The sequence below is a fragment of the Nocardia callitridis genome (assembly GCF_039543305.1).
Taxonomy (GTDB): Bacteria; Actinomycetota; Actinomycetes; order Mycobacteriales; family Mycobacteriaceae; genus Nocardia; species Nocardia callitridis.
On record NZ_BAABJM010000002.1, the window covers coordinates 402,854 to 460,524 of the forward strand.

At 66.5% G+C, this 57,671-nt stretch carries 52 protein-coding genes (2 of these 52 running past the window's edge); 26 read left to right on the forward strand and 26 right to left on the reverse strand.

Annotation, left to right across the window (positions count from 1 at the left end; translation table 11 throughout):
• On the forward strand, positions 1–445 hold the final stretch of the coding sequence (locus tag ABEA50_RS10615; RefSeq protein ID WP_345495088.1) for a thiolase family protein. It extends 695 nt beyond the left edge of the window; the window shows 445 of its 1,140 coding nt (coding positions 696–1,140); the start codon falls outside the window, past its left edge; it ends in the stop codon at positions 443–445.
• Between the two features lie 323 nt (positions 446–768).
• A complete protein-coding gene (locus ABEA50_RS10620; protein ID WP_345495089.1) occupies positions 769–2,226 on the forward strand; it encodes an MDR family MFS transporter in 1,458 nt (485 codons plus the stop codon).
• A gap of 84 nt (positions 2,227–2,310) precedes the next feature.
• On the opposite strand, the gene ABEA50_RS10625 is transcribed toward ABEA50_RS10620, so the two are convergent.
• From ABEA50_RS10625 to ABEA50_RS10635, 3 genes are all read right to left on the reverse strand, one after another.
• Positions 2,311–4,338, reverse strand: coding sequence for a hypothetical protein (locus ABEA50_RS10625; protein WP_345495090.1), 2,028 nt, complete (start codon positions 4,336–4,338; stop codon positions 2,311–2,313).
• Positions 4,339–4,375: 37 nt separating this feature from the next.
• Positions 4,376–5,416 (reverse strand): ATP-grasp domain-containing protein, encoded by a 1,041-nt coding sequence (locus ABEA50_RS10630; RefSeq protein ID WP_345495091.1) that lies wholly within the window; start codon positions 5,414–5,416, stop codon positions 4,376–4,378.
• A 581-nt stretch (positions 5,417–5,997) separates the two neighbouring features.
• A complete protein-coding gene (locus ABEA50_RS10635) occupies positions 5,998–6,945 on the reverse strand; it encodes a TauD/TfdA dioxygenase family protein (protein WP_345495092.1) in 948 nt (315 codons plus the stop codon).
• A gap of 200 nt (positions 6,946–7,145) precedes the next feature.
• Here ABEA50_RS10635 and ABEA50_RS10640 point away from each other — a divergent pair, with 200 nt between their 5' ends.
• The gene (locus ABEA50_RS10640; protein ID WP_345495093.1) at positions 7,146–7,841 is read left to right on the forward strand and encodes a type 1 glutamine amidotransferase domain-containing protein; all 696 of its coding nucleotides are present in this window, start codon (positions 7,146–7,148) and stop codon (positions 7,839–7,841) included.
• A gap of 117 nt (positions 7,842–7,958) precedes the next feature.
• Here the strand turns inward: ABEA50_RS10640 and ABEA50_RS10645 are convergent, their stop codons facing one another.
• The 5 genes from ABEA50_RS10645 to ABEA50_RS10665 form a co-directional block, all read right to left on the reverse strand.
• Complete coding sequence (locus tag ABEA50_RS10645; RefSeq protein ID WP_345495094.1) at positions 7,959–8,678, reverse strand: siderophore-interacting protein; 720 nt, start codon at positions 8,676–8,678, stop codon at positions 7,959–7,961.
• Positions 8,679–8,797: 119 nt separating this feature from the next.
• Positions 8,798–10,540, reverse strand: a complete 1,743-nt coding sequence (locus tag ABEA50_RS10650) for an ABC transporter ATP-binding protein (protein WP_345495095.1) — start codon at positions 10,538–10,540, stop codon at positions 8,798–8,800.
• Positions 10,537–12,408, reverse strand: coding sequence for an ABC transporter ATP-binding protein (locus ABEA50_RS10655; protein WP_345495096.1), 1,872 nt, complete (start codon positions 12,406–12,408; stop codon positions 10,537–10,539). Before ABEA50_RS10655 ends, ABEA50_RS10650 begins: the two co-directional genes overlap by 4 nt.
• Before the next feature lie 507 nt (positions 12,409–12,915).
• Positions 12,916–13,383, reverse strand: coding sequence for a hypothetical protein (locus ABEA50_RS10660; RefSeq protein WP_345495097.1), 468 nt, complete (start codon positions 13,381–13,383; stop codon positions 12,916–12,918).
• 151 nt (positions 13,384–13,534) lie between these two features.
• Positions 13,535–14,470, reverse strand: coding sequence for a DMT family transporter (locus ABEA50_RS10665; protein WP_345495099.1), 936 nt, complete (start codon positions 14,468–14,470; stop codon positions 13,535–13,537).
• Positions 14,471–14,551: 81 nt separating this feature from the next.
• Between ABEA50_RS10665 and ABEA50_RS10670 the strand changes: the two genes are divergently transcribed.
• Positions 14,552–15,445, forward strand: coding sequence for a LysR family transcriptional regulator (locus tag ABEA50_RS10670; RefSeq protein WP_345495100.1), 894 nt, complete (start codon positions 14,552–14,554; stop codon positions 15,443–15,445).
• A 443-nt stretch (positions 15,446–15,888) separates the two neighbouring features.
• Here ABEA50_RS10670 and ABEA50_RS10675 read toward each other — a convergent pair whose 3' ends face one another.
• Positions 15,889–17,769 (reverse strand): vWA domain-containing protein, encoded by a 1,881-nt coding sequence (locus tag ABEA50_RS10675; protein WP_345495102.1) that lies wholly within the window; start codon positions 17,767–17,769, stop codon positions 15,889–15,891.
• Positions 17,770–17,949: 180 nt separating this feature from the next.
• Between ABEA50_RS10675 and ABEA50_RS10680 the strand changes: the two genes are divergently transcribed.
• The 5 genes from ABEA50_RS10680 (at position 17,950) to ABEA50_RS10700 (ending at position 23,227) form a co-directional block, all read left to right on the forward strand.
• Positions 17,950–18,951 carry a FecCD family ABC transporter permease gene (locus ABEA50_RS10680; protein WP_345495103.1) on the forward strand — a complete coding sequence of 334 codons (1,002 nt, stop codon included), beginning with the start codon at positions 17,950–17,952 and terminating at the stop codon, positions 18,949–18,951.
• Positions 18,952–18,974: 23 nt separating this feature from the next.
• Positions 18,975–20,015 (forward strand): FecCD family ABC transporter permease, encoded by a 1,041-nt coding sequence (locus ABEA50_RS10685; RefSeq protein ID WP_345495104.1) that lies wholly within the window; start codon positions 18,975–18,977, stop codon positions 20,013–20,015.
• Positions 20,016–20,151: 136 nt separating this feature from the next.
• Positions 20,152–21,117, forward strand: coding sequence for an ABC transporter substrate-binding protein (locus ABEA50_RS10690; protein WP_345495105.1), 966 nt, complete (start codon positions 20,152–20,154; stop codon positions 21,115–21,117).
• A 194-nt stretch (positions 21,118–21,311) separates the two neighbouring features.
• On the forward strand, positions 21,312–21,950 hold the full coding sequence (locus tag ABEA50_RS10695; protein ID WP_345495106.1) for a TetR/AcrR family transcriptional regulator: 639 nt from the start codon (positions 21,312–21,314) through the stop codon (positions 21,948–21,950).
• Positions 21,951–22,021: 71 nt separating this feature from the next.
• Complete coding sequence (locus tag ABEA50_RS10700; protein WP_345495107.1) at positions 22,022–23,227, forward strand: cytochrome P450; 1,206 nt, start codon at positions 22,022–22,024, stop codon at positions 23,225–23,227.
• Positions 23,228–23,412: 185 nt separating this feature from the next.
• Here the strand turns inward: ABEA50_RS10700 and ABEA50_RS10705 are convergent, their stop codons facing one another.
• The 3 genes from ABEA50_RS10705 to ABEA50_RS10715 all read right to left on the reverse strand — a co-directional run bounded on the left by ABEA50_RS10705 (position 23,413) and on the right by ABEA50_RS10715 (position 25,564).
• Positions 23,413–23,604 (reverse strand): ferredoxin, encoded by a 192-nt coding sequence (locus ABEA50_RS10705; RefSeq protein WP_345495108.1) that lies wholly within the window; start codon positions 23,602–23,604, stop codon positions 23,413–23,415.
• Positions 23,605–23,616: 12 nt separating this feature from the next.
• Positions 23,617–24,804, reverse strand: coding sequence for a cytochrome P450 (locus ABEA50_RS10710; protein WP_345495109.1), 1,188 nt, complete (start codon positions 24,802–24,804; stop codon positions 23,617–23,619).
• A 118-nt stretch (positions 24,805–24,922) separates the two neighbouring features.
• Positions 24,923–25,564, reverse strand: a complete 642-nt coding sequence (locus ABEA50_RS10715; RefSeq protein ID WP_345495110.1) for a TetR/AcrR family transcriptional regulator — start codon at positions 25,562–25,564, stop codon at positions 24,923–24,925.
• Between the two features lie 178 nt (positions 25,565–25,742).
• On the opposite strand from ABEA50_RS10715, the gene ABEA50_RS10720 reads away from it, so the two are divergent.
• Positions 25,743–26,207, forward strand: coding sequence for an RDD family protein (locus ABEA50_RS10720; RefSeq protein ID WP_345495111.1), 465 nt, complete (start codon positions 25,743–25,745; stop codon positions 26,205–26,207).
• Between the two features lie 70 nt (positions 26,208–26,277).
• Here the strand turns inward: ABEA50_RS10720 and ABEA50_RS10725 are convergent, their stop codons facing one another.
• Positions 26,278–27,024 (reverse strand): IclR family transcriptional regulator, encoded by a 747-nt coding sequence (locus tag ABEA50_RS10725; protein WP_345495112.1) that lies wholly within the window; start codon positions 27,022–27,024, stop codon positions 26,278–26,280.
• 234 nt (positions 27,025–27,258) lie between these two features.
• Here ABEA50_RS10725 and dhaK point away from each other — a divergent pair, with 234 nt between their 5' ends.
• From dhaK to ptsP, 3 genes are read left to right on the forward strand one after another with little or no spacing between them, the layout of a single operon-like run.
• Positions 27,259–28,260 (forward strand): dihydroxyacetone kinase subunit DhaK, encoded by a 1,002-nt coding sequence (gene dhaK / locus ABEA50_RS10730; RefSeq protein ID WP_345495113.1) that lies wholly within the window; start codon positions 27,259–27,261, stop codon positions 28,258–28,260.
• Positions 28,257–28,877 carry a dihydroxyacetone kinase subunit DhaL gene (gene dhaL, locus ABEA50_RS10735; protein ID WP_425577587.1) on the forward strand — a complete coding sequence of 207 codons (621 nt, stop codon included), beginning with the start codon at positions 28,257–28,259 and terminating at the stop codon, positions 28,875–28,877. Before dhaK ends, dhaL begins: the two co-directional genes overlap by 4 nt.
• Positions 28,859–31,291, forward strand: coding sequence for a phosphoenolpyruvate--protein phosphotransferase (gene ptsP / locus ABEA50_RS10740; protein WP_345495115.1), 2,433 nt, complete (start codon positions 28,859–28,861; stop codon positions 31,289–31,291). Before dhaL ends, ptsP begins: the two co-directional genes overlap by 19 nt.
• 238 nt (positions 31,292–31,529) lie before the next feature.
• Here the strand turns inward: ptsP and ABEA50_RS30925 are convergent, their stop codons facing one another.
• The 3 genes from ABEA50_RS30925 to ABEA50_RS10755 form a co-directional block, all read right to left on the reverse strand.
• Positions 31,530–31,901, reverse strand: a complete 372-nt coding sequence (locus ABEA50_RS30925; RefSeq protein ID WP_425577639.1) for a Tn3 family transposase — start codon at positions 31,899–31,901, stop codon at positions 31,530–31,532.
• On the reverse strand, positions 31,808–32,293 hold the full coding sequence (locus tag ABEA50_RS10750) for a hypothetical protein (protein WP_345495117.1): 486 nt from the start codon (positions 32,291–32,293) through the stop codon (positions 31,808–31,810). The genes ABEA50_RS30925 and ABEA50_RS10750 overlap by 94 nt, the downstream gene beginning before the upstream one ends.
• 328 nt (positions 32,294–32,621) lie before the next feature.
• Entirely contained in the window at positions 32,622–32,957 is a 336-nt protein-coding gene (locus ABEA50_RS10755; RefSeq protein WP_345495118.1) for a cupin domain-containing protein, read from the reverse strand.
• 71 nt (positions 32,958–33,028) lie between these two features.
• Between ABEA50_RS10755 and ABEA50_RS10760 the strand changes: the two genes are divergently transcribed.
• Both ABEA50_RS10760 and ABEA50_RS10765 read left to right on the forward strand, forming a co-directional pair.
• Positions 33,029–33,964, forward strand: coding sequence for a GlxA family transcriptional regulator (locus ABEA50_RS10760; RefSeq protein ID WP_345495119.1), 936 nt, complete (start codon positions 33,029–33,031; stop codon positions 33,962–33,964).
• A 206-nt stretch (positions 33,965–34,170) separates the two neighbouring features.
• Entirely contained in the window at positions 34,171–34,791 is a 621-nt protein-coding gene (locus tag ABEA50_RS10765; RefSeq protein ID WP_345495120.1) for a restriction endonuclease, read from the forward strand.
• 805 nt (positions 34,792–35,596) lie between these two features.
• Here ABEA50_RS10765 and ABEA50_RS10770 read toward each other — a convergent pair.
• Complete coding sequence (locus tag ABEA50_RS10770; RefSeq protein WP_345495121.1) at positions 35,597–36,472, reverse strand: LysR family transcriptional regulator; 876 nt, start codon at positions 36,470–36,472, stop codon at positions 35,597–35,599.
• A gap of 154 nt (positions 36,473–36,626) precedes the next feature.
• Here ABEA50_RS10770 and ABEA50_RS10775 point away from each other — a divergent pair, with 154 nt between their 5' ends.
• Complete coding sequence (locus tag ABEA50_RS10775) at positions 36,627–37,805, forward strand: MFS transporter (protein WP_345495122.1); 1,179 nt, start codon at positions 36,627–36,629, stop codon at positions 37,803–37,805.
• A 514-nt stretch (positions 37,806–38,319) separates the two neighbouring features.
• Here the strand turns inward: ABEA50_RS10775 and ABEA50_RS10780 are convergent.
• Together ABEA50_RS10780 and ABEA50_RS10785 are read right to left on the reverse strand one after the other, a co-directional pair.
• Complete coding sequence (locus ABEA50_RS10780) at positions 38,320–39,276, reverse strand: pyridoxal-phosphate dependent enzyme (RefSeq protein ID WP_345495123.1); 957 nt, start codon at positions 39,274–39,276, stop codon at positions 38,320–38,322.
• Between the two features lie 81 nt (positions 39,277–39,357).
• Positions 39,358–40,257 (reverse strand): MBL fold metallo-hydrolase, encoded by a 900-nt coding sequence (locus tag ABEA50_RS10785; protein ID WP_345495124.1) that lies wholly within the window; start codon positions 40,255–40,257, stop codon positions 39,358–39,360.
• A 67-nt stretch (positions 40,258–40,324) separates the two neighbouring features.
• On the opposite strand from ABEA50_RS10785, the gene ABEA50_RS10790 reads away from it, so the two are divergent.
• Positions 40,325–40,717 (forward strand): winged helix-turn-helix transcriptional regulator, encoded by a 393-nt coding sequence (locus ABEA50_RS10790; RefSeq protein WP_345495125.1) that lies wholly within the window; start codon positions 40,325–40,327, stop codon positions 40,715–40,717.
• A 736-nt stretch (positions 40,718–41,453) separates the two neighbouring features.
• On the opposite strand, the gene ABEA50_RS10795 is transcribed toward ABEA50_RS10790, so the two are convergent.
• The 3 genes from ABEA50_RS10795 to ABEA50_RS10805 all read right to left on the reverse strand — a co-directional run bounded on the left by ABEA50_RS10795 (position 41,454) and on the right by ABEA50_RS10805 (position 43,882).
• Positions 41,454–42,548 (reverse strand): mechanosensitive ion channel family protein, encoded by a 1,095-nt coding sequence (locus tag ABEA50_RS10795; RefSeq protein WP_345495126.1) that lies wholly within the window; start codon positions 42,546–42,548, stop codon positions 41,454–41,456.
• Between the two features lie 264 nt (positions 42,549–42,812).
• Positions 42,813–43,178, reverse strand: coding sequence for an SDR family NAD(P)-dependent oxidoreductase (locus ABEA50_RS10800; RefSeq protein ID WP_345496514.1), 366 nt, complete (start codon positions 43,176–43,178; stop codon positions 42,813–42,815).
• Between the two features lie 107 nt (positions 43,179–43,285).
• Positions 43,286–43,882, reverse strand: coding sequence for a TetR family transcriptional regulator (locus ABEA50_RS10805; protein ID WP_345495127.1), 597 nt, complete (start codon positions 43,880–43,882; stop codon positions 43,286–43,288).
• Between the two features lie 105 nt (positions 43,883–43,987).
• On the opposite strand from ABEA50_RS10805, the gene ABEA50_RS10810 reads away from it, so the two are divergent.
• Entirely contained in the window at positions 43,988–44,920 is a 933-nt protein-coding gene (locus tag ABEA50_RS10810) for a zinc-binding dehydrogenase (RefSeq protein WP_345495128.1), read from the forward strand.
• Positions 44,921–45,277: 357 nt separating this feature from the next.
• Here ABEA50_RS10810 and ABEA50_RS10815 read toward each other — a convergent pair whose 3' ends face one another.
• A complete protein-coding gene (locus ABEA50_RS10815; RefSeq protein ID WP_345495129.1) occupies positions 45,278–45,874 on the reverse strand; it encodes a TetR-like C-terminal domain-containing protein in 597 nt (198 codons plus the stop codon).
• Positions 45,875–45,968: 94 nt separating this feature from the next.
• Here ABEA50_RS10815 and ABEA50_RS10820 point away from each other — a divergent pair, with 94 nt between their 5' ends.
• On the forward strand, positions 45,969–46,985 hold the full coding sequence (locus ABEA50_RS10820; protein ID WP_345495130.1) for a hypothetical protein: 1,017 nt from the start codon (positions 45,969–45,971) through the stop codon (positions 46,983–46,985).
• A gap of 302 nt (positions 46,986–47,287) precedes the next feature.
• On the opposite strand, the gene ABEA50_RS10825 is transcribed toward ABEA50_RS10820, so the two are convergent.
• The gene (locus tag ABEA50_RS10825; protein ID WP_345495131.1) at positions 47,288–48,130 is read right to left on the reverse strand and encodes a LysR family transcriptional regulator; all 843 of its coding nucleotides are present in this window, start codon (positions 48,128–48,130) and stop codon (positions 47,288–47,290) included.
• Between the two features lie 74 nt (positions 48,131–48,204).
• Here ABEA50_RS10825 and ABEA50_RS10830 point away from each other — a divergent pair, with 74 nt between their 5' ends.
• From ABEA50_RS10830 to ABEA50_RS10845, 4 genes are all read left to right on the forward strand, one after another.
• Positions 48,205–49,185: a DMT family transporter gene (locus tag ABEA50_RS10830; protein ID WP_345495133.1), complete on the forward strand. Its 981-nt coding sequence runs from the start codon at positions 48,205–48,207 to the stop codon at positions 49,183–49,185.
• Positions 49,186–49,380: 195 nt separating this feature from the next.
• On the forward strand, positions 49,381–49,854 hold the full coding sequence (locus ABEA50_RS10835; protein WP_345495135.1) for an NUDIX hydrolase: 474 nt from the start codon (positions 49,381–49,383) through the stop codon (positions 49,852–49,854).
• A gap of 116 nt (positions 49,855–49,970) precedes the next feature.
• A complete protein-coding gene (gene yczE / locus ABEA50_RS10840; protein WP_345495136.1) occupies positions 49,971–50,624 on the forward strand; it encodes a membrane protein YczE in 654 nt (217 codons plus the stop codon).
• A gap of 67 nt (positions 50,625–50,691) precedes the next feature.
• The gene (locus tag ABEA50_RS10845) at positions 50,692–51,267 is read left to right on the forward strand and encodes a GNAT family N-acetyltransferase (protein ID WP_345495137.1); all 576 of its coding nucleotides are present in this window, start codon (positions 50,692–50,694) and stop codon (positions 51,265–51,267) included.
• A 232-nt stretch (positions 51,268–51,499) separates the two neighbouring features.
• On the opposite strand, the gene ABEA50_RS10850 is transcribed toward ABEA50_RS10845, so the two are convergent.
• Entirely contained in the window at positions 51,500–52,102 is a 603-nt protein-coding gene (locus tag ABEA50_RS10850) for a TetR/AcrR family transcriptional regulator (RefSeq protein ID WP_345495138.1), read from the reverse strand.
• A 163-nt stretch (positions 52,103–52,265) separates the two neighbouring features.
• Here ABEA50_RS10850 and ABEA50_RS10855 point away from each other — a divergent pair, with 163 nt between their 5' ends.
• Together ABEA50_RS10855 and ABEA50_RS10860 are read left to right on the forward strand one after the other, a co-directional pair.
• The gene (locus tag ABEA50_RS10855; RefSeq protein ID WP_345495139.1) at positions 52,266–54,035 is read left to right on the forward strand and encodes an MFS transporter; all 1,770 of its coding nucleotides are present in this window, start codon (positions 52,266–52,268) and stop codon (positions 54,033–54,035) included.
• A 2-nt stretch (positions 54,036–54,037) separates the two neighbouring features.
• A complete protein-coding gene (locus ABEA50_RS10860) occupies positions 54,038–54,883 on the forward strand; it encodes an MSCRAMM family protein (protein WP_345496516.1) in 846 nt (281 codons plus the stop codon).
• Positions 54,884–54,893: 10 nt separating this feature from the next.
• Here ABEA50_RS10860 and ABEA50_RS10865 read toward each other — a convergent pair whose 3' ends face one another.
• Positions 54,894–55,820, reverse strand: a complete 927-nt coding sequence (locus ABEA50_RS10865) for an alpha/beta fold hydrolase (RefSeq protein ID WP_345495140.1) — start codon at positions 55,818–55,820, stop codon at positions 54,894–54,896.
• Between the two features lie 72 nt (positions 55,821–55,892).
• On the opposite strand from ABEA50_RS10865, the gene ABEA50_RS10870 reads away from it, so the two are divergent.
• On the forward strand, positions 55,893–57,671 hold the 5' portion of the coding sequence (locus ABEA50_RS10870; protein WP_345495141.1) for a Na+/H+ antiporter. Its footprint extends 129 nt past the window's final position; only the first 1,779 of its 1,908 coding nucleotides appear in the window; its start codon is at positions 55,893–55,895; its stop codon lies beyond the right edge, outside the window.

The window sequence follows — 57,671 nt, forward strand, 5'->3', positions numbered from 1 at the left end:
GCTGTGGGACCACCGCAGTACCGAGGTATGGGGATTCGCCAGCGTCGCGCGGGCGGCCGAGCAAGCCTTCGCGCAGGCCGGTCGCGTACCCGCCGAGATCGACGTGCTCGAGGTGCACGACGCGTTCACGATCGGTGAGATCATCACCCTGGAGGCGCTCGGCCTGGCCGAACGTGGCAAAGGCGCGGAACTGGCGCCGTCGGGCCACACCGCGCGCGACGGCGCGCAACCGGTGAACCCCAGCGGTGGTCTGCTCTCGCGTGGGCATCCGCTGGGCGCGACCGGCCTTGCCCAGCTGGCGGAGATCGCGTGGCAGCTGCGCGGCCGTGCGCAGGCCCGACAGGTGGCCCGCCACGGGGTCGGCTTGGTGGAGACCATGGGTGGCGGCGCGGCAGGAATGGACGGCAATGCCTGTGTGGTGACCATCCTGTCGACGCAGCGCTAGTTCGCCTCGGCGCGGCTCGGGTGCGCGGCGGTCCGCGCCGACTGGGCGACGACCAGGACGTCGAATCAAAGACGTGACAAGCGTCACTGCGATCTCGGTCGAGTTCGAGAGACACTGGTGGACAGGATATTTCGAGCGAGCAGTAGCCGGGGATCCGGGAAAATCAGGTGATCTCTGTCGTACCCCCCAGGAATACTGACCGGCGGCCGATGAGTTGAGCCAACCATCCCCGTCCCATCTCATGTGGCGCCGCGACAGGAGTTGACGACGGCTCACCGCCGCCCACCGACTGCCTGCCCCAACGAACACCGGAGGTTCCGCCCATGCCCGCCGACATCACCGATCGCTCGACGGGCGGGCGAACCCCGATGGTTATTCGACTACTCGTGTTCGCGACCTTCGTGGTGATTCTGAACGAGACCATCATGATCAACGCGATCCCGCGCCTGATGGAGGACATGCACGTCACCGAGCGTTCCGCGCAATGGGTGTCGACAGCCTTCATGCTCACCATGGCCGCGGTCATCCCCGTGACCGGCTGGTTCCTGCAACGAGTGACCACTCGGCGCGCGTACGCGATCGCGATGGGTGTGTTCCTGGCCGGCACGGCACTCTCGGCGATCGCACCCTCGTTCGCCGTGTTGCTGGTCGGCCGGGTCGTCCAGGCAGGCGGCACCGCCGTGATGATGCCCCTGTTGATGACCACCTTGATGACGGTGGTCGCCGAGCGCGATCGCGGCAAGGTGATGGGTAACGTCACGCTGGCCATCTCGGTCGCGCCCGCTATGGGCCCGGTCATCTCCGGGCTGGTGTTGCAGGTCGCCTCGTGGCGGTGGCTGTTCGTGCTGGTCCTCCCGATCGCCGGCATCGTCACCCTGCTGGGCCTGCGTCGACTGGAGAACGTCGGCGAGCCCGAGACCAGCGAGTTGGACTGGCTGAGCGTGCTGTGCGCGGCGCTCGGCTTCGGCGGGCTCGTCTACGGCCTGAGTACTTTCGAGACCACCAATGTCATGGAGCCCACGCTGATCACCGTGGCGGGTGCGGCGTTGATCGGCCTGTTCGTCGCACGTCAGATCCGCTTGCAGCGCACCGGAACCCCACTGCTCGATCTGCGCATCCTGCTGGCGGGTACCTACACCAAGGCGCTGGTGCTGATGGCGGTGGCGTTCCTCGCCATGCTCGGCTCGATGCTATTGCTTCCGCTGTACCTGCAGAACCTGCGTGGGCTTTCGCCGTTGGCCACCGGATTGTTGGTGATGCCAGGCGGTCTGGCGATGGGGCTGCTCGGGCCGGGGATCGGTCGGCTCTTCGACCGGTTCGGCGGTCGGCTGCTGGTGATTCCTGGCGCGGTCGGTGTGACGGTGGCGCTGGCCGGCTTCACCCAGATCTCTCCGACCATGCCGTACTGGGTGTTGCTCGTGCTGCACATCCTGCTGATGGTGTCACTGGCCGCCACGTTCACCCCCGTGTTCACCCTGGGACTCGGTGCGCTCCCGAAACACCTGTACTCGCACGGCAGCTCGATGCTCGGCACGTTGCAGCAGGTCGCCGCCGCGCTCGGTACGGCACTCGTGGTGACGGTGATGTCGACCCGCAGCAGCGCGCTCATCGCCGACGGCGTCGACCGGGTCACCGCGAGCCTCGACGGGATGCGGTGGGCGTTCGGCGTATCCGCCGGGCTTTCGGTGATCGTCATCGTGACGGCGGTGTCGCTACCCAACCGTGCCCCCAAGACCGAGGATTCCGACGACGACGCGGACAAGCCGCTGTTGGTCCACTGACGCGACTCGCGCCGGCGATAGCAGAATGCCCTGCGGTGCACCGTGAATTCGGTCGCGCCGCAGGGCATTTCTGGTGGTGGGAGATCAGGGGGCTGCGTTGTCGGTGACCACTTCGGGCAGCCGGTCGGCACCCCAGCTGCGATGGACGTAACCCACGACGCGTTCCAGTTCTTCATAATCGACAGCGGCCAACTCGCCGGGTTCGAGCGGGTCGAAATGGAAGATGTACAAGCGCGAGGCGAACTGCTCGAACGGCAGTGACGCCTCGCCGAACCGTTCGCCGTGCCCCGCGGTGCCGACGACTACGCCGTCACCCCAGTCCTGGCCGCTGTCATTGTTCGGGTTGTAGAAGTAGACCCGCATCGTTTCCTGCGGATCGAGGGTGACCCGCAGGACGGTGATCGCGTGCCAGCCGACGAAACGCGCCGCACTGTCGGTGACCGCGATACCGGCGGGCTGCGGATGCACCAGTGGCTGATTGCCGTTGTAGAACGGGTGATAGCCCGCGTAGAAGTAGCGGAGGAACTCGCTGAGGTCGATCAGTTTCCCGCTCGCCACATCCACATTGATCCGGAATCCACGCCCCGACCACCAGCCGTGGAATTCGGGATTGATCCACCGATGCGGATCGCCCTCCCTGCCGATGCACTCGCGACCCATCTCCGCGTAGATCCGGTCGAGGTGGGGGACCACCAGTAACGACACAGGGTCCAGATCGTTCGGCATGGTGGTGGCGACGCCGGACAGGCTCTCGCGCGAAGAAATGGGCTTGCCTTCGAAGTGCATCACGATCTCGTCGTCCCGCGCGGCCCACGCCAAGGTCTGCAACAGGTAGTCGGGATCGTTGTAGGCCCACATCGAGAGTGCTCGCGCGGACTGGCAGGTCGGATTGTCGCCCTGACCCACCCCGAGCGGAAGGCCGAGGATCGACAGCATCCCGGACAGCAGCCACGCGCGCGGTTCGGGTGTCGGACCGAAGGCATTGGCCAGGCGGTCGGCCGAAGCCGCCGAAAGATGCAGTGCGATCTGGCGCCACAGCGCGGGGGCGACCGGTGGCTGATACAGGATGCCGCGTTCCAGCATCAGTGCGAATCCGTAGATGCACTGCGCCGTCTCGACGTGCACGGCCTTGTCGATCAAGATGCGGACGAGTTCGTGGTAGCACAGCAGACAGTCGCGCCCCGTACTCGACAGACCCATCGCCTCGGCGAGCAGATACTCACCCTTGCCGAGCAGAAACCGCAGCAGCACAGCGTGATAGGGCGACACCAGGCCGGTGTCGTGCATGGATCGCGCGAAACCCGACGCCTCGTACTGCAGGGCGCTGTCGTCCATGGATTCCAGCCGGGTGGCATAGACCTCGACGCCGGGGTCTTCCCTGCACGCGTCGGTGGTGCCGTAGAGACTGCTGATCAGCCGGTCCGCGCCGAGCCCGGTGGCACCGAGATCGATGTCCGGGTTGCTCCGCGCGACAGCGATCTGGGTGATCATGCGCTTCACCGGATCCACCTGGATGGGCCGCTGACGCAGGATGCGCCAGATCTCATCGACGAGGTGCTCGAGCACCTTCTCGTAGCCCACCTGCTCGACGAGGTGGTGTAGTAGCGCGCGCGGCAGCTGCGCGATGCGTCCCTGCTGCGTGCGCTCGGCCTCGCTCGGCGGCATGAACAGCATCGTCAGATTGATCGCCAGTACCTGCGACAGATGATAATTCGCCTGCTCGGCGGAGATCATCGGATGCACGTACTCGCCGCCTGCGACCGCCTGCAAGCGCAGTTCGCTCACCGCTTCCAACACGACGGTTTCGGCATGGGGGCTGCGCAGTGACCCGGTGCTGAGCGTCGGGATGAGAATCTGCGGGTTGGCCCAGTCGGTGCCGAGGAACAGCCCCGCCGCCTCGAGTTGAATTGCCCGCGACTGCACCGCAGCGCAGCCGCCGGGCAACAACAACACCCTCCGCAGTGCGTCCAGCACTCTCGGCAGTTTGATCTGCTTGCCGAAGTCGCTGGCGTCCGAGAGCGATCGCGTGGCGTCGTCCAGCGACTCCAGGCGTTTGGCCAGAGTCGCTGTCGCCGCAGCCGTAGCCGCCGCATCGCCGCTGAATGGACTCAAATCCGGATCCTCCTGTGATCCGTTGTCGGAGAACGGATCAGATATAGAAGTCGAGCTCTTCCTGTCGCTTCAGCAGATCCCGGAGAGTGTACGGATCGTCGCCGAAGAAGTACAACAGCCCCCAATGGTTGCCGAACGCTGTGCGTTTGGTGACTTTCTCCTCCAGGGGTGAGGTCAACTCGTGTGCGTCGAAGTAGTCGTGGTCCTCGGTCTCCTCCGGCACCGACATTTGACTGACCACTCTGCGTCGAGGGTAGACGCCGAACGAACCCGCGTGCCCCTTCGCGTCCACGACCTCCTTCGGGAAGAACGCCTCGATCTCCTCGGCGGTGGTCTTGGGATCGAATGCGAGCACGAGTGCGTGATAGGCATTGAATCCGTAGGCGCGTTCGAGCAGCTCGAAGACCTTGAAGCCCGGTGGCCGGTAGGCGACCTCGCCGAAATACATCTCACCGTCGCTGGTGACGAAGTATTCGGGATGCACGAATCCGAATTCGATGTCGAATGTCTTGATCAGCTTCTCGACCTGCCGGGTGATTTCCGGTCGATAGCGTTCGAGCTCGGGGGTGGCGGGCACGAATACGGAGTAACCGAGGGTCACGTATTCGGAAATGTTGAGGAACATGATCTTGCCGTCGTGGATCCACGCTTCCACGGCGAATTCCCAGCCGTCGAGGTGCGATTCCATCAGGACCGGGAATTCCTCGTCGGGGATAGTGTCGATCTCGTCGGGTGTGCGGATCACCCGGTGACCGAGGCAGCCGGCCTTGTCGAAGGCCTTGACGTGGATGGGGTCGTTGGGGTCGCCGTCGAGCTTCAGCAGGGTCTGGTTGACCCGCTTGAGGAAGCGGATGACGTCGTCGCGCTCGTGTGCCTCCTCGAAGATACCGACGCGGATGCCGCCCAACTGTGCGCGGCGTTTCATCAGCGCCTTGTCGCGCAGTAGCATCGCCTGACCGAACAGGCGGGGATTGTCGAGCAGGACGGAGTTGATCGCGCCTGCCCATTCGACCGTCTCCTCGAAGATCGGAATGGCGACGTCGACACCCAATTCCTTCAGCGTCTCGGCGATTTCCATCGAGCGATCGTTGAGACGCTCGAAATTCCATGGGATATAAGGAATGTTGTGGTGGACGCAATATTCTTCGGCCCATTCGGGGGCAACGACGACATATCGCCTGTCGAATCTATCCACCGCTTCGACAGCGTTCAAGCTCCAACCCAATAGAGCTACATAGCCTTTTTCCGTGTTCCGAGCCTTCGATTCTTGGGTTGCAATCGACAAACCGTCTCCCCTCTAGACCTCAAATTTTCTTGAATTTTCGACATCGAGGTCGTCTACCTCAAAATCTCCATCGTTACTCCGGAGTACCCATCGTGGTGTGCCATCAAACTGTAACCGACGGCCACTGACGGTGACGAGACGGGCATAATTGCAGGTCACGGCGATATCGTCGGCGCGGAAATCTGACCGATTTCCGCGAATCGATCGCTGCGGGGTCGTTGCCGCGAACCTCGTTGACGGGCAATCGATCACGCGACAGGCCGACACGTCACGGCGTGCGCCCGGCCATAGCCGACCGCTCACACGGCAATAAATGCGCGAACTCCCGGACCGAGTAACGGTCCGGGAGTGGGGTCGATGCGCCGCTGCGTGATTTACAGAGGCAGGGTGGGCGCGGCGACGATCGGGGAGTAATTTTCCGGATTGCCGACAACGGTCTGACTGACCTCACCGTCGACCGATACCGGAAGATCGCCAGCCAGCGTCACCCGATGCAGCTGACGACGGTGCTCACCGAAATCGGCGACGCCATAGTGCTGAGTGGCACGGTTGTCCCACAATGCCACGTCACCATCGCGCCAGTCCCAGCGCACGGTGTTCTCCAGCCGAATAATGCGCTGCTGGAACAGTTCCATGAGCGCGCGCGAATCCTGCGCCGAGACATCGAGCAGGGTCTTGACGAATTGACCGAGCACCAGCGACTTCTTCCCCGTCTCGGGGTGCAAGCGCACCACAGGGTGGCGGGTCTCGAACTGCTCGTTGGTGAATTCCTGATAGTAGGTGTTGTCGGAGTAGCTGCTGCGCCCGTGTTCGGCGTAGTCGTACCGGTTGGTGTGCAGTGCCCACAGTTCCTCGGCCAGGTGCCGCAGCGACACGGGCAGCGCGTCGTAGGCGGCCGTGGTGGACGCCCACACGGTCGTCCCGCCGTAGGGCGGCAGCGTCACCGCGCGCAGCAGCGAAGCCTTCGGCACGCGATCGACGAACGTGACATCCGAGTGCCACGCGTTCGCGGCGCCTTCCAGCTCCAGCAGGTCCGTGCCACGAGACTTCACGGTGGGATGCGGCTGGGTGGGGGTGCCGAGGCGGGCGGCGGCTTGCCACTGGGTGCTGCGGTCCAGGTGGTGCTGGTCGCGGAAGAACAGCACCTGATGTTCGGCGAGCGCGACCTGGATCGCGGTCGCGGTCGGATCGTCCAGCTCTTGACCCAGCGTGATGCCCCTGACCTCGGCGCCGAGCGCGCCGCCGACCTTGCACACGTCGAGGACAGGTAACTCACGGCGCGTCGACACCGAACGGGCGGGTGGGGCAGCCACGGCAGTCATCGGTCCTCCTCGACCTTCGCCAACACGGGGACGTACGGCTTCTCGCTCGAATCTAGGCCGAACGCGACGACGGGAAAACCGTTGCGATCACCGTGCGGTAAACCCGCCACGCCCCCGAAAACGTCACGCTGACCGGCCGAGTTTGCGTCGACTCCGCAGTGGTACGCCGTCACGGATTCGGCAATCAGCGAGGAGGCACTATGTCGAAGATCCTGTTCGTCGTGACCGGTTCCGATCATTGGACCCTGGCCGATGGGAGCGAACACCCCACCGGCTATTGGGCCGAGGAAGTGATCGCGCCCTACCGTGCGTTCAAGTCCGCCGGATACGAGATCGTGGTGGCGACGCCGGGCGGGGTGGTGCCGACGCTCGACCAGGCCAGTCTCGCGCCCGAGTTCAACGGCGGCGAGCAAGGCGCCGCGGACATGCGGTCGGCGCTCGATGACGCGGAGGAGTTGACGCGGCCGATCCCCCTCGAGGACGTCGCGGTCGGCGACTACGCCGCCGTGTTCTACCCCGGCGGGCACGGTCCGATGGAGGACCTGTCCGTCGACAAGAATTCCGCGCGGGTCCTGCTCGAGACCCTCGCCTCCGGACGGCCGCTGGCGGTGGTCTGTCACGCACCGGCCGCGTTGCTGGCCACGGTGGACGACGACGGTCGCTCACCGTTCGACGGTTACCGGCTGACCGCGTTCACCGACGCGGAAGAGCGCACGACCGGACTCGCGGACAACGCCAAGTGGTTGCTCCAGGATCGTTTGGTGCGTTTGGACATCGATTTCCGCGAAGAGACGGCGTGGAGTCCGCACGTGGAGGTCGACCGAGGACTGTTCACCGGCCAGAACCCTGCCTCCGCCGGGCCACTCGCCGACGAGGTGCTCGCCGCGTTGGCCTGACCCCTGCGCGGTACACACGGCGCGCATCACTCCGGGGAGTGTCACAGAAAATCGGCCATGCTCAACCTGTTTCGGGTTGGCCATGGCCGATTCGCCGCGCAGGTCGGTGGCTTTCGGCTATTTCCAGTAGGCCTGCGCCTTGATGGACTCCTTGGGTAACGCGTGCGTGGTCTTCAGCGTCTTGGTGATCGATCGCGTGGTGGCGCCGTCGCACGCGACCCAGCCGAATCCGCCCGGATCGCAGGTGATCTGCTCGGCCTGCTCGCGCATCAATCGGCCCCCGTCGACGCGTTGCAGCCAGGTGACCTCGGTGGCGGGACCCGAGCGCACCGGCAGTGTTTTGTCGGATTCGTACTGCCATTCCAGCCACACCCTGGCCGGGATCTCGCCGAGTGCGTCCAGTAGGGAGTTGATCGCGGGCAGTGAGGCGGTGTCGCCGAAGATCACGAACTCCGACGGTGCCGGGTCCGGTACCACGAACGTGGACGCGCCAACGCCTTTCGCGATAATGCTGGCTTCGAGTTGGTCGCCGGGCTCGGCTTGCGCCGCCCACAGTGAGGCGGGGCCGTGGTGGACGGCGAACTCGATGTCGAAGGTGTCCTCGGCGGGGACCGGGTCGACCAGCGTGTAGCCGCGCTGACGTAGTTTGCCGGTGCCGTCATCGATCCACAGTCGAATCCACTGCGTGGGATGCGACGGGATGTCGGCGAGGAGTCCGCCCCCGGTGAAGCCGATACGAATGTATTTGTCGGTGACGGTCTCTACCGATGTGGCGGTCAGCTGATAGTTGTCCGCGCGCCACGTCTTCATGATGAGCCCGTCAAAGCCTTTACCCATGAAATGTAGGCTACCCTAACCAACTACGATTCGGTGTGCTGAATCCGCTCGAATCCGCTCGAATCGGGCGAACGCTCGGCGTGGACGCACTCGGGTTCCGCGCGTCCACGCCGAGGCGGTCACGCCGGTGCCGTCGCCGACGCCAAGTGCCATCCGGTGGCCCTGGAACGTTCGTTCCAGAAGTCGGCGTAGCGGCCGTCCATGGCCAGCAGCTCGGTGTGCGTGCCGCGCTCGACGATGCGCCCACCGTCGAGGAAGAGGATCTGATCGGCGTGCGCGATGGTCGTGAGGCGATGCGCGACGACCATGACCGTCTTGCTCTTGGTCAGTTCGTGCACACCGCGCACCACGACCGCCTCGCTGTGTGGGTCCAAGGAGCTCGTCGCCTCGTCGAGCAGGACGATGGGCGCGTCCTTGAGCAACGCGCGTGCGATCGAAACACGTTGGCGCTCACCACCCGACAAGGCGCTACCGCCCTCGCCGACCGGACTGTCCACGCCGTCGGGCAGACGCGCGGCGATCTCGTCGACCCGCGCCGCGGCGACCGCGCGGTCGAATTCGGCCTCGGTGGCCTCCGGCCGACCGATCGTGATGTTCTCCGCGACCGACCGATCGAAAAGGTAGACGTTCTGGAATACCAGCGAGAGTTGGTTCAACAGCGTCTCGGTGGGTTGCTCGCGCACGCCGTGCCCGCCGACGATCACCCGACCCGAGTCGACGTCGTAGTAGCGCGCAGCCAAGCGCAGCAGCGTGGTTTTACCCGCTCCGCTGGGACCCACGATCGCCGTCGTGGTGCCAGCGGGCACCGTGAACGTCAGATTCGACAGCACGGGGGATTCGGGTTGATAACCGAAAGTCACCGCGTCGAATTCGACACCGGAGGCCGAGGGTGTCACCGCGCCAGTGGCTTCCGGGAGTACCGGTTCTTCCAATAGTCCCGTCACTCGATCGACCGCCGCCGCTGCCGAACGCAACCCGTTGCTCACCTGCGCCGTCTGGTTCAACGGTTCGATGAATCGGGCGCTCACCGCGATGAGCGCGATCGCGGCGGCGGGCGAGATGCCGCCGCCGGTGAACCGGCTGACCACGGCGTAGGCCAGGAGCAGGAACAGCGCCTGAACCACCAGTGAGAACACGATGAGGCCGGGAACAGCGATGAAGACCATCCGTTTGTTCGCCGCACGCTGCTGGTGCAGTGCCCGCTCCAACGCGCGGTTGCCGGAGCCCACCGCACCGAAGGCGCGCAGCACCGGTTGGGCCTGGGCGAATTCGACCACGCGCGAGTCGGCTTCGGCCGCGGCCTCGTGCACGCTTTCGTCGGACGAGGCGTAGGAGCGGTTGGCCACCCAGTTCACTCCGAACAGCACCGGCGCCGAGATCAGCATGATCAGTGCGACCCGCCATTCGATGAACAGCATGCCGACAGCTACGGCGATCGGCACGACGATGCCGTTGAGTACCTTGGCGAGCAGATAGGCGATCGTGCCCTGGATCTCCCGGATGTTCTCCACGGCGATCCTGGAAAGCGGTCCGGCACCGTGGGTTTCGAACCAGCCCAGCGGCAGCGCGTTGAGGTGGTCGCCGATCCTGGTCTGCAATCCGCGTTGCATGCCGACCGCGATCCGCAGCCCGACGGAGGCTTGCAGGTAGCCGAAGATGGCCATCACGGCGACGGTCGCCGCCATCACCAGCACCCAGATCCACGCAAGACCGAGGTCGTTGTCGAACAGCGCCTGCAGGACGGGGACGAGGAGCAGATAGGCGACCGCCTGGCTGAGCGAGAAGGCGATGATGGCGGCGAACAGCCGGGGGATCAGTCGAGAGAATTCGGCGGGGACGAGCCCGAGTACCTTGCGAATCATCGAACTTCCTCACTCTCGACGAGCGAAACGGTGTGCAGCGCGGCCTCGTTCATTTCCCAGAGCCGCTGGTAGGTGCCGCCCGCCGCGTGCAGGCTCGCGTGGGTGCCTTGCTCGACCAGCACTCCGTTGTCCAACACCAGGATCTGGTCGACGCCGGTGATGGTGTGCAGCCGGTGCGCGATCACCAGGACGGTCCGCTCGGCGACGAGGACCGCGAGCGCGTCCTGAACCGCCGCCTCGGATTCGGGGTCGGCGAAGGCCGTCGCCTCGTCCAGGACCAGCACGGGGGTATCGGCCAAGAGGGCGCGCGCGATCGAAAGGCGTTGCGCCTCACCGCCGGACAGATTGACGTCCGTGCCGATATTCGAGTCGTAGCCGTGTGGCATCGCGATGATCCTGTCGTGGATCTGCGCGGCGCGTGCGGCGCGCTCGAGTTCCTCGTCGGTGGCGTGTTCGCGGGCAAGGCGCAGGTTGTCACGGATCGATCCGCGGATCAGCCGAACATCCTGGAAGACGAAACCCACGGTGTGATAAAGCTCTTCGGTACTGAAGTCGCGGATATCGCGGCCACCGATGGTGATTCGACCCGATCCGACGTCGTAGAACCGTGGAAGGAGTTTCGCGAGCGTGGACTTGCCCGACCCGCTGGGGCCGACCAGTGCGGTAAGGGTTCCCGGTGCGAGCTCGAGATCGAGGCCGCGCAACACCTCGCGTTCGGCGTTGTAGCCGAAGGTGACGCCGCTGAATCTCACCAGACCGTCGGGGTCGGCGCGCACGTCGCCGGTCTCCGTCGAATCCTGCGCGGCTGCGGGCGCATTCGTGACAAGCTCGGTGGTCTGTTGCAGCTCGTGCAGCCGCACCGCCGCCGCGCCCGCGGTGCGCAGGGCCTGCCCGCCGTAGCCGAGGCCCAGGAGCGACGCGCCGAGGCCGAGGCCGACCAGGAAGAACGGCAGCACATCCAGCGGGGTGATCCAGTCGAGGCCGACACCGGCCAGGCCAGCCACCGCGATCACCAGCATCACCGACACGGGCGAGATCACCACGTCGGTGAACGACTGCAGCGGGATCATCGGCGTCTTCCACCGATCCAGACTGCGGGTCTGCCCGTCGACGGCGGCCTGGAACTCGGTGTGCGCCTTGCCTGCCTGCCCGAACGCGCGCACGACCTGGATGCCGTCGACGAATTCGATGGTCTTCTCCTGTACCTGCCGTTCCCAGCGGTTGTATACCGCCAATCGGTCGCGACTGGTCTGATCCATCATCTTGCTCAACGAGATCGCGTAGACCACGAGCGGGATGAGCAGTACCAGCGTCAACCGCCAGTCGACGGTCGCCAGGTAGCCGAGGGTGACCAGGGGGACGACGAGCGCACCCACGAACTCCAGCCGCGCGTGCGCGACCAGATAGTGCAGCGCTTCGACATCGTCCTGGAGGTACTTCTTGATCTCACCCGAGGAGCGCTCGCCGAACCAGCCGAGCGGAACCTGGGTCAGCTTCTGCGCCAACGCACGCCGGACCGCGAGTTGGAATCCGGAGTCCACCAGATGGGTCCAGGTGAGCGCGGCGGCTTGTAAGAGGCCGCGGACCACGAGGACGAGCACGGCGATCAGCAGCAGCCGCCACACGCGATCGGTGTCCACGTTCTCGGCGAGCATCTCTCGGCAGGACTGCACGATCAGGATGAACGGCACGACCGAGAGCACCGACGCGACGGCCATGATGAGGCTCGCGATGTTCAGTGTTGTCGCGACGGGCGCGAGAATTTCTTTGCGCGCCTTGGCTTCCTGCTGCTTGTTCGCCTTTTGTACCGATTTGGGCAAAGGATTGCCCGTATCCGCCCCCACCTGTGGCGCGGCCTCCACCGTCATGTCTTCTCGCCTCTCGAGCTTGGTACGCCGATGTCTCCGGAATCGGGCCAGCTTTACCAGACCCGCGCCCCTCGCAGGATAGGCTAGCCTAAATATCCGAGAAACTGGAGCCCGCCGGCCCATCTCGGCTTCGCCGGATCGAAACCTGCTGAGCCCCGGTCGCGAAGCTGGATTTCCTGCCGGCCCATCCGCGCACGGCTTTACGCTGGCATTCGCTGCCCTGTTACCGATGACTGTTCGTGAGCGATCGAGTCGATGCTCGCCGCGCGCCCCAGACCGGAACGGCGGTGTTCGTGCTGGCTTCGATCGCGTGCGGTCTCGCTGCGTCCGCGCCGCCGCTGGTGCGGGTCGGTCTATGCCGACCACGACATCCGTTCGCAGTAGGCCACAGTTCTGCGTCCAAGGCGAGGCACGCGCCGCCCGATAGCTGCCTTCGGGCCGGAGCGGACGGCGCGTGCTCGCCGCCCCATGCCGGGAGTCGAAACCGAATGTGGTGGGGGCGGGGTGTCAGGTGTTGACGGGATTGAGGCAGTAGGAGGTCGGTTGTTTGCGGTGGTGGATGGCGGTTGTGCGGGTGAACTTTTTGCTCACGGGCTGGCAGACGTTCGCGTCGTCGCGGGCGATTCGCGTGTTGACCTGGTGGGCGCCCCGTGTCGAACAGGGCACTTTTCGCAGGAGGTGGAGGTTTTGGCCGGTGTTGGCGGGGTCGTTGACGCACTCACCGACCTGGGCGTTGAGTTGTGTGCAGGCGTAGACCGTCTTCTTCTTGCGGCGCGAGGTCCACCGGAAGTCGTTGTCGGGGCACCTGTTGGTGGCGGAATTACGCACCACGATCAGTACTGCCTCGGGGGCGGCGCAGTCGCGATGCTGCATGTCCCAGGTGCCGGCGTCCTTGATCTTGACGAAGAAACCGCAGTCACCCACCTTGATGGAGTCGGTTCTCGACGAGGAACCGCATCCGGAAACAGCGAGCACGCACATCATGAGAAGGGCGAGGACAAGGGTGGGGCGTCGGCGAATCGTGCGACGAGGCTTCGGGTTTCGAGGTCGATGGGACATGAGCAATAGCTTCCCAGCTCCGGTCGACCGGGTAAGCCACCAATACTGGTGGCACATGCGCGCGGCGTTACTTGGTGGCCGTCTTGCCTCGAGCTCGGGAAATCGCCACTCCGGCAAGGCAGAAGGCGCCACCCAGCAGGGCCCATCCCGTCGGCGTCTCACCGAGCAGCACCCATGACAGCACCACCGAGACGGCGGGAACGGCGTAGGTGCTCGCGGCGAGCCGACTCGCGTCGGTGCGGCGCAGGGCGAACGACCATGCGGTGAAACCCAGTGCGGTGGGGAACAATCCGAGGTAGATGCCGTCGAAGAGGGTGCGAGCCGGGGCGGTGGACAGTTCACCGATCAGCTGCGGCGCCCACGGCGACAGTGCCACCACACCGACGAGGCACCCCAGCCAGATCGCGGTGAGTCCGTCGACATGGCGCAGCGCGGCCTTCTGGACGAGCACACCCGCCGCGTACAGCACCGCCGCGAGTAGGCACATGAGCACACCGAAACCGCTGCGGTGCCCTTCGACACCGATCGTCATCGTCGCGACGCCCAGCAGCGACACCAAGCCGCCGACGATCAGCATGCGCGTGATTCCCTCACGGAAGATGATCCCGGCCGCGAACGCGACCAGCAGCGGCGCCAGCGTCACCAACAGCGCTGCCGTGCCCGCGTCGACGTGCAGTTCCGCGACGTTGAGTGCCACGGTGTACCCGGCCAGCCACAGCACCGCGTAGGTGGCGATCAGCACCAGCGGAGTCCTGGCGCGTGGAATCCTCGGTTTCCCTTTGGTTTTCACCAGGACGACCACCGACAGCGCCACCCCCGCGACCGCGAGGCGCAGCAAGGCCATCGGCGCCGGGGAGAGCGTTGTGCCGACGTCACGGATGGCGACGAATGCGGAGGCCCACAGGATCACCGTGATCACCGCGGCGATCGCGCTCGGCAGGTCGATGGCCTTGCGAACCGGTGTGGGAGGGGTGGTTTCGGCGGGGGAGAGGTCGGTGGTCACTCGACTATCGTCTCCACTCCGACCAGACAGCACAAGCGATTATTCGACATCAAATGTTAAGGACAGCTGTACAATCAGGCGGTGCTCGACATCTCACACCTCCAGCTCTTACGCACCATCGTCGCCACGGGATCGCTGCGCGCCAGTGCCGCCGCGCTCGGCTACACCCCGTCGGCGGCAAGCCAGCAACTCGCCACCCTCCAGCGCCAGACCGGGCTGCGGCTGGTCGAACGGGTCGGCAGGGGCATCGAGCCGACGACCACCGGACGAGCCCTCGCCACCGAGGCGGAGGCACTGTTCGCCGAACTCGGGCGACTCGACGGGTTGGTCGGCGACCTGCGCGCTGGCCGCGTCGGCAGTCTGTCGATCGGCTACGTCGCCTCGGTCGGTGCCAGTTGGCTCCCGCCGCTCATCGACGTGTTGCGGCGCGAGTTTCCCGAGCTGCGTTTGGCATTGCACCTCGACGAGTTCGGCAGCGGCGGCAGTGATGTCCAGGTTTTCATCGAAGACACGGCCGAGCAACCCGCCGGGTCCGTTTCGGTGCGTCGCCTGCTGTCGGACCCGTATCACGTGATCCTGCGCGACGACGATCCGTTGGCGCAGCGCTCCGGGGTTCCGATCGGTGAGCTGGCACAACGATCATGGATCGACAATGAACGCCGCGACGGCGTGTGTCGACGAATCCTGTTGGCGGCGTGCGCGGAAGCGGGCGTCACACCGCGCTTCCAGGTCCAGGCCCCCGACTACCGCACGGCGCTGCCACTGGTCGCCACCGGTATCGGCATCACCGTCTTGCCGCAGCTGGCGGTGGTGGATCTGCCTGCGGGTTTGTGCGCGCGACCACTGACCGCACCGGCCCCGATTCGCCACGTGGGCCTCGCCGTTCGAGAATCCGTGGCACACACTCCCGCCGTCCAGCGTGCCGTCGAACTGTTCACCGCACTCGCCGCGGATTCGGTGCCGATCACCGCCTGACCGACGCGGCCGACTTCATCGCCTACCGGCCCCGACGGCCTTGTGTCGGACTCGCTCCTTTCGGGTCCGTACCGTAATCGTCGACCCGATGCCGCACGGCGGCGCGCACGCGCGTCGACGACCCGGCACTGAAAATGCCCGAAAGCCTCGTGCGAGGCGGCCTCCGGCATCGCGAGCGTGCTCGAGTCGGCGGCTGGCACTCGCTATTCTGACGGACGAACAGCCGCACCGGCATGAACGTGCCGTAGCTGATCCGCCCGATCGGTGTCGGCGTCCAGCTGCGCCAGCGCGGACGCGCGGCGTGCGGTGACGTCGTCGTAGCGCGCGAGCGGCCGGTCACCGGAGAGTGGACGCAGCCGGTCGATCCAGATCTCGCCGACGATCGTGTCGTCGCGGAAACCGAGCGAGTAGCCCCGGCGAACGAGGGGGATTGCGACTCGGCGCTACCGCCGCGCGGCCTTGCGCTTTCTCCAGGCAAACGCGCCGCCACCGACCAATACCAGCAGCACAGCGGCCCCCGCGGCGAGCGCGATCATCCCGGTCGCGGAATCCTCGTCACCCTTGGTCGCGGCCACCGTCGACGCTGTGCTGTCCGTGCCCGACGGCGTACCTTTCTCGCCGAAAACGTCTCCCGCCGTGTTGGATTGGTATATCGGTCCCGGCTCGGGTTGTCCGGAGACCGCGACGTCGATGCTGATCGGGACCGGCGTTCCCGCCGACTCCTCGCGAGCTGGCCCGAGCTTGACGGCGATGTAGTACCAGCCGGGAACGCTTTGACTGCGATCCTCGTGCGCGTCGGCGGTGCGGTTGGCGTAGCGCACCTTCGCGGTGGTGAGAGCGGGATCGTTGTTGGGCAGAGCCGTGGTCTCGCCCGTGTACGAGGTGAACGAGTGGTCGATTTCCGCACGGAACGGTGAGTACAGCGTGGTCGTGGCATTCGATATGCCGTCGACGCCGCGCGAGCCGGTGCCTTCGTACCGCACGCGGTAGGCGAGACCCTGTCCCCAGTCCAGTCGCACGCGATAGAAGACGAATTCGCCGCGTTGCAGTGTGTCCGTGTAGCTGCCCGAACTCGGCAGTGTCCCGGCGACATTGAAGGAACCGCCGCCGACCGCTGCCGTCGGTTCGCCGGTCGGCTCGGTGAAGGGGGAATCCCCGGTGGCGGTCGCGGGGCCGGGATCGGTGACCGCCGGTTCGATGCCGACGAGCAGTTCGACCGGTGTCCGCTCGGGCATGTTGTCGGCGACGGTGCTCCATTCGAGAGAGAAGTAGTACCGGCCGCCGCCACGACACTTCCGATCGCCGGACTTCGCCTCGGTGGCGCCGTCCCAGGTCTTGCTGATGGTGAGCGCGGCGCCGTGGCTGGAGTTCACGACGGATTCGGATTCGAAGCCGTGGCAGTCCGCGCCGTCGGCGTCGTAGACGCGCACGGCGAGTGCGCTCGTATCGCCGTTCGGCGCGTCGTGCTGCACGCGGGGAAACGACACGGTCGCACCGAAGTACGCGGTCGCGCCCTGCGGCACGTCGACGGCGTAGTACTGCGCGCGCTTCTGCCCGAGGGTGTCCAGGTATTGGCCGGGCGTGGCGACCGGAGCGCCGTTGTATGTCTCGGTCCCGGTGATGGCGGTTCCCGTCGACTGGTAGGTGCGCAATGCCGCCTGGCTCACCCGTGGCAGGACCCGCTTGAGCGCGGGGCCGTCCGCGGCATCGGTGTATGTGCCGCCGGTCTGTTGCGCGATGCAGGTCAGCTGCGCGCGGGAAGCCGCGTCGACGCCGAATCCGATCGCGTGCACGACGAGGTCGACGCCCTGCTCGTGCAGCTCCTGTGCCACCGCACACGGATCGGGTGGGGCGCAGGTGTCCACACCGTCGGAGACCAGCACGACCGATCGCGGACCCGAGTTCGGCAGCGCCGCCGCGGCTTCGCGCAGTGACGCACCGATCGGCGTGTATCCACTGGCTCGGATTCCGTCGACGGCGGCGGTGAGCGCCCCCTGGTCGAGGGTGTCGACCTCGCGAAGGACTCGCACGTCGGTGCATCCGGCTGTCTTCTCGGCATCCGATGAGCCCGTGGCGGTCCCGTACGCGGTGAGGCCGACTTTCGAGGTGGTGGGCGCCGCGTCGACGAAGTCGCGGACCGCGGTCTTGGCGGCATCCATTTTCGTTCCGCCGCTCGGATCGTCCGCGTTCATCGACCCCGAGGCGTCGAGCACGACCATGGTGGGGGCGTAGCCGGGCTCGCGTTCCTGCGCGTGTGCGGGGGATGCGGTCACCACCAGAGCGGTGAGTCCCGCCGCGGCCAGCGACTTCGTAAGTCTCGACATTTCCCACGCCCTCTGATCGAACAATCGCGCTGACACTACGCGAAGGCGAATGCGCTGCGGAAACAGCTTCCCCCGTGTGGTGAGCGGAACGGTGCACGAACTGGACGCGCGGTTAGTAGCGCACTTCCTGTCTATTAAGGTTAGCCTTACCAAAAATATTCGGCAGATAGGGCGCGGGACGTGACGGTGCGCAAACGACGGCTGGTCGGAGTGGCCGCACTGGTGGGATTCGTGGCGCTGACCGTCGTCGCGAGCCTTGTCATCGGTGCGCAATCCACCTCGCCCGCGCAGGTGTGGCACGCGTTGTTCGCCGCCGACGCCTCGCCCGGCGACGAGCTGGTGTGGAAGTTGCGGATGCCACGCACGCTGCTCGGCGTGATGGTCGGAGTCGCACTCGGTGTCGCGGGCGCGTTGTTGCAGGGGCACACCCGAAATCCGCTGGCCGACACCGGGTTACTCGGCCTCAACGCCGGTGCGGCGTTCGCGGTGGTGTTGTCGATTCACCTGCTCCACATCACCGACCCCGGCGGCTATATCTGGTTCGCTCTGCTCGGCTCGCTCATCGCGGCGTTCATCGTTTTCGGTGTCAGCGCGCTCGGACGCGGCGGGGGAGACCCGCTCAGCTTGGCGATCGCGGGCGCGGCCGTCACCTTCTTTCTGCAGGCGATGACGAATGCGCTGGCGCTCGACGACATCACCGCCTTCGACAGCTTCCGATTCTGGATCGTCGGCGCGCTCGGTGGCCGCGACCTCCACGTCGCCGCCCAGGTCGCGCCGTTCTTGGTCGTGGGTTTGCTGCTCGCCGCGATCAACACGCCCGCACTCAACGTGCTCGCGCTGGGTGAGGACACCGCACGCGCGCTCGGTGGCCGCGTTCGCGTGACGCGCGCGGTCGGACTCGCCGCCGTCGCCCTGCTCTCCGGCGCGGCTACGGCGGCGTGCGGACCGATCGCGTTTCTCGGACTGGTGGTTCCGCACGTGGCCAGGTGGATCACCGGACCGGATCACCGCTGGTTGGTTCCGTACTCGGGATTGCTCGGCGCGGCCGTGTTATTGGCGGCCGACGTCGTCGGGCGAGTGGTGGTGCCACCCGGTGAGCTGAGCGTCGGTATCGCGCTTGCGGTGTTCGGTGCACCGTGCTTCGTGATGCTGGTGCGTCGACGACGATTGGCCGTGCTGTGAAGTCCTCGGCGGTCGATGCGCGCGTGCCCGACAGGCCGACCCTGCGAATCGGGGGCGTGTCGACGGTGCTGCGGCCACGCGCGATGGTGCTGGTGATGGTGTTGGCGGCGTTGACATTCGCGTTGGTGTGCGTCGATCTCGGCCGCGGTGACGTCGCCGTCTCGGTGCGTGAGGTGCTGAATGTCCTTGGCGGCGCGGGAACACGCTCGCACCGCTTCGTCGTCCTGGAACTGCGGTTACCTCGGGCATTGACCGGTGTCGTCGCGGGCGGCTGCCTCGGACTGTCCGGAGCGCTCACACAATCACTGCTGCGCAACCCGCTGGCCGCGCCCGACCTGCTCGGCGTCACCTCCGGTGCGGGTGCTGGCGCGGTACTGGCCCTCATCGTGGGTGGCGAGGGCCTGTTCGGCGTGCTCGGCGTCACCGTCGCGGCACTGCTCGGCGGATTGTCGACGATGGCGGTGGTCATCGGCCTCGCCTGGCGCCACGGTTTCGACGGATTTCGGATCGTGCTGATCGGTATCGGCGCCAACGCCATGCTCGTCGCCGCGATCACCTGGTTGCTGACCTACGCCGACCTCACCGACGCCACCCGCGCGCAGGTGTGGTTGAACGGTTCCCTCGACGCGGCCTCGTGGACTCGGTTGTGGCCGCCGGTGATCGGGTTGCTCGTCGCGGGCGCGGTCGCCGTGTGGTCGATCCCGACGCTGGCCGTCCTGCGTTTCGGCGACGACAAGGCGCGATCGCTGGGCGTGCGGCTTTCCCTGCGGCAAGCCTTGGTGCTGCTGGCCGCCGTCGCGGCGGCGGCATTGGCCACCTCGGCGTGCGGACCCATCGGATTCATCGCTCTCGCCGCACCGCAGATCGCGCGCCTGTTCGTGCGCTCGCCGATGGAACCGATCGTGACGTCGGTACTGGTGGGTTCGGCGCTCGTGGTCGGCGGTGACATCGTTGCGCGCACGGTGCTGCCGACCCCACTGCCGGTCGGGATCGTGACCTCCGCGGCGGGCGGCGTGGGTCTGCTGTTTCTCCTGGTCCGCGCGCGTCGAAAGGCGGCCATATGACCGGGCCACCAGTGGGAACACTCCGCTGCGGCGATACCCGATACGTCCACGGGGCGTGGGTCGAAGACTTCGAGGCGGGGCTCGAATCACGCGCCAGTGCGGCGCATTCACTGCAATCAGGAAATTGGGAGCACAGATGAGACCGATCAAATCCGCGATCGCCGCGGTCCTCGCGGGCGGGCTCGCACTCACCGTGGTGGCGTGTGGGTCCGACGACGAACCGAGTTCGAGCACCGCGACGGCGGCCACCGTCATCAAGCACAACCGAGGCGAGACCTCGATCGACGGCGTTCCGGAACGCATTGTGGCGCTGGGCAATCAGTGGTTGGACGCCGTCCAGTCGCTGGGCGTCACCCCCGTGGCCTACATCGACACGGTCGCCGCCGTCGCCGGGGGAACTCCCGAATGGGAGCCCGCCACGTTGCAGCAGGCGAAACCACTCGACCCGCAGGGCGATGTCGTCGAGCAAATCGCCGCGCAGAATCCCGATCTCATCCTGGTGCCGGACTATTTGGCCGATCAGGCCACCTTCGACAAGCTCGCGAAGTTCGCGCCCACCGTCGGCTCGCTGACGAGCGCCGGTGTCGATCCGTGGCGCGATCAGGTGAGCGCACTCGGAAAAATCCTGCACAAGCAGGACGAGGCGGCGAAGGTGGTCGGCGATATCGACGCCGAGATCACCGCGGCCGCCGCCCGGCATCCCGCACTGCAAGGCAAGACATTCACCAGCACGTTCCTGTTCACCTCCACGCAACTGGTGGTGTCCAACGATCCGAAGGACGGCTCCACCGAACTGTTCAGCCGCCTCGGCTTGACCATTCCGCAGAGCCTGGTCGATCAGCGGGGCGCGATGGGTCGACTGACGCTCTCACCCGAGCGCATCGGTGACCTGACCGCGGATCTGCTCGTGGTCACGGCGACGCCCGATCTCCAGGAAGCGTTCAAGCGGCTGCCCGGCTACGACAACCTGCCCGCCGTACGGGCCGACAGCATCGCCTTCGTCGACATGGCCGCTGGCAGTGGGATCAATCAGCCGACCCCACTGAATGTTCCGTACCTGCTGGACAAGCTGGAGCCCACTTTCGCGGCTGCCGCGAAGTAGTCGGTCGAGGCGGATCGTCCTCGCGACACCCACCGCTGCCCGTTGCGGGTTTCACCACAGGGTGAAACCCGCAACGGGCCTTGTTGTTTCACACGCATCGTCCGATGGCCCAGTGGCGCCAATTCGCTATACAACTTGTATAACCACTATCCGAATCGTACTGTGAAGGAATGGAAGCCGAGGGTGCGGTCGCGATGTCTGCGATATCGGAGATGCCGCAGGGGCGACCGAGCCTTCGAGAAGAACAGAAGACGCTGACCCACAATCGCGTCCTCGACGCGGCGGTCACCGTGTTCGGTGAGAAGCAGTTTCTCGGCGCGACGATCGACGACATCGCGCGCGCGGCTGGCGTCACCAGGGCCACCGTGTACGCCCACTTCGCCGGGGGGAAGGCCGAACTCGTCGACGCCGTCGTCGCGCGGGTGTACGGCTCGATCGACGAGGCATACGCCGAACTCACCGACATCCCCGAATGGACCCGATCCGTGGTCCGCGAATGGCTGACCAGGCTTGTCGCGCGCTGGGCGGCGCTGACGCCGACGATCCGTGTGCTCAGCAGTGCTGGCACGAGCATCGCGCGCAGCTCCGACGAAGCGGGGCAACGCTACTTGGCGGCGCACGAGCGGCACGTCACCGCATTGTGCGGCAATCCTGAACGCTGGCAAGGCTGTTCGCCCGCCGATCGGCGACAGCGCGCGCTCATGGCCGTGCTGCAAACCGAGTCGTTCCTCACCGTCTGGATCAGCGGTGGCTGGGCGGTGGAAACCGAGGACCCGCTCGACCTGCTCGCGGACGCGGTCTGCCACCTGCTCGCACCGGCCCTGCGCGGCTAGCCAGCCGCGTTTTCCGAGCCATCCGCTCCCGGAGGGGGCGGTGTTAGTTGAGTAAGCATCGAGGAGGCGGCGTGACCACCACGGAACCGAAGATTTTCCCCGCGAATGAGCTGGATCGACTCGAACCCGACCCCCTTTTCGCCGAGCTGCGCGCAGACGCGCCGCTGAGCAGGATTCAGTTGCCCTACGGTGAACCCGGTTGGCTGGCAACACGATACGAAGACATCAAGGTCGTGCTCGGCGACCGCCGCTTCAGCCGCGCCGAGGCAACGGGACGGGACGAGCCGCGCGTGCGGCCACTGATTTCCGCGCCGGGCAACATTCTCAGCGTCGACCCACCCGAACACAGTCGGCTGCGGCGGCTTGTGCTGAAAGCGTTCACCGCGCGCCGGATGGCCGAATTGCGGCCGGAGGTCACCGGCATCGCCGAACGACTGGTCGACGGCATGATCGAGCGCGGCGCGCCGTCGGACCTGGTGGCGGACTTCGCATTACCCCTGCCGATCACTGTCATCTGCGAGATGCTCGGCGTGCCGTTCGAGGACCGCACCGACTTCCGGCTCTGGTCGGACGCGTTTTTGTCCACCACCCGCTTCACCCCGGAGGAAGTCGCGCTCTACTCCCAGCGGATGCGTGACTACATCGCCGAACTCGTCGCGCAGCGCCGCGTGCAGCCGCAGGACGATATGCTCAGCGACCTGGTGCAAGCGCGCGACGAGCACGATCGGCTTTCCGAAGACGAGCTCATCTCGATGGGCCAGACCATCCTGGTCGCCGGACACGAAACCACCGCGTCGCAGATTCCGAATTTCGTCTACATCCTGCTGCATCACCCCGATCAGCTCGCGCAATTGCGCGCCGATCCCGACCTGCTGCCGCGAGCGGTCGAGGAACTGATGCGCTTCACGCCGCTGGGCGCGGCCGTCGGAACCGCCAGGTACGCAACCGAAGACATCGAAGTCGGCGGTGTGCTCGTGCGTGCGGGCGAGCCGGTGATGGCGGCGGTGGCCTCCGGCAACCGGGACGAGTCGATCTTCCCCGACGCCGACGTCCTGGATCTGCGGCGTTCCGGCGCGCATCACGTCGGTTTCGGGCACGGTCCGCATCACTGCCTCGGCGCGCCACTGGCCAGGATGGAACTCCAGGTCGCGCTGCAAACCCTGCTCGAGCGCCTACCCGGTCTCCGGATCGTCGACGAGGAGTCCGGCATCGATTGGAAGACCGGCATGTCCACGCGCGGGCCGGAGCGCTTGCTGGTCACCTGGGACCAGCCGTAGCACCGAAATATCGGGTGTGACGCGGGGTTCGGGCTCGACATCGCGTCGGGCGCGGACCCCGCGGTCGCGTCACGACCTGCCCGGCCGATCGAATGGTCTTCGCACACAACAGCTCCCCGGATGTCGCGACCGAGTTTCTCGGTCCGACACCCGGGGAGCTATGCGTGGTGCGGGCTGTTTCGGAACTACTCGTCGCTGACTTCGATCGCCAGCGCCGGGCAGATCCTGGCGGCTTGGCGGGCGGGTTCGTCATCGGTGACGGCATCGGTGAGCAGGAAGGCGATACCGTCTTCGTCGCGTTGGTCGAACACCTCGGGTGCCGCCATCACGCACTGCCCGGATCCGATGCACTTGTCTTCGTCCAGAAGAACTTTCATGTTTTCTCTCCTTTACCAGGTCACCGGAAGCGCGTGCACGCCGTAAACCACCATGTCGTTCTTGAACCGCACGTCGGCCAGGTCACCCTCGAGCCGCAACGTCGGAATGCGACGGTAGAGCGTGCTGTAGACGACCTGTAGTTCCACCCGTGCCAGCGGCTGCCCCAGGCACTGGTGGATGCCGTAGCCGAAGGCCACGTGATGGCGCGCGTCGCGATGGATGTCGAGTTCGTCGGGTGCGTCGGGGAAGGCGTTCGCATCCCGATTGGCCGCCTCACCCGCGACGATGATGCCTTCTCCTGCCCGGATCAGCTGGCCGCCGACCTCGACGTCTTCGATGGCCACCCGACGTCGGCCGCTGTGCACGATGGTGAGGTAGCGCAGCATTTCCTCGACGGTGGAGCGCACCAGCGCCGGGTCCGGCGAATCACGCAGTTGCGCAAGCTGTTCGGGGTGTTCGAGCAAGGCGAGCGTGCCGAGCGCGATCATGTTCGCGGTGGTCTCGTGCCCGGCGATCAGCAGCAGCAACCCGGTGTCGACCGCCTCGTCGACGGTGAGCTCGCCCTTGGCGACCTGATTGTGGGCGAGCCGACTCAGCACGGTCGAGTCCTCGGGTTCGCCTTGTTTGCGCTGGACCAATGCGCCCAGGTAATCGCGCAATTCCTCGCTGGCCGCGATCGCGATCTCCGGCTTGGTGTTCATCGCGATCAGCGTGCTACTGCACCGCTGGAAGAACTCGTGATCGGTGTAGGGAACTCCGAGCAGTTCGCAGATCACCAAGGACGGAACGGGTAATGCGAAGTCCGAGACCAGGTTCGCCGGTGGGCCCGCCGCGAGCAGATCGTCGATCAGCCCGTCGACGATCTGCTGGATGCGCGGACGCATCGCCTCGACGCGTTTGACCATGAAGTCCCTGGTCAGCATGCGACGCATCACGTCGTGTTCGGGATTGTCCATGGAGATAAAGCTTTTCGACCGTCGCCGCCGCGCCTGGCCGGCCGCTGTGACCGGAAGGTAGCCGGGCTTGTCGGGATCGGCGCTGAAGCGAGGATCGATGAGCACCGAGCGCACGTCCTCGTAGCGGGTGATCAGCCAACCTTGGTCACCGTTCCAGATCCGCACGCGGCTGATGGGCTCGGTCTCCCGCAGTCGACCCAGCTCGGGCGGTGGATTGAACGGGCAGGTGGGAGTGCGTGCCATGGGATAAGTCGGCGGGGCCTGTTGGGACGTGGGCGTCAGAGTGTTGGTCACCGAGCCTCCAAGCAATTCGTTCTGGCCGAACAATCGTTCGGTTACAACGTTGATGGTACGGCGAGTTTCACTGATCGGCACCCGAAAGGAACATCAGACCGATGAGTTCGTCGGCGAAAGCCAGCACGGTCGCGAGATCGTCCTCGGAGTCGGAGGTATGGAACAACGCCACTCGACCGTGGGTGCCGACGAATACCATCTGCGCGGCGCGATCGGGCGACATCCGCAGCGGGTAGCCATTTTTCGCGCATCGCTCGAAGTTCTCCGAGACCGAGGCGAGGATGGGGGTCAGTGAGGCGCTGTCGCGCAGCGCTTTACGCCGGGTGAGCAAGAGCCGATAGTGACTCGGGTTCTCGACCGCGAACCGGCAGTAGGCGTGCATCTGGTCGGTCAGGGCCTGCCTCGCATCGTGCGCCGACCCCGCCTCGCCGAGTGCGTCCGCCAGACGATCGTGGTCGTGCACGACAAGGCCGTCGATCAGCGCCGACTTGTCGGCGAAATGTTCGTAGATGCTCGCGGGAGCGATTCCCGCCGCCCGCGCCACTCCTCGGATGGTCACCGCTTGCTCACCGCCGAGTTCGGAGAGCAATCTGCTGGCCGCGGCCAGGATTTCACCGCGTAATCGGTCGCCCTGGCCGCGCGGATTACGCGTGCGGCCGCCGGACACGGACATATCGGATTGGGGCGTGCGCGCCGCCTTACCGTTCATGATCAGATCCTCGCAGGTCGATCAGTGGTCGAGGTCGGCCGAATCGGCCACGGCTGTGGCCGAACGCGATGGGATAACCCCGACGAAATCGGACATTTGTGAGATCGTAGGACCGCACACGCCACGGACGGCACGACACCTCGTTCAGGTGAGGTCGCCACATACCAGGAGGAGCAACGTGAGCACAGGTGGATTCGACCCGCAACTGGGGACGGCCGCTGGAGTTTCGCCGGGTGGTCTCGGCAAGCGCGCGGCGGCCAGATTCATCGACTGGATCATCGCGGGCATCGTCGGCGGCATCGTGTTCTGGTTACTGAACAAGGCGAACGTACCGGACTGGGTGGGCATCCTTCCCGGTGCCGGATTCGGGTTCCTGTACTTCCTCGTCTTCGAGGTGACCTCAGGATCGACCCCCGGCAAGAAGCTGCTCGGACTGCACGTCAGAGGTGCTGGCGGCGGCGACAAGCCGAATATCAAGGAATCCGCGTTCCGTAACGCCTACATGCTGCTCGCCATCATCCCGTGCGTCGGCCCCGTGCTGTGGTTCATCGGCGCGATCGCGATCGCGGTCACGGTGAGTTCCAGCCCCACCAAGCAGGGGTGGCACGACCAGTTCGCCGGAGGCACCCAGGTAGTCGACTGACGCGACCGCCACGATCGCGGGCCCGGAGCATCTCAGCTCCGGGCCCGCGATCGTTGTGTGGCAGCGGGGTTTACGCCGTGGTCGGCGGAACCGGCCACTGGTTGGACCCCAGCTCGCGGGTGACCGTACGCGCCGCGGTGCGTACCGCCTCGACGGTGGCTTCCGAGGCGGGCCAGTCGGGGGTGGGGATCACGACGCCCACGGCACCGACCACCACGCCCGCTCGATCGAAGATGGCTCCGGCGACACCGGATTCACCGAGTACGGCCTCGTCGCATTCCCGGGCGATCCCCGAGGTGATCGTGGGAGCGAGATGGTCGCGCAGTGCGTCCGTCGAGGTGATCGTCTCGCCCGTCATGCTGCGTAGCGGGCCCTCGGGATGGTCGAGAAACGCCAGCATCGCCTTGCCCAAAGCGCTCGTATGCGAGGGGATTTCGATACCGACCTCGGGCATCTGCCGGCTGCCGTCCGGGCGCGGCTCATGATGAATGATGACGACATCCCCGCCGAAGAGCACACCTACCCTGACCGCGAAACCCGTCGTCTTGGCCAGTTCGTGCGCCCAGGTGAGTGCGCGCGAACGCAGGTCGAGGGTATCGAGATAGACGTTGCCCATCCGCAGTACCGCCGGTCCCAACTGGTAGCGCCCGCCCCCGTGTTCCTGCACGACGACGCCGTGGGTGGCGAGCGTGCGCACGATCCCGTGCACCGTGGTCGAGGCGAGACCGAGCTCCGCCGCGAGCTCGGACAGGGTCATCCGCCGCGCGCCCTGTAGGGCGAACAGGATGCGAACGGCCCGGTCGACGGACTGGATCACGCGGCTCCTCCATCGGAAATCTCGGCAACCCCCGGTCGGGGGTTGTGACTTGCGCTACATCGTCGTAGTCTACGAACATCATTCGACAATGTCGAATGTGTTTCGAAAATCACGGCGCGCGGCTTCGTACGCGTGTCAGACAACCACACTCGTCCACGGCGTGAGGGCGGGCGGTCTCGGCGTCGCGGCATACGACGAGTCCGGCTCGAAACCACCGCAGCACAGGAGAACTCGATGAAGAAGCTGATCAACGACCCGGCCGACCTGGTCGGTGACGCGTTGTCGGGGATCGCCGCCGCCCACCCCGAACTACGGGTGGACCACGAGAACAAGACCGTCCTGCGTGCCGAGGCCCCGAGACCGGGGAAGGTGGGATTGCTCTCGGGGGGCGGCTCCGGCCACGAACCGATGCACGCGGGATTCGTCGGTCTCGGCATGCTCGATGCCGCCTGCGCGGGTGAGGTATTCACCTCCCCGGTGCCCGATCAGATCGTCGCCGCCACGACCGCGGTCGACGCGGGCGCCGGAGTGCTGCACATCGTGAAGAACTACACCGGCGACGTGATGAACTTCGAGATGGCCGCCGAACTCGCCGACCTCGAATCCGGGACCCAGGTCGCCGCCGTGGTGGTGAACGACGATGTGGCGGTGCAGGACAGCCTGTTCACCGCCGGCCGCCGTGGGGTCGGCGCGACCGTCATCGCCGAGAAGCTCGCGGGCGCGGCCGCCGAAGCGGGCCGGTCACTGGCCGAGGTCGCCGAGGTGGCAAGAACGGCGAACGCTCACTCGCGCAGCATGGGCGTCGCACTCACCTCCTGCACGGTTCCCGCGGCGGGACATCCGACCTTCGAGATCGGCGAGAACGAGATGGAGGTGGGCGTCGGCATTCACGGCGAGCCCGGCCGCCGCCGCACGGAGCTCGTCTCGGCGCGCGAAGCCGCCGCGATTCTGGTGGAGCCGATCCTGGCGGACCTGCCATACGAGAAGGGCGACGCGGTGATCTGCTTCGTCAACAGCTTGGGCGCCACACCGCTACTCGAGCTGTATGTCATGTACAACGAGGTCGCCAAGATCCTGGACGCGCACGGTGTCGAGATCGCCCGCAACCTGGTCGGCCCGTACATCACCTCGCTGGATATGGCCGGATGCTCGGTGACCTTGACCAAGGTCGACAACGACCTGTTGAACCTGTGGGATGCGCCGGTGCGTACGCCCGCCCTGCGCTGGGGAGTATGACGATGATCGATCCGAACGAATGGGTTCGTGCGTTCGCCGAGCTGATCGAGCAACACACCGATGAACTGACCGCACTCGACGCCGCGATCGGCGATGCCGACCACGGCAGCAATTTGCGGCGAGGCACCTCGGCCGTGGTCGAGACACTGGCCGACGCCGCACCGGGCTCGGCGGCCGAACAACTCAAACAGGTGGGCATGACGCTGATCAGGACCGTCGGCGGGGCAAGTGGCCCGCTCTACGGGTCCTTCTTCCTCGGCTGCGCGACCGCACTGGGCGACAAGAAACTCGACACCACCGATTTCGCGGCCGCCTTCCGCGGCGGCCTCGACAAGGTCGTCGCGCGCGGCAAGGCAGAACTCGGCGACAAGACGATGTTCGACGCCCTGGCCCCCGCCGCCGACGAACTCGACCGCCGACTGGCCGCGGGGGATTCACTGGCGGCGGCACTGGATGCCGCGACCACCGCCGCCGAGGACGGCTCCGATGCCACCATTCCGATGCTGGCACGCAAAGGCCGCGCCTCCTATCTCGGCGAACGCAGCGTGGGGCACCGCGATCCCGGCGCGGCCAGCGCGGCGCTGTTGGTGCTCGCCGCATGGCGGGCGGCCCAATGATCGGCATCGTGGCGGTCTCGCACAGTCGGTCGCTGGCGACCGCGGCGGTGGGTTTGGCGCAGGAGATGCTGCACGGTGAGTCCGTACGGATCGTCGTCGCGGCCGGACTCGACGAACACACACTCGGCACCGACGCGGTAGCGGTGTCCGAGGCCATCGCGCACGCGGACTCCGGGGACGGCGTTCTGGTCCTGATGGACCTCGGTAGCGCGGTGCTCTCGGCGGAACTCGCGATCGACCTCCTCGAATCTCCGCACGAGGTCCGGCTCTGCGCGGCACCGTTCGTGGAGGGCTTGATCGCGGCCGCGGTCTCCGCCGCCGGCGGCGCCGACCTCGACGAGGCGGCAATCGAAGCGCGGGAAGCGCTGGCGGGCAAGCAGACTCACCTCGGAGTGCCCGTCGCCGCAAGGCCGGACGCCGAGGGCGAGTCCGCCGAGGAATCCGCCGTGAGCGGACGATTCGTCGTCGCCAACACCCACGGGCTGCACGCTCGACCAGCAGCCCGCCTCGTCGCCGAGGTACGGTGGCTACCTGCCTCGGTATACCTGCGCAATCTGACGACGGGCACCGGCCGGGTGTCCGGCAAGAGCCTCAGTCGAGTCGCCGCACTCGGCGCCCTGTGCGGACACGAAATATGCGTCGAGGCAACAGGCCCCGGCGCGGCCGATGCGGTGGACCGACTACTCGAGTTGGCCGCACAGCGCTTCGACGAAACGGACGACTCGACCGATTCGAGTGCCGCCGGGCATCACCTTCCCGAACGCGGCACCGGTCCGTATCCCGCGTCGGACGGCATCGGCATCGGCCCGGTGTGGCGACTGGGCCACGCGGAACTCGTCGTCACCGAAGCACCCTCCGGGCCACCGGAACTGGAGCGTGCCCTCCTCGACAACGCCATCGATGACGTAGCCGACGACATCGAACGCACCCGGGCGAGCGCGGGTGCCGAAGCCGACATCTTCCGCGCACACCTGTTCCTGCTGGAAGACGACGACCTCATCGACGCCGTACATCGCGGCATCCTGGCGGGTCGCTCGGCCGCGGCAGCATGGAACCAGGTGCTGGAATCAGCCGCCGCCGAACTGGATCGGTTGACCGACGAATACCAGCGCGCGCGTGCCGCCGACCTCCGTGCGGTCCGCGATCAGGTACTCGCCGTGCTGCTCGGCCACGGCATCGACATCGTCACACGCCCGGGCGTGCTCGTGTCGTCGGACCTCACACCGGCACAGGCGGCCGGGCTCGACCGCGACATCGTGACGGGAATCGTGCTCGCACAGGGCAGTCCGACCTCGCACAGCGCGATCCTCGCGCGCTCACGGGGAATCCCCGCCGTGGTGGGCGCGGGTGCGGACATCCTGTCAGTGGGCGAGGGCACCGTGATCGCGTTGGACGGGGGAGCGGGCACGGTCGTCGTCGACCCCGATCCGGCAACACTGGCGGAATTCACCGGATTGGCCGACGCACACCGACAACGACGGCGCGACGCCGAGGCGAACGCGTCCGAACCCGCTGTCACCCGTGACGGCCTGACAGTCCAGGTCGCCGCGAATGTCGGCGATGTGGACACCGCCGCCGAATCCGTCCAGGGCGGCGCCGATCTGGCGGGTCTCGTGCGGACCGAATTCCTGTTCCTCGACCGCGAGAGCGCACCTTCGATCGACGAACAGGAACAGGTCTACCGCGCCATCGCCGAACAGTTCGCCGGGCGCCGCATCGTGCTACGCACCCTCGATGTGGGTGGCGACAAACCGCTGCCGTATGTCGCCCAACCCGAGGAAGCCAATCCGTTCCTCGGCGTCCGAGGCATCCGGCTCACACTGGAACGACGAGACCTCCTACGCGACCAACTGACCGCCATCGGCAGAGTAGCCGCCGATCATCCGGTGAGCGTGATGTTCCCGATGATCACGCAACTGGACGAACTGCTCACGGCCCGAGGCGTTCTCGACGAGGTGGTCGCGCCGGAGATTGCCCTGGAGGTGGGCATCATGGTCGAGGTCCCCGCGACGGCGGCCAAAACCGCGACCTTCGCCGAGCACGTCGACTTCTTCAGCATCGGCACCAACGATCTGACCCAATACGCCCTGGCCGCCGAACGCGGCAACGACGCGCTCAATTCCCTCGCCGACCCCCTGGACCCCGGCGTACTCCGACTGATCGCGATGGTGTGCGAGGACGCGGGCTCGGCGCATGTCGCGGTGTGCGGAGAGGCCGCTGCCGATCCGACCGCCGCCGCCGTATTACTCGGACTCGGCGTCGATGAGTTGAGTGTGTCGCCGCCGGCGATCCCGCTGACCAAAGCCCGCGTGCGCGAACTGGATTTGTCGCAGTGCCGCAGGATCGCCGACGAGGCGCTGCGGTGTGCGGACGCCGAGGAGGTGCGCGCCCTCGCTGCGAAAACCCTGGAGTAACAGCGACTTCGCGCGGCAGTTGGCCTAGCCTGCGATGAGGGCAGGCGAGGCCAACTGTTCGTGTTGGTCGCCCTCGACGTGGCGTCCGCGCCGTGACGCGGGCCTCCCGCAGTCAGGGCAGCTGTCCGAGCTGCCTCCCGTGCGTTCGCGATTCGCCCTATGCCGCACCAGCGCAGGAGTCGCGGTGGACAGAAAGTGAGTCGCGCGCCGGGCTCCTGCCGAGGATGCTGGCCGGGCGTCAGTCCGGGCCGCAGTTTCTCACTGACCGTAAGGCCCGGCCGGCGGTCGCGGTCAATGTCGAGGTGGCGGTGTTCCACAGCGCCACGCGGTTCAGCACCAGACCGAGGGCTTCGAGCTGGTCTTCCGTGCCGTTGTAGTAGGTGCGCGTCATTTTGCCTTTGCGACCGTGGAAGATTCGCCGCGCCAGGTCGTGGCGGCCCTCGGTGAGGTTGGCCTGGGCCTTGATCTCGCGGCCCGGATGCTCCTCAACCCCTACTCGGCGTGGGTCTGCGCGATTCAGGCGGTGGCGCTGGTTCGCCGCTCGACGTCGGCGCAGCCGTCCCGGGTGGCGCGGACCGCGGCGGCCAGTGTGACGACCGGCGGCACCCAGGGCGCTTGCTCGGGGGAGAGGAGCCAGCGCACCGAGCCCGTCGACAACCGGGTCGGCGGCAAGGCGAGTGTGGCGCCTTGCGTGTGTACGACCGCCCCGGCCGCATGCAGTGTTGCCACGGCGCCGGGGGCCCTGTCGATCCCCACGACCAGGTGAATGTGCCGACGGCTGCGGCCCGGGATCTCGAGGCAGGGGCCGGAAAGCGCGTTGGCACGCAAGTACCGTTCGACGCCCTCGGCGACGTTGTCGACGAACTCGACGGCACCGATGCGCGCGTCGGTGATCAGACACAGGCCGTTGGTGGTCTCCGCGACCGTCCACCCTCGGTCGCGATAGCCGAGGACGACCTCCGGTGTCGCCGTTGCGGCAAGACTCGGGAATGTCGTAATCACTGCGTCTCCGATCACTGAGCTGAGCAAGGCCGAACCTATGTACGCAGACAGCACACCCGCCAGCACTAAGTGATCCGTTAAAGAAACCTTGCGGCCCTGATCTGGCACGTGCGGCGCTGTCGCGTTCCTCGATCCATGGTCGGTCGCGGCGGACGGCCGACGCGAGGGAGCGGACAGGCCTGTCCGAGGTGTTGCTACCCCCACCCCGCGCAGGCTGCCAGGCGAAAAGTCTCGGATCGGGCTGCCTCGGCTACCACGGCGTGGGCGGCCCTACCGCCCGCCGATCACCAGTCAGCCTGCGCCGAAAGGCCGCTCGTCATCGGCCCCGTCATCCCTCCGGGTAGAACAAGAACAGTGTGCAACCGGTTGTGGTCGCGGGTACGTGCCACGACCCGGCCGGCGCGTGCAGGAAAGTACCGGCCGGGTAGTCGCGTGCACCGTCATCGAAGACTCCCGCGACGACGAAGACCTCTTCGGGGCCCGGCTCGTGCACATCGCGGTGCGGCCACGCCGCGCCGGGGTCCATCTCCAGAATGTTGGCGTGGGCGCCCGACAGGTTCGACCACAGCGGCCGCAGTCGAACACCGGGGAACAGTTCGCGAACGGGCGCGTCAGCCACCGTGACGGCGACATAACCCGGTTGATCGAGGATTTCGGAGAGCATGGTTCTCACCCTGCCGCGCGCCGTGCCAGCCCAACAGTGTCAGAGAAGACGTCAAGGGGTACATTTCTGCCATGCATCGCGTGCTGGCCCTCGTGCGACCGGTGCAGTCGACGTTCGAACTCGGTTGTGCCATGGAGGTATTCGGCACCCGGCGCACGGGAGTGACGCAGCATTACGAGTTCGACGTTTGCACCCAGGAGCCGGGACAGGTGGCGACGTCCGCCGGATACGCGATTTCCGTCGCACACGGCTTGGCGGCCCTCGAGTCGGCGGACACGGTGATCATCCCCGGGTGGACGCCCGTGGAAGCACCGCTGCACAACGATGTGCGCGAAGCGCTTCTCCGCGCACACGGCCGAGGGGCGCGGCTCGTCACGATCTGTTCCGGGGTGTTCGCCTTGGCGCGCACCGGCCTGCTCGACGGACGCTCGACCACCACACACTGGGCGAACGCCGCGCAGCTCGCCCGCGAATTTCCACTGATCCAGGTGGAGCCGGACCGACTTTATATAGACCACGGGGACATAGCCACCAGTGCGGGAGCGGGAGCGGGGATCGACCTGTGCCTGCATCTGGTGCGCAATGATCACGGCGCGGAGCACGCCGCCATCATTGCCAGGCACATGGTGATGCCACCGCAGCGCGACGGTGGTCAGGTGCAATACGTGCCGACACAGCCTCCCTGCGACGCACTCGACGGCCTACTCACCTGGGCGGATGACCGGCTGTCCGCAGAGGTCTCGGTAGCGGAGATGGCCGCGCATCTGAGCATCTCGACGCGCACACTCGCCCGCCGCTTCGCCGACCAACTCGGTACGAGCCCCGGTGCGTGGCTGCTCTCGCGCCGAGTGTCGCGGGCTCGGGTCCTGCTCGAGCAGACCGACCTGTCCGTCGAGTCCATCGCCGCGCGTGTCGGTCTCGGCACCGCGGTCAATCTGCGTCGACGTTTCCACAGTCGAGTCGGCACCACTCCCGGCGCCTATCGGCGGGCGTTCCGCGTGCCCTGACGCTGTCGGCGAGCACCACGCGCATAGCGCCGCACCGGCACTCGCGGCCGTCGAGGCGTTCCTCGGTGCCGGGCTCGGCAACGACTGCGCGCGTATCGATTTCGGCAGAACGTGTCGGTGACCCGGGCTACAGTGTCGTGATCGATCGGTAGCAGGGTGGTCTCGGGTCTGATTCGGGTTCTTATCGTCGAGCAAGGGGGTTGCGCATGGCGCGACGGCGTCGTTCCAACAACGCGGGGTTGGTATGCATGGCGGGCATCGCGGGGGTGATCGTCTTGGCGCCACTATTGCGGTTGGCTCGCGAGAATCTGGCGCTCATCGTCGCGATGGTGGTCGCGATCGTCGTTGCGGTGACGTGCGCGTTGATCAGCCGAAAAGTGTACGTGCGCAGGCAGGTCGAGCGGAAACAAGACCGTCTGCGCGCCGTGCTGCCGTTCCACTCGATGAACGACAAGGAATTCGAGGACGCTGTGGCGTCGCTCTGCCGCGAGGGCGGCTGCCACGACGTGCGGGTGTGTGGCGGCTCGGGGGACCGCGGCGTCGACGTCACCGCGCGCACCCCCGACGGTCGGCGCCTCATCGTCCAGGCCAAGCGCTACCGCATCGGCAACCCCGTCGGCGACAAGGACATGCAGCAGTTCGTGGGTGGCATCAATACCTGGCACGAATACGACATCGCCGTCCTCGTCACGACCTCACGATTCACCCGGCCCGCGCGGGAGACCGCGCAGCGCCTGGGGGTCCGGCTGGTCGACAACGCTCGGTTGGCGGCGTGGAACGTGGGCGCATCGCGACCACCTTGGGACTGGACTTCCGGGGATGTCTGAGTTGGGAACCCTCCGGCGATCTGTCCGTTAACGCTCATAACGGACTTTTCGGGCCGATTTTCATAAATTGATCATCGCCACACCGCGTGTTTCCTGTGAACAGGGTCACGGCATTATCGATGCATCACACCTCTGTGATTTACTGTCGATGGCTTATTTGAACCGACGACCAGCAACTTAAACTCGCGTTCACAATCGGATTACATAACGTTCATATTACGGATCTATCAATGTATGCGGCGGTGTTGCGGCATCGCGGGACCAACACAGTTGATAGGAGCAAGTTATGGGTTCGGTTGACCTGAGTAGCCTCGGCGATCTCTTCAGCGCGTTCGGCAACATCTTCAGCGGCCTGGGTGGCCTGTCGAGCTTCTCCGCTGAGTAGCAGGTAGCCCTGCATATTTGGGGAAACCCAGCAGAGCGGTCCGTCGGATTCGATCCGGCGGACTGTTTGCTTTCTCGCGGCGGTGTGGGTGCGTATGCGATGGACAATAGTTGTTTTACATCACCACATTCCGGACAATGACGATAAATCGGCTTCCGAATAACTATGCGAATTTCGCTCGATCCGAATTCCGCTAATAGACAGCGGGATCCAGTGTTCTAAAATTTGTTCTCCAATTTTCCTGAAGTGCGGTTATTCAAACCTGCTGCCCGCCAACAATTTCAGTATTCCGAGAAGTCCGACCAGATCGTATGAATACGAGAACCGCTCGCCGCGTGCTGATTTCACCGACGCGAAGCTTCTCGACCAAGGCAACGCCTGGCAACCTCGCCGCCGCAACACATTTCGTGGCAAACCCGGTCAGCGCGGTCGCAGCGCCGCGACAAGAGCGCGCGCAGCCGGACTCGCATGCTTACCCCAAACCAGGTATTGCGAGCGTGTCGGCGGGTCGGCCAGGGCAATCTCGCACAGCCCGTCCGACGGCTCGGCGATGCCGGGCGGGATTACCGACACCGCGACGCCCGCGCGCACGAACCGGACCAGGGTGTGGATGTGATCGACCTCGAACACCACCTCGCGCCGCACATCCGCCACCGCGAACGCCTCGTCGGTCTCCGCACGCGCCTGACTGCTGGTGGGGAAGTCGACGAAGGGCTGGTCACGAATATCGGCCAGCGTCAGAATCCGATCGCGACGTGCGGCGAATTCGTGGCTGTCGGCGACCACCAGGCACAGTTGATCGGCCGCCAAGCGCGCACACTCGACGGCATCGGTGACGCGGTAGCTGTCCGGCGCCGCGATCATGGCGACATCGAGCCGATGGGTACGCACCTGCTCCACGAGCGTTTCGCTGAGATCGGTGCTGACCGACACCGCGATCCCCGGATGCTCGACCCGGAAGTTCGCGATCACGCCGATCACATCGACCGCCGTCACCGTCGCAATCATGCCGAGGGCCACCGATCCGCGCAGCAACCCGGTGACCGCGGCGACCTCGTCCTCGGCACGCGCGGCGGCAGCCAACGTGTCGCGCGCGGCGGGCAGAAACGCCGCACCGGCGGCGGTGAGCCGCACGTGCCGGTTGTTGCGCACGAATAGCGCGATGCCCAAGCGCTTTTCGAGCTGAGCGACCTGATGGCTCAGCGCGGACTGCACCACATGACAGCGCTGCGCGGCGCGCGTGAAGCTTCCGGTCTCGGCGATCGCGACCACATAACGCAGCTGCTGCAACTCCATTCAAGCATCGTATATCGCGATCAAATACATGAAGACAATGAGTTGTACTCATACATGCTGCTAGTCGCATGATCAGTACATGCTTGATGCCTCTTCACCCCAAGTCGCGCTGCCCCACAGCGCACCCACAGTGACCCGCCCGATCCTGCTCCTGATGACCATCGCGTCCGGACTGTCCGCCGCCGGAATGTATTTCGCGCAGCCGCTACTGGCCGTCCTACGCGACGCACTGCATATGAGTGCCACCGCAGCCGGACTCACCGTGACCGCCGGCCAGGTCGGCTACGCGATCGGACTCGCACTGCTCGTACCGCTCGGCGACCGCGTCTCACGGCGCGGGCTCGCGGCAGCACTCCTGGCCGCGACATCGTTGTCCTTGCTGGTCGCGGGCTGCGCCCCATCCGGGGCGGTGCTCTTGATCGCGACCGGACTCGCCGCGGCGACGGCGGTGGGCGCGCAGGTACTCGTCCCGTTCGCGGCGGAGCTCAGCGCCCCGGATCACCGGGCGCGCAACATCTCCGTGGTGATGTCCGGGGTGCTGCTCGGTGGGTTGCTCGGGCGGGCCGCCTCGGGCGCGCTGGCCGACACACTGGGATGGCGCACGGTCTATTGGTTCACCGCCGCCGCGCTGGCGATCATGGCGGTTCTCGTAGTGCGCATGCTGCCACGCACAGAGCCGAGCGACCTCCCGCAACCGTCGTTACCGCACTACCTGCGCTCGACCGCGCTGCTGTTGCGAGATCTGCCCGCCTTGCGCCGTCCGGTCGCGGTCGCCGCGGCGACGATGGCAGGATATTCGGTGCAGCTCAGCGCACTGACGATGCTGCTTTCGGAGGCGCCCTACCACTGGGGTCCCGGCCGGATCGGGATGTTCGGGCTCGTCGGTGTCATCGGCCTCGCCTCGATGACCTTCGCCGCGCGCATCGTCGACCGTGGTCATATCCGCACGGTCCTCATCGCCGGTGTCGCACTGGAACTGGTGGCATGGACCGTGATGATCCCCGCCGGTTCCGGACAGCTGAGCTGGCTCGTCGTCGGCATGGTGCTGATCAATCTCGGACAGACCGCCATGCTCAATGCCGCACAGAGCGCCAGCTACGAACTACGGCCGGACGCACGGGGCCGCATCAACGCCGTGTTCATGACCCTCTTCTTCGCGGCGGGAGCAATCGGCTCGGCGGTAACTCCCACCGTGTGGGCCCACGGACACTGGCCAGGCGTGTGCTTCCTCGGCGCCACCACGGCGGGGGTCGCGTTGTTGTTGGCAACGCTGAGGAGCCGACAAGCAGCCACGGCCACCCCGACCACATCTGCGAAGCGTCCTGCTCGGTGAACCCCACTGCCGCAGACCCAGACACGCCGTCTCCGGCAATGCTCTGCTCGGCCCGTTCCGCGAAACGAAACCGCACGATGCCGTAGACCTGCCGCCCACATCGGACCACCCTTGGCCGGCGGATTCGACGACGCTCTCCCGCACATGATCGCCGTGATCAAGCTCGAATAAGGCCCCGAACCGATGTCGAACATCGTCGGCCCGAACCGACTCGACGTCGAAACGGTCCTGGGGACCATTCGCGCTCGGCCCGCAGGTGTGCTGTCCCCGCTGAAGCACTCCCTTGGCCGGAACGGTACGGGCACCAAGCGTGATCGGCCGCAAGGTGTGCTGTCCATGTCGACACTCCGTTGGTCGAACGGTCCCGGGTACTGAGCGTGGGGTCGGCCCGCAGATGTGTCGCCAACGTCGAAACACCCCCCATGGCCGAACGGTCCAGGCAGCCAGCTCGGTCGGCCCGCAGGTGCGCCGTCCGCGTCGAAACACGCCATTGGCTAAACGGTCTGTCGCACGTTCAGCTGAGGGTGTGGGATTCGGGATGTCCGAAAAGCCCTGGGAGCCCGCCGCTGGCGAGGAAGACGGTTCTGTCACCGGGTTGCACTGCCCCGCGCGCGACCTGCGCGATAAGCCCAGCGAGTGCGCGGCCGGTATAGGTGGGATCGAGGATGAGACCTTCGATTCGGGCGGCGAGAGTGAGGGCTTGCGCGGCCGGGGAGGTCAACGTCGGATAGCCCCGCCCGATCTGGTCCTGGTCGATATCGAGACTCGCGGGATCGGCGGGGGAGTCCATCTCGGTGAGGATTTGCGCGACGCGAGCGTGCGGGTCCGAGATCGCACCGGTGTCGATGCCGCGCACGCGCTCCGGTCCCAGCCCGGCGACAAGTCCGGCCATCGTGCCTCCCGAGCCGACCGCGCATACGACGTGGTCGACATCGGATGTTTGCGTCTTGATCTCGTCGGCGGCTACCCGATATCCCTGGGCGCCGACGCCGCTGGATCCGCCGAACGGGATGACCGCCGGACGGTGGCCGTTGACTCGGAGGTCCTCGGCGGTCTGGCGGGCGATGGTAGCGAGAGCGGTAGCCATGTCGCAATCACCGAGTTCGGCAGTGTCGGCCCAGCGGATCTCGGTGCCGAGCAGCGTATCGAGCAGCAGGTTGCCGCGCGATTCGGTAGGCGGCGGTCCGGGGAAGACGAGAACTGAACGCAGCCCCGCACGCGCGGCAGCGGCGGCGGTCAGTCGTGCGTGATTGGACTGTGGTGCGCCAGTGGTGACCAGCACGTCGGCGCCTTCGGCGAGCGCCGCGCCGACGGTCCATTCGAGCTTTCGAACCTTGTTGCCGCCGGCGCCGAGGCCGGTCAGGTCATCTCGCTTGATCCATAGATCGTCTGGTCGCAGGCCGATGGCCACCGCGAGTCGAGGCGCTGGTTCCATCGGGGTCGGCCACGTGGACAGGTGAATTCGCTGCATGGTCGTGTCTTCCGTCGAGAGGTTTGTCTTCGGACCGCGTCGCGGGGGATGGGTTGCCCTGCTTCGCGATTCAACCAGTTGTCATGTGCCGAGAGCTCCGACCCATAGATCGGGGACAAGTCGGTAGCCCTCACCCACCCGCCGGACGAGGGTGACCCCGGGAAACTCGGTGTGGGCGCCCGCAATCCGGAATCCGGCGCGGTCGGCCGCAGCGAACAATCGCCTGCGCGCGTGCACAGCGGCGTCGGGGTCGACATCGAAGACCACGCTGGCGTCGGGGCGGGGGCCCTGTACCGCGGGAACGTGCACGATGTCGCCGACGACGAGGATCGCGTCGACTCCTGCACCGACCCGGTAGCCGCTATGCCCTGGAGTGTGCCCGGTCAGCGGGACAGCGGTGATGCCAGGCGCGATATCTTGCTCATGGTCGAAGGTCCGCAGGCGGTTTCGGTAGGGCGCCAGCGCAGCGGCGGCGCCGCGGCGGGTCACCGCAGGTGCCCACGGCGGGTCGTCGTCGGACGGTACCTCGGCAGCACCGTCGAGCCAGTAATCGACCTCGGCGGCGTGAACGACCACCTCCGCGTTCGGAAATCGCGCCGCACCGTCTCGATCGATCAGACCGGCGCAGTGATCGAGGTGGAGATGGGTCAGCAACACCGTCCCCACCTCCTCGGCACCGACGCCGATCGAGGACAGCGCCCATGGCAGGTGACCCATGGTCGAGCCCCAGCCGTCTCCCATACCCGCGTCGATCAGTACGGGGGCGTGGTCGGGACCGCGCACCACATACATGTTGTGCGAGATCCGGGGTTCGGTCGTCCGGTATGCGGCGCGCTGCAGACCGCCGGCTTCCGAGTGATCGAAGCTGGGGAAGACCGTGAGGTCGGTTTGGTAGTAGCCATCGCTGACCGACGTGAATATCTGGCGCCCAACGGGCCAGTGCACTGCGCTGGTGTAGGGGATGGGACTCGTAGAAGGCATGCAGTCATGGTATCTATTGGATACTTGATGTTAAATAGACACTATGACGTTACCAGGTATCCCGGAGGTGACCACCGAGCCGCCTCCCGTATCCATGTCGGCATTACACCGCGATTGCCCTGCGCGACTGCTGCTCGATCAGATCGCGGACAAGTGGACCGTGCTGGTGATCTGCGTACTGGACGAGGGGCCCAGCCGTTTCAACGAACTGCGCCGCCGCGTCGATGGGGTATCCCAGAAGGTGTTGACCAGCACGCTGCGCGGACTCGAACGTAACGGGATGGTCGAACGCCTCGTGGCAACGAGCGGACCCGTCGCGGTCACCTATCGACTAACCCCGCTGGGCACGACACTTTACGAACCGATGCTCGCACTGTACGGGTGGACCATTCGGCACATAGAAACTGTCGTCGATGCGCAGGATCGATTTGACCGGCAGTCCGAAAACGTAACTCACTGAAGGCATCTCGCCTGGATCTCTCGGCACGGACGGGTGATATGGACGTGTCATGTTCAGGCCGCCGTGCCCTCGGACGCAGACAGGGCGCCGGTGGGGTGCTGCGTCGGCGCGGCGGACCCGCAGGCGGGCCGGAGACGCGATTCGGATCGAGGAAGGTTTACGAGGGCGATCGATCATCGAGTCCGCGAAGGGAGTTCGATGCAGTCAATGCACGCTAGCGTGGCGGCTCTGACTCTGGCGGGCGTGACGTTGCCGAGACAGGGGTACGGCGGCGACGCGTGCGTGCGTGCGCGGGTGAGGGTAGGCGTCGACCCGTTTACTTTACATAATGTCAATTATCGGCGTAGTAAACCGGGCGCGCGGAGCGGGTGTTTTGTGTTTGCTCGCCGACTGTCTTGTCGGGTCTCTGCAAACCCATCCGGCTGCAGTTCCTTCCCCTCGGCGGCCTGACATTCTGCGTGCGAAGTTTGGGTACGACAAAAGGTTTTCAGGCAATGTCGGCTGGTGAGTTTTATGCATAGTTCTGCATGAAATCGTTGGCGCGGATGAAACTTTGGCGATCAGTCGTTTCGGCCGATCGATCTCACCACCCCCTGGTCCACCTCCCCTAGTGCCTTGGCGGGATCCTTCCCTATTTCGTCACTGTGACGTTTTGCCTGCTGGTGTCCACACCAAACGTCAGCTTCGAGTCTGTCGCGCACAGGGATTCGCTTGATCTCGACCGTGTGCTCGGTGCTCAGTCCGAGGCGTTCCGGTAGCCGTTGACCGATCCAGCCATCGCCGGTGTTCGATGCTCGAGGGTCGGTGCGGTAGCGGTGGCGACCTTCGGTAGTGCGTAGGGGTGGGTGCGGCCGAGCCAGGTGAGGAGTTCTTCGCGGACAGCGCATCGCAGGGTCCAGACGTCGTCGGGGTTTCGGGCCGACATCGAGGCGCGGACGATGATGCTGGTGGGTGTGCTGTCGGTGACGAGGAGGTTCCAGTTGCGGTGGTCCCAGTCTTTGCGTCGCTGGAGATAGTCGCGGAGGTGCTCGCGGAGTTCCTGAACGGGGGTGCTGTGGTCGAGGTGGAGGTAGACGGTTCCGGTGATTTGGGAGCCGCCTTTGGACCAGTTCTCGTAGGGCTTGCTGTTGAAGTAGGACACCGGCATGGTCAGGCGGCGATCGTCCCAGATGCGCACGGTCAGGAAGGTCAGGGTGATTTCCTCGACCGTGCCCCATTCGTCTTCGACCACGACGGTGTCGCCGATCTTCACCGAATCGCCGAACGCGATTTGCAGGCCCGCCATGAGGTTGCCCAGGGTCGACTGGGCGGCGACGCCGGCGATAACGCCGATGACACCGGCCGAGGCGAGCAGTGAGGTGCCGAGGACGCGCAGGTTGGGGAACAGCAGCAGGATCGCCACCGCGGCGGTGCTCAGTGCGAGCAGCACGGTCACGATGCGGCGCACGAGTGCCAACTGAGTGTTGAGTTGGCGCACCTTGGCGGTGTCGGCTGTGCGGTCGGCGTATTTGTGCAGGGTGTTTTCGGCGGTCGCGTCGACGACACGGACCGCGACCCATGCCGCGGACATGATGGCGACGGCCGCGAGCACATTCCTGACCACTTCTTGTTGCGCGAAGTGCAATTGTGCCAACGGAAAGGTGTTGTGCAGGGCGGCGGAGGCGAGTAGCACCTGCAAGGGCAGTTGGACTCGGCGCAGCAGGCCGGGCAGTCGGGTTTTCGGGTGGGTGTCGGAGCTGTAGCGCAGGAGGCGGTCGATCAGCAGCCCGATCAAGACGGTCACCGCGAGGGTTCCGCCGAGAACGATCAGGGGCCGTAGTACATCCTCCACGGTGTCGAGCTCCTTGCCTTGGTCGTCGGGGTATCTCCGACGCCAGGCTACAGTTCGATAACGGACCATCTGGTCGCCCGAATGTCCCCACCCGGTGCGGGCCGGTCCCCCGTCTGTGTGTTGACCGGTGGTACGGCTGCCAGCAGACGGGTGACGTGCACGGTGGGCGATGCGGCTGCGAGGTCTGTGTGACCAGTGTCGCATGCCGAGGTCACCACAAACTCGGCAAGCGCATCGCAGGGCCCGGGACCCGCGGGCGTCCCGCTACGGGTTTGCGCGTGGGCGACGCGCGGGGAACGGCAGCCCCGCGGTGTTCGCGGTCGCTCCCCCGTCGACGGGAATGATCGCGCCCGACAGATAGGTGGCCGAGGGTGAGACGGCGAAGGCGATGACGGCGGCGATCTCGGCGCGGGTGGCGAAGCGTTGTTGCGGGGTGGCCATGCGGTGGTGCTCATCGAATTCGTCGAGGATGCCGGCCATCATGCCTGTGTCGGTGGCGCCGGGGCAGACACAGTTCACGCGGATGCCGTAGCGGCTGTAGTCGGTGGCCCAGCTGCGGGTGAGTGCGACGACGGCGCCTTTGGTGGCGGTGTAGGCGTCTGCCCATGGCATGGCGGAGATGCCCGCGATGCCACGGGAAGTGTGCTCGCGGTGGGTGTTTACACGGCGGTCGCGGCGCTGGTGGGTGTGCTCGCCACCGTGGCGCTCGGGCCCGACCCGGTGGAGAAGGCGGCGCGCTAGACCCGTAGGCGCAGGCTGGTGTCCATTGCGGCGAAGGCGCGGCGGGTCGCCTCGCGGAGATCCTCCGGTGTGTGGGGGGCGTGCCATTCTTCCAGGGCGCACCGCCAGGTGGCGACACAGAATTCGAGGACGAGTCGTAGTTCGAGGCTGTCGGGGGCGGTGAGTCGCCGCGTGATCTCGGACCGCATCTGGGCACAGTGGCGCAGGGTGTGGCCGTTGAGGGCGGGTGATTGGTCGACCAGTTCGAGGGTGCGGGGAAAGCGTTGGTACCAGCTGTCATCCATGCGGTCGAGGGTGGTGAGCATGGTGTCGCGGAAGAGTTCGGTGAGTGGTCCGGACTGCTCGGATTCGTCGAAGACGACGAGGAATTCGTTCCAGAGGTGGGTGACGGCGGTGAGGGCGACGTCCTCTTTGGAGCGGTAGTTGCGGAAGAACGTCCGCCGCGATACCTCGACGACTTCGAGGAGTGCGTCGAGGGGGGTGTTGTCGAATCCGCGTTCGCTGAAGAGGATGACGGCGGTATCGGCCAGGGCCGCACGGGTGCGCAGTTTTTTGCGTTCGCGCAGCGTGCCGGGTTGGTCGACGGTGGTCATGCGCCCAGAGTAGCGTTTTCGCGCCACCGATGCATATGCTTCAATGGAGCAAATGCCACAGTGTGGCAGTTTTCGCTTCGACGTCTGATTGAAGGAGTTTCGACTGTGCGCGCCCTAGTTGTCGACCACACCGCCCCCGCCCACCTCGCGCTGGCCGAGGTTCCCGACCCGGTACCGAATCCCGGTGAGTCCCTGGTGCGGGTGAGCGCGGTATCGCTGAACTACGGCGAGGTCAAGGGGGCGACCGACCCACAGGTCCCCGCTGGCACGGTCGTCGGCTGGGACGCGGTGGGCGAAGTGGTGCGAGCCGCCGCGGACGGAACCGGCCCGGCGGTGGGTGCCAAGGTCGTCACCGTCGGCGAACAAGGGTGGGCCGAACTGCGTGCTGTTCGGACCGCTCGACTCGGGATCGTGCCCGACGGCGCCGACCTCGGCGCGGTGAGCACCATTCCGGTCGCCGCATTGACCGCACTGCATGTGCTGCGACGCATGGGGCAGGTACTCGGCAAACGAGTGCTGATCACTGGAGCCTCCGGTGGCGTCGGCCGGTACGCCGTGCAGTTGGCCGCACGCGCAGGAGCCGAGGTCGTCGCGATCAGCCGAAACCCCGCGCACGCAGACGAACTCCGTTCACTGGGCGCACACGAGGTCCGCACCGACCCCGCGAGCGTGGACCGGCCGGTGTACGGGGTGCTCGACAATGTCGGCGGCCGGCAGATGGTCGACGCCTTCGCCGCCGTGCAGGCCGAGGGTGTACTGATCAGCGTCGGGAGGTCAGCGGAAGCCGAGGCGGTTTTTCCGGCCGAGGCGTTCACACCCACCGACGGTCGCCACGACCGAGCCATCCGCACCTTCTTCCTGTTCGGCGACCCCACCACCGATTTCTCCGCCGACCTCACCTGGCTCGCCACCCAGGTCGCCCTCGGAAGCCTCGACCCCGGCATCAGCTGGCGCGGTTCGTGGACCCGCTACGACGAAGCCAGCAGCGCGTTGCTCGAAGCTCGCCTGCACGGTAAAGCCGTCCTCGAACTCGACTGACCTGCCGAAGTCGCCGTCCCCGGCGGCAAGCGCAAACCGGCCCCACTGGCGGAGACACGATAATCCCCACGGGGGACGGTAGATCATTCCGGGCTGCGGGCTCGGGCGCGGTGAGATGATGCAGGTATCCCCGAGTGGCGGAGACCAATTCGCCGCCTATACATAGCTAGACGCGCGACGGGAGCCGATCGGTTCCCATCCAGGTCGACTCGCGATCTGGATGCTCGCCGAACAAAAAGCGCGGCGGCGCGACCGAGCAGCACCCGTTGATCCGTTGTTCGGGATCGGGATCGGGATCACGGAGTCTGCGGCGCGCAGGGTCCCTCGTGATCGGAATCGGTTGTGCTGGAACAGCTGTCAGGCCTGGTGGCCGCGAATGAGCGGCAGGTACACCGTGTCGATGATCTCTACCAGGACGTCGTCGGGCACGGTGGACACACCGCGGGTGACGAATTCATTGCGCAGCAGGTCTATTGGGACCGCGGCGACGCGGGGTCGGCGTGCGGCCGCGGGAGCCTGCCCGCGTGTGATGGCTCGGTCGAGGATGGTGAGCCACGGCTGCGCTCCTGCGTCCGGTGCTTGTTCACGCAGCCGGGTGAGCAGTGTTGGGTCGTCGGCGAGTTCGGCGAGCAGGCTGCGCAGGATCTCGCCGAGTGGTGAGGCGAGGTGAGAGTTGGCGCGCCGCAATAACTCCAGTGCGTCCGTGCGCAGGTCGTCGGTGTCGGGAAGGTCGAGGGTGGTCGCGGTGAGCTGGGCGTAGGCGGCGACCCCGAGGGCTGTCCGGTTGGGCCAGCGGCGGTAGATGGCGTTCTTGTTCGTGCGGGCGCGAGCGGCGACGGCGTCCATGGTCATGCCGGGATAGCCGGATTCGAGCAGTTCGTCCACGGCGGCGCGCAGAATGGCCTGCTCGAGGACGGCGCCGCGACGGCGGGTGACACGCTCGGGTTCGCTCATAACGGTACTCACCGTACCTTGCGAAGACTTCCTATGCCTCGCTACGCTTTATCAATAAGGTACGTACCGTGCCTTATTGGTTGAGGAGGTACCGATGCGCGCACTCGGCGTGTGCTACGACACCGGATTTGTCCATCGCGGCAACAGCACGCACGAACCGTTCGACCCGGACGCCGTGCTGCGCGATATGCGAGCCATCCGCCGCGATCTGCACTGCGACGCGGTGCGGATCACGGGCGGATACGTGGACCGGCTGAAGCAAGCGGCGACGCTGGCCGCCGATGTCGGTCTCGAGGTGTGGCTCTGCCCGTTCGTCAACGGTGTCACCCAGGAACACCTGCTCGAACTCGTCGCCGACCTCGCGGAATTCGCCGAGCGCCTGCGAACGGGTGGCGCGAACGTGGTGCTCGCCGTCGGCTCCGAACTGAGCCTGTTCGTGGACGGCTTCCTCCCCGGTGCCGACTTCGAGCAGCGCGCCGCCGCTCTGGTCACTCCCGAGGGTCGAGCGGCGATGGCCGACCTACCGATCGTGTTCAACGAATTCCTCGGCCGCGCCTCCGCGATCGCGCGCGAGCGCTTCCGCGGCAGGCTCACCTACTGTTGCCTGCCCTTCGAGCAGGTGGACTGGGAACCGTTCGACCTGCTCGCCACGGATGCCGGATATCGTTCGGCCGCACTGATCGACAGTTACCCAGAACTGATGCGCACCTATGTCGCCGAGGGTGCGAAGCTCGAAAAGCCGGTGGCTGTCACCGAATTCGGTTGCGTTACCTACCGCGGTGCGGCCGACAAAGCAGATCGCGGTGTCGATGTCGTGCACTGGGACACCGACACCGCTACCCCGCTGCGGCTGAACGGAACTTACGCGCGCGATGAACAGGCGCAGGCCGCCCACCTGCTCGAAATGCTGGACATCCTGGACGAAGCCGGGATCGACACCGCCTTCTGGTACTGCTTCTCCCGCCCCGACCTCGTCCACCGCGACGACCCCGCCCTCGATCTCGACCTTGCCAGCGGCGGCCTGGTGAAAGTGTTCGACAGCATCGACGGCGCCGCCAAAACCTGGGCACCGAAGCTGGCCTTCACCGCATTGGCGAATCGCAGCCGCTGACCGGGCGAGCACGAACGATCCGGCTGCGCCTTTGTCCACGATCCCTCTGCGACTGCGCGGGCGTGGGGCGTTGCGACCTGCGCTGGTATCGGCGAATCGTGGTTGGGTAGCGCGCGATACGGCGCTGACGCGGATAGCGCGATGAGGGTGGCGCATCCGGCCGCGTTGGCCCTGCGTGATTGTCGGTGTCTTGGGAATCTGTTCGGTGGCAGCGAGGACGGCTGTCACCGACGTGGGCGGCCGGCCTTCGCGGTGGGTGTTCGGCCCTCCCCACCCTCTTCTCGGGCCGAGGAGAGGGTGGGTCAGGTGGTGGTGAGTGCCGGCGTTTTCTCGGTCAGTCGTTCACGCAGGGCGTCGACGATGGCTGTGCGGGTGACGGGGTCCACGCGGGGGCTGGTGGCGGCGTGCAGGGTCAGGTCGGGGAGCGCGGGCATGTCGGGCACCGGGCGTAGACCATCGGGGGCGGGGCCGATGCGTGGGAGGGGGACGATGCCCGTTCCGTTGCGGGCCGCGCTGAGCAGAGTGGTCAGGTCGTGGCACTGTTTGATGATTCGGTAGGGGCGGTTGCCGAGGGTCGTGAGTGCTTGCAGGCGCACCGCGCACGGTTCGGTGAACAGGACCAGGTGGTCGGGGGGTGTGCCCGGTGTGCCGAACCATTGCGAGGGGATGGTGGCGACGCGGACGCTGCGCGGTGTCGGGCCGGTCAGCATGAGTGCGATGTCGGCGCGCTCGTCGTCGACGAGTGCGCGCACCTTCGCGCTTCTGGTCAGGCGCAACTGGATTCGGCGGTGCGGGAAACGGTGCTCGATCAGGCCGACCACCACCGGTATCAGGAATTCGGCGGCATGTTCGGTCGCGGCGACGAGTAGATCGTCGGCTTCGGGGGTGGCGAGCGCGCGGACAGCGTCGTCGTGTTGTCGCAGGATTTCGCGGGCGCGCTCGGCGAGCTCTTCGCCGTCGCTGGTGAGGGCGATCCCCCGGCCCTGTGGTTCGACCAGGCGGCAACCGAGTTCGCGTTCGAGTTTGCGAATGTGGCCGGTGACCGCCGAACGCGACAGGTGCAGCGCCAGTCCGGCTTGGCGGACGCCGGAGAAGGCGGCGACGGCGACGAAGCTGCGCAGGGGTGCGATGTCGAGGGTAACCACCCCACAAGCATAGACCGTTCGTGATTCGTGAACAGTCTTGTCGGGCGGGTGGTTGGTCGGCGACGCTCGAAATCATGTCCGAGACCTCGCCCCCCGCTCGCCGCCTGCCGATTCGGCTCGCTGGGCCCACCGCGATCCTCTATGCCGCCGGTTATCCGATCGGTGCCGCGACGGTCGCGGTGATGTCACCGTTCCTGGTGATCTCGCTCCGGTTCGCCGCCTCCGCCGTACTCCTGTGGGGGGTGGTCGTCGCCCGCCACGTCCTCGGCGCGCGCGGCGGTGCCGCCGCACCACGGGTGTCACCGCTGTCGGACCGCCGCAAGGTGGGGCACGCGATGATCGCGGGTCTACTCACCCAGGGCGTGCAGTTCCTCGGCGCGTATTGGGGTCTGGCGCACGGGGTTTCGGCAGGGTTGGCCGCCTTGGTGATCGCGCTCAATCCGGTGATGACGGCCGCGCTGCTGGCGGTGTTTCTGGGGCAGCGCCAATCACGGCGCGGTGTCGTGGCATTGGGGCTCGCGGCGGCGGCCGTGGTGCTGGCCTGTTTGCCGAAGATCGTGCACGACCACGCGGTGGGGCCCGGCGTCATCGCGGTGATCATCGCGATGCTCGGCTTGTCCGTCGGCGGCGTCTATCAGGGCAGGCACTGCTCGAACATGGACCCGTGGGTGGTGAACGCGCTCGGCCTCACCGCCTCGACCCCCGTCGCCGCGCTGACCCTGCTGTTTTCCCCCGTCACCACCACCGACCTGCCGCGCGCGCTGATACTGCTCACCGTGATGGTTGTGATCAGCTCGATGATCGGGACAACCCTGTATTCGGCATGCATCAAACGCGCGGGCGCCATGGCCGCCGCCATCCTCTTCGCCGTCATCCCCGCGATCACCAGCCTCATCGCCTGGGCCTTCCTCGGCGAGCAACTCTCGATACTCACCCTGGTCGGCTTGCTGCTCGGTGCGGGCGCGTGTGCGCTGCAAGCGGCGTCGGCGCGCCAGAAGGGTCGGGCGGTGACCAGCGACGAGGCGCCGAGGCCACCGGCACTGCCGGTGCGGTGACGATGCTCGACACGAACCGGGCGCGGCAGCCGATGGTGCGCTCCGCGACAGAATGATTCGTTGTGCCGCCGGTCTGCCGCATGACAGGACACGGGGAGTTTCCGTTGCACGGTTGCTCGAGGCTCGAGGGATTGATGCCGTATCGCGTGGCGCAGCGAACCCGGCGAGAGGCAACGGTGCCGCTACGGTCGACCCATGGCGACTCCCGACTTCATTCGCAGCATCCGCGCCGAGATCGGGCACCAACCACTGTGGTTACCCGGTGTGACCGCCGTCGTGTTCGATGACGCGAGACGAGTGCTCCTCGGTCGACGCGCCGACACCGGGGCGTGGGCCGTCCTGGCCGGGATCCCGGAACCCGGTGAGCAACCCGCGGAGTGCGCGGTACGCGAGGTGTTCGAGGAAACCGCGGTGCGGTGCGTCGCCGAACGCATCGTGACCGTCCGCGCGCTGCCCGCACAGACCTACCCCAACGGTGATGTCTGCCAATTCATGGACATCACCGTTCGTTGCCGCGCCATCGACGGCGACGCACGCGTCAACGACGACGAATCACTCGAGGTCGGCTGGTTTGCCACCGACCGACTTCCCGAGCTTCCCGACTTCGAGAGGTTCCGCATCACCGAGGCGCTGCGCGAGGGGCCCGCCTGGTTCGAGCCCGCACACTGAGCAGAGTCGACGCGCGGGCGCTGCCTCGGGTACGCGGCCGTCGTCCGCACCGAAAGCGGGCCACTGTTGTCGTGGTGGATCTTTCGGATCGCGGAGCGCGACCGGATGCTTGACCGGTGTTGATTCGTCGGCTGGTCGCGCTGTATGTCGGGTTGTCGCTCTATGGGTTCTCGATGGCGGTGATGATTCGGGCCGGGCTGGGCTTGGACCCGTGGGATGTGTTCCATCAAGGGGTAACTCGGCATGTGCCGCTGAGTTTCGGCATGGTGACCGCGTTGGCGGGTGTTGTCGTGTTGCTGGCGTGGATTCCGTTGCGGCAGCGGCCCGGCCTGGGGACGGTGAGCAACGTGGTGGTCGTCGGTGTCGCCGTGGACGTCGGTCTGTGGTTGTTGCCGTCGTGGGAACCGTTGGTCGGGCGGGTCGTGGCGATGCTGGCGGCGGTGGCGCTCAACGCGGTGGCGACGGTGCTCTACATCGGCGCGGGCATGGGGCCGGGGCCGCGCGACGGTTTGATGACCGGACTGGTGCGCCGGCTGGGCAGGCCGGTGTGGGTCGTACGCACCACCATCGAGGTGGCGGTGCTGTCGACGGGCTGGTTGCTGGGTGGCAGCGTGGGTATCGGCACCCTGCTCTACGCATTCGGCATCGGACCACTCATCCAGCTGATGATCCCCGCGGTCGACGGCTACCTCCCCGGCTTCCGGAAAAACCCCGAACCGGCTGCGCCGCAGCACAATCGGCACCCCGACACGGTGACCGAAGGGTCGTGAGCGGGATGCGTCGATCGTCGGTACGTCCACGGTGACCAACACCGCACGGCCGGTGCACAATCCATCCATGCCGAATCTGTTGCCCGATATCGTGTCCGCCGATCTCTTCACGAAGCTGGCGCAGCCGACACTGACCGCCGAGGACGGGTTGACACTGCGGCCATGGGTGCACGGCGACGCGCCCGCCGTGCGCATCGCCTACCAGGACCCCGAAATCCAAGCCTGGCACTGCCGTTCGATCGACACCGAAGAAGAGGCGCACCAGTTCATCGACCGCTGGCGCACCGGGTGGCGCGAGGCCGCCGCAGCCCAGTGGGCGGTCGTGGACGGCGAGCAGGTCGTCGGTCGCGTCGGGTTCCGCTACATGGCGCCGGCCGAAGGCGAAGCGGAGGTCGCCTACTGGACCATGCCCGGCCACCGCGGTCAGCGCATCGCTCCGAGGGCACTGACCACCCTGATCGCCTGGGCTTTCGACGACATCGGCTTCCACCGACTCGCTCTCGTGCACTCGGTGCGTAACAGCGCGTCGTGCCGAGTCGCGCAAGCCACCGGCTTCACGCTCGAAGGCACCCAACGCAGCGCTTGCGCACACACCGACGGCTGGCACGACATGCACCTGCACGCGTTGATCAACCCGCGGTGAGCGGGGATCGAGCCCGCAACGCCCTTTCGGCCGATAGGGCGTCGCGTTCGACGAGGAGGGCGAGGGACCGTTTCGGTGACCCGCTTCTCGCCGATGAACCGTGCCGCCGACGAAACTCTCACTCGCTCAACCATTCTCGTCGGGGACGAGCAACCGCTGGCTCGTCAGGTCAACATGTCGGCGTTCTCGCCCTCCCACTGACGAACCCGACCCCGGTGAATCACCTGATCGATCAACCGTTTTCGTCCGGACCGAGCAATGACTGGGTCATCAGGTCGACGTAGGTGGCGAGGGTGTCGCGGTCGGCGGTGGCGAGGGCTCGGGTGCCGACCTTGCCGCGGAGCAGGCCGATTCCGGTGATGAGGGCGGCGACGAGTTCGGCGCGTAGCTCCGGGTCGGGGCCGGTGAGGCGGGTGCTGAGTTGGGTGCCGAAGGCGAACTCGATGCGGTCCTTGAGGATGGTGCGCATGGTGTCGTCGTTGGCGCCGGTGGCCAGCGCGGAGAAACTGCTCGGATAGCGGCCGGTGGCCGAGACGTCAAGGGCGTGGTCGAGCAATGCGCGCGGGAGGTCCGGCAGGGGGGAATCCATCATTGTCGGATCGGGTGTCGCCGCGGCACCGCCGACGGCTTCGGCGAAAAGCTTTTCCTTGGACCCGAAATAGCGGTAGACCAGCGCCTGGTTCACCCCGGCTTCGGCGGCGACATCACGGGTACTTGTGGCCTCGACACCCTGTTCGGCGATGCGGACGCGGGCGGCGGTGAGTAGTGCTTGCCGGGTGGCCGCCGCGTCGCGACGGCGCGGCTTCGCGGCGCCGTCGGAATGTGTTGTCGTCATCGCCTAGCCCTTCGTGTGACGAACTCGTCAACTGACGACCCAGTGTAGACCAGACGAAACATGCTGTTCAGAGGCATAAGACACAATGTAGTCAGTTGTTGACTTAGCTTGCGGGTCGGCGCTATGGTTCAAGTCGTCAGTTGACTACATAGGGAGTTATCTTGTGACCGAGACCCTCGCGCCGCCACGGCATCGCCTACCCGCCGACCCGCCACCCGCTGCCGAGTCAGCGCATGCCAATCCGGTAGCCGTCCTGCTGGTGCTCGCGCTGTCCACGTTCTCCGTGGTCGTCATGCAGAGCATGGTGATGCCGATCCTCTCGGGCCTGGCCACCTCGCTCGAGGTGTCGATGGCCGACATCACCTGGGTCGTCACCGTCAACCTTTTGGCGGCGGCGGTGTTCACGCCGTTCCTCGGCTCACTCGGCGACGCCCTCGGTCGCAAACGCGTCCTGATGATCACCCTCGCCCTCACCACGGTCGGATCGGTGCTGGTCGCCGTCTCCCCGTCCATCGCCGTCGTCCTGGTCGGCCGGGTACTGCAAGGCATGGGATTCGCGGCCATGCCACTGGCCATCGGCATCGTGCGGTCGATCTTCCCGCCCGAACGCGTCGCCTCCAGCATCGCGTTGCTCAGCGCACTCACCGGCATCGGCGCCGGCGCGGGCCTACTGATCTCCGGGGGCCTGGTCAAGGCGGGGATCACCGCACAGGGCATGTTCTGGATCTCCGCCGCCTCCACCGCCATCGGCCTCCTCGGTGTCGTCACACTGATCCGGCTTCCCGAGCGCGCCAAAGCCTTCCACGTCGATGTGTGGGGTCTGCTCACCCTCAGCGGCGGCCTGGTGTGCCTGGTGCTGGCCATCAACCGCGGACCGACCTGGGGATGGACCTCCGGCTCGGTGCTCGGCTTGTTCGCGGGAGCCGCAGTGCTGCTGGCGATCTGGGTGTTCGTCGAACAACGCGTCGCCGAACCGCTGGTCGACATGCGAATGATGCGCAAGCCGGTCGTGTTGGGCACCAACCTCACCGCGTTCCTCACCGGCGCCGGCATGTACGGCGCGTTCGTGCTGGTGATCCAGTTCGTGCAAACCCCGAGCAAGGTCGGCTACGGCTTCGGCTCCGACGCACTCGGCGCGGGCATCACCCTGCTGCCGCTCACCGCGGGCACCCTGATCGCCGCCGGTGCGGTCTCGGTGCTCATCCGGCACCTCGGACCGAAGGTGCCGTTGGTCATCGGCACTGTCGTCGCGACAGCGACCTTCGGGTTCCTCGTGCTGTGGCACGTGCAGCACTGGCACTTCTTCGTCGCCACCGGATTACTCGGTCTCGGACTGGGTTTGGCGATGGGCGCGATGCCGACCCTGCTCAACAGCGGCACCACACCGGAACAGACCAGCATCGCCAACAGCGTCAACCAGACACTGCGCTCGGTCGGCGGATCCATCGGCACCGCCGTGGCCACCGCGATGCTCGCCACCAAAACCCTGCCGGGCATCCCCCTGCCCACCCTCGACGCCTACACCCTCGCCTTCGGCGTCTCCGGCGGTATCTGCGTGCTCGCCATCATCGCCGCCGCCGTCGTTCCCTATCGCCACCGGACCGCGGCCGCGCAGGTCGAGCGCGCACAGGTCGAGGGCGCCGTGGCGACCGGTACCCGCACCGTGCGCGGCGTGGTCGGCGCGATCGAACAGGCGCCGTACGCGACGGTCACCGTCACCGCACACCGCGGCGACGGCACCAACCTCACCACCACCGTCGCCGCGCGCGACGGCAGCTACCGGTTCGACGATCTCCCCGCCGAACCGCTGACCCTCGTCGCCGTCGAACACCCCCTCGTGCACTCTCCGGTGACCGTGGGTTCCGGTGTGGCGCAACGACATGACATCATCCTCCCCACCGAACCGAATCCCTCGACGAAAGAACGTCCGTGACAATGCACGAGAGCAACGCTTTCTCGCCTCGGTCGTCCAACACCCGAGACGGCGCGACCCTGCGCGGCCGCGCCGACAACGGGCGCGCCGGTGTCGCCGGGGTGGCGGTCACCCTCGCCGACCGCACCGGCGCCCAGGTCGGCCTCACCCACACCGACGCCGACGGCGAATTCGCCGTCACCGGCCTGCCCGTCGGCAGCTATCTCGCGGTGTTCTCCCACCGCGGCTACGACCCGCACGCGGTGATGGTGACCCTCACCGCGAATGCGGCAGCGCTTGCCGTCACCCTCACACCCTCGACCAGTGTGCGCGGCCGGGTGACGCACCTGCGCGACGGTCAACCGGTCCCGGACGCGACACTGACCGCGATCGGCGCCGACGGCGAAGTCCTCACCAGCGACGTCACCGACGTCACCGGCCACTACCGGCTCACCGAGATCCACGCCGACGAAATCACCCTCGTGCTCGCCGCACCGGGCGCCGACCCCGTCGCCACCGTGGTCTCGTGCGCGGACGGCACCGAACACACCGTCGACCTGTCGGTGGACGTGCGCAGTGTGCTCGGCGGAACGGTCACCTACGGTGGTGAACCCGTCGCGGGACTGCGGTTGACGCTGCGTGATCGCCACGGCGTACCGATCGCCACGACCAATACCGACAAGGCGGGCGCCTACCGCTTCGATCGCGTCGACGCGGGCAGCTACACCGTGGACAGTGCCGCCAGCGGTCCGAGAGCGGTCTCGGTCGGCGCCGACACGATCGACGTCGACGTGGTGCTCTACGCGCAGGTATCGGCGCAACCCGAACCCGACGGTGGATGGGAACGCGACGGCGAGTGGGAGCGATAACCCCTCACCCTCAGCGCGTGGAGTTGTCCACGCGCTCCCGGTGGAATTGCAGGATCGCGTCGAGAGTTCGGCTCGGCGCCTCCACCTGCGGATAGTGGCCCACCTCCGGCAGTTCCACCACATCGGGGTCGGCGATCACCGCCCGATAGCGGCGCACCATGTGCGCGCCGGACACCGGGTCGAGCAGACCGTCGATCAAACGGATCGGCACCTCGGTGTCACGTAACGCGCCGACCCACCGTTCCCGATGCCTGCGGCGCTCGCTCAGATAATGAATCAGCTTGTCGCCGTTGCGTTTTCCATGCTTACCGCACCACAGCAACCAGAACTGGTGTAATTCGGCGTCGGTGGGGCGGGTATCGGGGCCGAACACCGCCGACAGGCTGCGACGGAACGTGCGCTCGGTGCCGATCACCCCGACCAACGGACCGAGCGGGCTGGCCAACAGCCGTTGGATCGGGCGCGCGAGATGGGCTTCCGGGAACAGTCCACCGTTGAGCAGACACACCGACTCCACCCGCAACGTCTCCTCGCCCTCGGCGCGCCGACGATTGTCGCGGGCAAGCAATTCCTGAGCGACGGTATCGCCGTAATCGTGGGACAGAATGTGATAGCGGGTGATGCCCTGCTCGCGGAGCAACGTCTCGTGGATATCGGCCTGATCGGCGATACTGTAGGCGTAGTGCCGCGGCTTGGCCGACCACCCGAAACCGATCATGTCGGGAGCGAGCACCCGCGCGAAGCGCTCGCACAGTCCCGGCCACACCGCATGCCAATCCCACGACGCGGTCGGGAATCCGTGAATGCACAGCAACGTGCCCGTGCCGCGTTTGTTCGCTTCGGGGCGTGCCGGAATGTCGCTGTCGCGCCAGAAAATCTGATGTCCGCGGTGGGTGAGCCGTCGTCCGTTCGCCCGCCAGGATACGAACTCCTCCATGACAACCTCCTTGTTGTCCGACCATGATGGCGCGCGAATCCGAGCACCACAGGCATTCTGGAAACTGCGGACATGTCATCCACCGTGCGTCGAATGCCGGGAGCGCTCTGCGAGAATGCCCCCGTGGACATCGCGATCGGCCTGGTAGTGCTCGTGGCGGCGGCAGCGGCCCTGGCCGCGGCGGCGCGCCGTCTCGGAGTCTCCGAACCGCTGGTGCTGATCGTCGCGGGAATCGTCGCGTCGTATCTGCCACTGGTCCCCGAGATCCACCCCGATCCCGAAATCATTCTGCTCGGCCTGCTGCCTCCCCTGCTTTACACCGCGGCCATCCGCACCTCGCTGGTGGACTTCCGTGCCAATCTCGGCACCATCGCGTTTCTTTCGGTGGGGCTGGTGCTGTTCAGCACCTTCGTGGTGGCCGCGGTCGTGTGGTGGTTGCTTCCGGTGCCGTTCGCGGTCGCGGTCGCCGTCGGCGCGGTCGTCGCACCACCGGACGCCGTCGCCGCGACCGCGGTGGCCAGACGTATCGGGATGCCGCGCCAGATCGTGACCATTCTCGAAGACGAATCCTTGTTCAACGACGCGACCGCACTGGTCGCGTTGCGCACCGCGATCGCCGCCTCCGCGGGCACGGTCTCGGTGTGGCAGGCCGGTGGCGATTTCGCATTGGCCGCCGGTGGTGGCGCGGCGGTGGGTGTCGTGGTGGCGTTGCTGTTGGCCTGGATTCGCCGCAGGATCAACGACCCCGTGCTGGACACCACCGTGTCGTTCCTCGCGCCGTTCGTCGCCTACCTGCCCGCTGAGGAAATCCATGCCTCCGGGGTGATCGCGGTCGTGATCTGCGGAATGATCCTCGGCCACGGCGCACCCGTCTGGCAGAGCGCCGCCTCCAGGGTGTCGGAGCGAATCAACTGGCGCACCATCCAATTCATCCTGGAGAGCGCGGTCTTCCTGATCATCGGATTGCAGGTCCGCGCGATCGTCGAAGGCGCCTGGCGCGGCGGACTCGACAACACGACGATCGCTATCGCCGCGGTCGGGGTGTTCGCCGCGACCGTGCTGGCGCGGCCACTGTGGATTTTCCCGTGGCTGATGCTGCTGCGCCGATTCCGGCGCTCGACCGCGGATTCGCTGCGGTACTCGGCGGTGGTCTCGTGGGCGGGCATGCGCGGCGTGGTGACACTGGCCGCGGTGCTGCTGCTCCCCCGGGACACCCCACAATTGGAAGTACTGAAACTGCTGGCGCTGGTCGTGGTGACCGGCACGCTCGTCATCCAGGGCACCTCCTTGCCGTTGCTGGTGCGTTTGCTGCGCCTGCGTGGACCGAGCCGTTCCGAAGACGCGCTCACCGCGGCCAGCCTGATGCAGCAGGCAACCGCCGCGGGACTGGTCGAACTGGATAAAGCCGTCACCCCGCAGACACCACCCGGCGTGGTCACCCAGCTGCGCGAACGCGTGGAATGGAAGGCGAACGCGGCGTGGGAACGGTTGGGGCGCGCCGAATCCGAGTCGACCACACCCAACGCCGAGTACATTCGCCTGCGCTTGGTCATGCTGCGCGCCGAACGCCAAACCGTCCTGCGCGTGCGGGACTCCGGCACCGTGGACTACGCGGTCCTGCAGTACGTCCTGGCCCAACTGGATCTCGAGGAATCGATGATCGATCGATTCGACACCTCCGACGACCAGGAGGAAGGCGTGCTCGCCGCGACCGGCGCCGACAACTGCTGCGCACACCTGCGCGCCGCACCACTCACCAGAGAACCCGACGGCCCCGACGAATGCGGCGAATGCCGCGCCGAGGGCCTGAGCTGGGTGCACCTACGAATGTGCCTGTCCTGCGGTCACATC

What these genes read in the sequence shown, in the direction of transcription:
- ABEA50_RS10620 (WP_345495089.1), top strand. Translation starts at nt 769, where the DNA reads ATGCCCGCCGACATCACCGATCGCTCGACGGGCGGGCGAACCCCGATG.
- ABEA50_RS10630 (WP_345495091.1), bottom strand. Translation starts at nt 5,416, where the DNA reads ATGGAAATCGCCGAGACGCTGAAGGAATTGGGTGTCGACGTCGCCATT.
- ABEA50_RS10635 (WP_345495092.1), bottom strand. Translation starts at nt 6,945, where the DNA reads ATGACTGCCGTGGCTGCCCCACCCGCCCGTTCGGTGTCGACGCGCCGT.
- ABEA50_RS10640 (WP_345495093.1), top strand. Translation starts at nt 7,146, where the DNA reads ATGTCGAAGATCCTGTTCGTCGTGACCGGTTCCGATCATTGGACCCTG.
- ABEA50_RS10645 (WP_345495094.1), bottom strand. Translation starts at nt 8,678, where the DNA reads ATGGGTAAAGGCTTTGACGGGCTCATCATGAAGACGTGGCGCGCGGAC.
- ABEA50_RS10650 (WP_345495095.1), bottom strand. Translation starts at nt 10,540, where the DNA reads ATGATTCGCAAGGTACTCGGGCTCGTCCCCGCCGAATTCTCTCGACTG.
- ABEA50_RS10655 (WP_345495096.1), bottom strand. Translation starts at nt 12,408, where the DNA reads ATGACGGTGGAGGCCGCGCCACAGGTGGGGGCGGATACGGGCAATCCT.
- ABEA50_RS10675 (WP_345495102.1), bottom strand. Translation starts at nt 17,769, where the DNA reads ATGTCGAGACTTACGAAGTCGCTGGCCGCGGCGGGACTCACCGCTCTG.
- ABEA50_RS10690 (WP_345495105.1), top strand. Translation starts at nt 20,152, where the DNA reads ATGAGACCGATCAAATCCGCGATCGCCGCGGTCCTCGCGGGCGGGCTC.
- ABEA50_RS10695 (WP_345495106.1), top strand. Translation starts at nt 21,312, where the DNA reads ATGTCTGCGATATCGGAGATGCCGCAGGGGCGACCGAGCCTTCGAGAA.
- ABEA50_RS10705 (WP_345495108.1), bottom strand. Translation starts at nt 23,604, where the DNA reads ATGAAAGTTCTTCTGGACGAAGACAAGTGCATCGGATCCGGGCAGTGC.
- ABEA50_RS10710 (WP_345495109.1), bottom strand. Translation starts at nt 24,804, where the DNA reads ATGGCACGCACTCCCACCTGCCCGTTCAATCCACCGCCCGAGCTGGGT.
- ABEA50_RS10715 (WP_345495110.1), bottom strand. Translation starts at nt 25,564, where the DNA reads ATGAACGGTAAGGCGGCGCGCACGCCCCAATCCGATATGTCCGTGTCC.
- dhaK (WP_345495113.1), top strand. Translation starts at nt 27,259, where the DNA reads ATGAAGAAGCTGATCAACGACCCGGCCGACCTGGTCGGTGACGCGTTG.
- dhaL (WP_425577587.1), top strand. Translation starts at nt 28,257, where the DNA reads ATGACGATGATCGATCCGAACGAATGGGTTCGTGCGTTCGCCGAGCTG.
- ptsP (WP_345495115.1), top strand. Translation starts at nt 28,859, where the DNA reads ATGGCGGGCGGCCCAATGATCGGCATCGTGGCGGTCTCGCACAGTCGG.
- ABEA50_RS10755 (WP_345495118.1), bottom strand. Translation starts at nt 32,957, where the DNA reads ATGCTCTCCGAAATCCTCGATCAACCGGGTTATGTCGCCGTCACGGTG.
- ABEA50_RS10760 (WP_345495119.1), top strand. Translation starts at nt 33,029, where the DNA reads ATGCATCGCGTGCTGGCCCTCGTGCGACCGGTGCAGTCGACGTTCGAA.
- ABEA50_RS10765 (WP_345495120.1), top strand. Translation starts at nt 34,171, where the DNA reads ATGGCGCGACGGCGTCGTTCCAACAACGCGGGGTTGGTATGCATGGCG.
- ABEA50_RS10770 (WP_345495121.1), bottom strand. Translation starts at nt 36,472, where the DNA reads ATGGAGTTGCAGCAGCTGCGTTATGTGGTCGCGATCGCCGAGACCGGA.
- ABEA50_RS10775 (WP_345495122.1), top strand. Translation starts at nt 36,627, where the DNA reads ATGACCATCGCGTCCGGACTGTCCGCCGCCGGAATGTATTTCGCGCAG.
- ABEA50_RS10780 (WP_345495123.1), bottom strand. Translation starts at nt 39,276, where the DNA reads ATGCAGCGAATTCACCTGTCCACGTGGCCGACCCCGATGGAACCAGCG.
- ABEA50_RS10785 (WP_345495124.1), bottom strand. Translation starts at nt 40,257, where the DNA reads ATGCCTTCTACGAGTCCCATCCCCTACACCAGCGCAGTGCACTGGCCC.
- ABEA50_RS10805 (WP_345495127.1), bottom strand. Translation starts at nt 43,882, where the DNA reads ATGACCACCGTCGACCAACCCGGCACGCTGCGCGAACGCAAAAAACTG.
- ABEA50_RS10815 (WP_345495129.1), bottom strand. Translation starts at nt 45,874, where the DNA reads ATGAGCGAACCCGAGCGTGTCACCCGCCGTCGCGGCGCCGTCCTCGAG.
- ABEA50_RS10820 (WP_345495130.1), top strand. Translation starts at nt 45,969, where the DNA reads ATGCGCGCACTCGGCGTGTGCTACGACACCGGATTTGTCCATCGCGGC.
- ABEA50_RS10830 (WP_345495133.1), top strand. Translation starts at nt 48,205, where the DNA reads ATGTCCGAGACCTCGCCCCCCGCTCGCCGCCTGCCGATTCGGCTCGCT.
- ABEA50_RS10835 (WP_345495135.1), top strand. Translation starts at nt 49,381, where the DNA reads ATGGCGACTCCCGACTTCATTCGCAGCATCCGCGCCGAGATCGGGCAC.
- ABEA50_RS10845 (WP_345495137.1), top strand. Translation starts at nt 50,692, where the DNA reads ATGCCGAATCTGTTGCCCGATATCGTGTCCGCCGATCTCTTCACGAAG.
- ABEA50_RS10850 (WP_345495138.1), bottom strand. Translation starts at nt 52,102, where the DNA reads ATGACGACAACACATTCCGACGGCGCCGCGAAGCCGCGCCGTCGCGAC.
- ABEA50_RS10860 (WP_345496516.1), top strand. Translation starts at nt 54,038, where the DNA reads ATGCACGAGAGCAACGCTTTCTCGCCTCGGTCGTCCAACACCCGAGAC.
- ABEA50_RS10865 (WP_345495140.1), bottom strand. Translation starts at nt 55,820, where the DNA reads ATGGAGGAGTTCGTATCCTGGCGGGCGAACGGACGACGGCTCACCCAC.